Source organism: Rahnella sp. PD4, assembly GCF_049199325.1.
GTDB lineage: Bacteria > Pseudomonadota > Gammaproteobacteria > Enterobacterales > Enterobacteriaceae > Rahnella > Rahnella perminowiae.
This window is the reverse complement of record NZ_JBLZQF010000010.1, coordinates 57672-112883: the sequence shown is the minus strand read 5'-3', so window position 1 is coordinate 112883 and position 55212 is coordinate 57672. Positions and strand designations below refer to the sequence as shown.

Genomic DNA, 55212 nt, shown 5'->3' with positions numbered 1-55212 from the left:
TGCCCTCCGGCAAGATCGTCCGGTTGGGAGGGGAGTCCGTGTTCGCTCAGATAGGCAGGGCTGGCGCAGTTGATGAGGGTGATGTGTCCCAGGGTACGAACGACCAGGCTGCTGTCATGCAATACGCCCACACGAATGGCGCAATCCACACCATCCTGGACCAGATCGATTGCCTTGTCCGATGACCCGAGAACCAGTTGTAACCGGGGATGGCATCGCAATAATTCCGGCAGAGCCGGAGCAATCAGGCGTCGGGCAATGCGGCTCGGCACATCGATGGTAAGCTTCCCTGAAACCTGGTGCTGACTGAGCTGAAATGACTGGTCGATATCCTCCACTTCTGCCAGTAAAGGGCGTATACGTTCGAGTAACAGCTCCCCGTCAGCCGTCAGCCGCACCGTGCGGGTGGTACGGTGCAACAGTCTTACCCCCAGTTGCGACTCTAATTGCTGGATGGCGGCAGAAACGGAGGCTCGCGGCACAGAGAGTGCGCCGGCGGCCCGGACAAAGCTTCCCATGTCTGCTACCTGCGCGAAGATGCGATATTGGTTGAACCTGTCCATCTTTCCTGTCTCGTTGTTTTATAGGCTAAAAATCGCTATTGCTGTGTATCCCCGGCAGAGGGGGGATATTCCCTGATCCCCGGAATATCCCCCCTCTTTGTTTCAGTACGATATGCGCATGCCACCGGCTATTTAGTGGTGTAGCCGCCGTTAATCAATATTGTCTGGCCGGTGATCCACCATCCTTCGCTCACCAGATGACGGATAAAAGGCACCACATCTTCAATACCGGTCAGTCCCGTTTTGCTGAAAGGAGAGAGCGCGGCTGCAGTTTTATGATACGCCACAGCATCAGCGCCTTCTGCAGGATAAAAGAAAGGTGTATCCATCGGGCCCGGACCTACTGCCGTGACCGAAATACCACGCTCGCCAAATTCTTTGGAAGCCGCCCGTGTGTAATGCTCTACCGGGGCTTTCGTGCCCGCGTAAGCGGCATAATACGGCGTATAGGCGCCAAGAAGCGAGGTGACGACCGTGCAGATTTTACCGTTATCGTTGAGATTTTTACCGGCTTCTTTGAGGAAGAAGAAGGCGGTTTTCGCGTTTACGGCTGCCATTTCGTCGTATTCAGTTTCGCTTATTTCCGCTATGGGTTTTTTGAGAACTTTGCCCACGGTGTTGATCGCGATATCCGGCTTGCCAATGGCGGCAATGGTATCGGCAAAGAGTTTTTCGACGGCGGCAGCGGTCGTCAGATCGGCCTGAAATGCCACAGCCTGCGCACCTGCGGCTTCGATGGCGGCCAGGGTTTCATCGGCATCTGTCTTTGAGGAGGTGCTGTTATAATGAATGGCGATGGCTTTCGCCCCCTGAGCGGCTAAGTCGCGGGCGATCAGTCCGCCGAGATTCTTAGCCCCGCCCGCGATGATCACAATTTTGCCTTTGATAGAATGGTCTGCCATGGTGTGCTCCTTAGGTTTCTGTCAGAAAGCTGAGTCTAGACATTAATCCCCTTGAAATAAGCACCCCAACGCCGAATAGACAATCCAGAAAATCCGACTAATTAAAGGCAGTCCGGCTCAGAGACTTTCCGCATCCTTCAGGGGGGAAGGATCGCGGCTGGCATAGATGCTGGCCATTTCTTCACTATTCGCCGTTCCCCAGGCACACAGCGGCATGATGGCTTCGGCCAGACTGCGACCGAGCGGGGTCAGTGCGTAGTCAACGCGCGGCGGGATTTCCTGATAATCAGTCCTTGCCAGTACCTGATCAGCCTCAAGATCCTTCAGTTGCTGGATCAGCACCTTATTGCTGACGCCGGCTATCAAACGCCTGAGCTCACCATAACGCTTCGGCCCGTCGCGCAGGAAAAAAAGAACCAGCGGCTTCCACTTGCCCGAGATGATACGCAGTGTTGTGTTCAGCCCGCAGCCGGTGCCGCAAATTTCAGTTTGAAATTGTGTTGTCATTTTAGGTGGTTACCAAAAGGTGCATACTTGACCACAGGTTACCACGGTCGCACACTGGCCCGCAAGCAAGCTGCTTACTGCTTGCGTACCACTCACCAGAAGGATTCATGACATGAACAGACTGAATGGAAAAACTGCCGTGATCACCGGCGGCGCGACCGGCATCGGCTTTGCCGCAGCAAAACGCTTCATTGAAGAGGGCGCTTTCGTCTTCATCTTCGGCCGCCGGCAGGAAAAGCTTGACGCCGCAGTGGCGGAACTTGGCAGTCATGCCCGCGGGGTGAAAGGCTCGGTTTCCGATGAGGCTGACCTTGATCGGCTTTATGCCGCCGTGCGGGCCGAACGCGGAACGCTCGACATTGTTTTCGCCAATGCCGGTGCAGGAGGACCGCTTCCGCTTGGCCAGCTCACCGCGGAGCATATTGACGAAACCTTCGAGACTAACGTCAAGGGTACGATCTTTACGGTACAGAAGGCACTGCCGCTGATGGGCCCGGGGGGTTCAGTTATCCTGACCGGTTCAAGCGCCGGCACCACCGGTGCCCCGGCATTCAGCGCCTACAGCGCGAGCAAGGCGGCGGTACGAAACCTCGCGCGGAGCTGGGCGGAAGATCTGAAGGGAACCGGTATCCGGGTAAATGTACTCTCGCCAGGCGCCACCGCGACCGAACTTGCCAGGGACGCACTGGGAGAGGAGGGGCAGAAAGCGTTCGCCGCGATGACGCCGCTCCAGCGCATGGCCGAACCTGCAGAGATCGGCGCGGTGGCGGCCTTTCTTGCCTCGCCGGACAGCAGTTTCATGACAGCCAGCGAGGTCGCCGTTGATGGCGGCCTGGCGCAACTCTGATATACCACGCCTGGCTGTTCGATTCGATCAACCGGAGCGGGCCAGACTGTATTCACCAAAGGAGTAAATATGACATACGCCATTATTGGCTTCGGCCAGATTGGACAGGCCCTTGCCAGGGCATTTGCCCGCAGCGGTATCGACGTATCCGTGGCGACCACACGCGACCCTGAAAGTTTTGCAGCCGATGCCGCCGCGATCGGACCGGGGATCATTGCCCAAAAATTGACGGACGCCGTCAGGGCAGACATCCTCTTTTTGGCTGTCCGTTTCGAGTCTCACCCGGATGTCGCGAAGGTGCTAGCGGACTGGAAGGGAAAGATCATCATTGATGTCACCAATGCCTACGGCATTCCTCCTGAGCAACTGGGTGACCAGCCTTCCTCCTGCGTAGTCGCGCAGGCTTTCACGGGAGGAAAACTGGTCAAGGGCTTTAATCATTTGGGCGCAGGTGTCCTCGGCCAGGATCCGGCGGTACAGGGTGGCAGACGAGTCGTTTTTCTGGCGAGCGACGATGAGGATGCAGCTGATAAAGTGGGTGTGCTTGCCGAAACTCTCGGATTCTCACCGGTCAAACTGGGCGGTCTTTCACAGGGCGGATTGCTTGTACAGGCACGCGGAAAGCACTGGGGGCAGCTGATTTTTAAGGACATGGTCAGGTTTGACTGACATATCCTGATTTGCCGCCGGTGCCCGGTTTCAATCGTGAAAGCAAAAAGCCCGCTCAGATGTCTGTAAGCGGGCTTTTCTGTCTTGAGTTCTTCTGACCGGGATGGCCTCTGCCCGTCATGGGTTGATAAATAAGCAACCTGATGAACCCTTATCTGTTAACCGGGCGGCTGCCAGCCCCCGCCGAGCGCCCTGAACGTCGCGACAGCGGCGCGTGCGGATTCTGTCTGGGCCTGCGCTCTGGCATCGGAAGCCTGTAACAGGGTCTCATCATTGTGAAGGACGTCCATCAGGCTGGCCGTTCCCTGCCGGTAAGCGATAAAAGATGACTGGCGGGCGCTGGCCAGGGCAGATTCTCCCCGGGTCAGCGTGGCTGTCTGTGTTTCACGATTGACCAGGGCGGAGAAGGCATTCTCGACATCTTCAGTCGCGCGTAATACCGACAGGCGATAGGCCGCGAGCGCCTCCTGTTCCTGGCCCTTCGCCTGCTCTATCTGAGCATTGATGCGACCAAAATCAAAGAGCCGCCAGCGCAGCCCCAGCACGCCGGCCGACTGGCTGGCACCGCCGGAGAACAGGTTGTTGCCTGAGACTGCCGTTGCACTGCCGAGCAGTGCCGTGAGTGAAAACTTCGGATAATACTCACTGACGGCCACGCCGATACGCGCACTTGAGGCGGCGAGATGACGTTCCGCCACGATAATATCGGGTCTGCGGCGCAACAGGTCGGCGGGTGTACCCGTTGAGGTTATCTGGGGTACCTGCGGTATGGCCCCCGGCAACGCTAACTCAGCCCGGTGGGTGCCGGGCGGCGTGCCGAGCATAACGTCTAATGCATTCATGGCCGCATCTATCCCCGTGCGCAGAACCGGTACGGTGGCCTCAACCTGTGCCAGTTCCCCTTCGGTCTGGCGAACCTGATACGCCGGCGCGAGTCCTTTAGCGTTCAGGAGCTGTACCTTTTCCAGCAGTTCCTGTTGCGTGCTGACCTGTTTATCCGCGATGGCCAGACGGGCCTGTAATCCGCGCAGGGTAATATAGATATCGGCAGTCTGAGCGGCGACAGCAAGGCGGGTCGCGGCGACGCCCGCTTCAGAGGCCTGATAGTCAGCCAGCGCAGCCTGGCGACCGCGTCGCAGCCCGCCAAAAACATCAATCTCCCAGCTTGCGTTAAGATCGGTTTCATAGCTATTGCCGTAGCGATTATAATCCGGCGTTGCGCTGAGAACCTGACCCAGCGGGGTTTCGGCTGACTGATACGCGCGTGCCGCTTGTCCGCTGATGTTCCCTGAGGGCAACAGCGCTGCTGTGGCCGCGCCCAGTCCGGCGCGGGACTGGTTCATCCGGGCAGTGGCCTGCGCCAGATCGAGATTCTGCGCGAGGGCGTCCGAAACGAACTGACTCAGCAGGGGATCGCCAAAGCCGTTCCACCAGACGGTAAAACTGGCGGGTGGGGATACGCTTCTCTCCCGGAGGGCAGGCTGAGTCTGATAGTGTTCCGGAAGTGACACCGCCGGGCGATGATAATCCGGACCGACGGCGCAACCCGCCAGCAAGCCGGTGCTCACCACCAGCGCAAGAGTACGTAGGGGGAACATTGATATACCTTGAGTGAGTTTTGAAGTGTGACTACATTACCAAATGGTCACTCGTTGTCAATCAGGGCTCAATTGAGCTAAGCTGGAAAAATGACTAAACAGACAAATGTACATCCCCCGCGGGGGCCTTCGGATCACAGCGTCCGCGATCAGGTTGTTGATGCGGCCACCGAGCATTTCGGGCATTTTGGTTATGAGAAAACCACGGTGTCCGAACTGGCTAAATCTATAGGATTTTCAAAATCTTATATCTACAAATTTTTCGACTCTAAGCAGGCGATCGGTGAGGTGATCTGCAGCAACCGGCTGGCGATGATCATGGCGATTGTCAATTCAGCGATTGCAGATGCCCCGTCGGCCTCCGAAAAATTGCGGCGTTTATTCCGGGCACTGACGGAAGCTGGCAGTGATTTGTTTTTTCACGATCGCAGGCTTTACGACATTGCCGCCGTCGCGGCGCGTGATAAGTGGCCGTCGGCAGAAGCCCATGAAGAACGGTTGCGACAGCTGATTGAGGACATCATTGTTGAAGGGCGGCAGAGCGGGGAGTTTGAGCGAAAAACGCCGCTGGACGAGGCGGCGCATGCGATATATCTGGTCATGCGACCTTACATCAGCCCGGTGCAGTTGCAATACAATCTGGAAACGGCACCGGCAGCGGCTGCGCTTCTGTCCTCGCTGATACTGAGAAGTCTGTCACCCTGAATGGTGACTATTGACATTATTGGTCACTAGTCTGAGAATGCGGTTACTGTCCTGTTAAATCAATAAGGGAACCCATGCTCAGGCTTAATCCTGCCACCTTTGCTGTTTGCCTGTTGCCGCTTGCCCTTGCGGGCTGCGGTGACTCTTCCGGTACCGACGATCCCCGTACTCAGCCTCCTCTGGTCAGGTCTGCGACCGTAGTCAGTGCTGCCGGTGCCTCCCGCGCATTTACCGGCGTTGTTGTCGCCCGGATTCAAAGCGACCTGGGTTTCAGAGTGCAGGGCAAAATTCTTGAACGTCTGGTCGACACCGGTCAGACCGTCAAACGCGGCCAGCCATTGATGCGTCTGGATCCGGTTGACCTGAGCCTGCAGGCGCAGGCTCAGCAACAGGCCGTCGCGGCTGCGCGGGCCCGTGCAAAACAAACGACTGACGACGAGGTGCGCTATCGCGGTCTGGTCGCGGCCGGCGCCGTATCGGCATCGGCTTACGATCAGATAAAGGCCGCCTCCGACACGGCCAAAGCTGAACTCAGCGCGGCTCAGGCACAGGCCAATGTGGCGCAAAATGCGACGGGTTACGCCGTACTGCTGGCCGATGCCGACGGCGTGGTCATGGACACGCTGGCTGAACCCGGTCAGGTGGTCAGTGCCGGGCAGCCTGTGGTCCGGCTGGCCAGGGCAGGGCTGCGCGAAGCCATCGTGCAGTTGCCCGAGACGTTACGCCCGGCGGCCGGAAGCGAGGCGCAGGCCACGTTGTACGGTACCGGTAAGCAGACAGTCCCTGCGAAACTGCGGCTCCTTTCCGATGCGGCGGATCCGGTAACACGCACCTTCGAGGCGAGATATGTGCTTGAGGGCGCACTGGCAAATGCGCCGCTGGGATCCACCGTTACGCTGCATATTGCAGACGATAAATTACCGGATCAGGTGATGCAGGTGCCTTTAGCGGCCCTCTACGATCCTGGCAAGGGGCCGGGTGTCTGGGAGATTTCGGGTAAGCCCGCCAAAGTGTCATGGCGGTCCGTTCAGGTACAGGGATTGGGTGACGATGCGGCGAGGGTGACCGGTTCCCTCAAGCCGGGTGAACAGGTGGTCGCGCTGGGGGCGCATCTGCTGCATGAAGGTGAGACCGTACGCATGGCTGAACAGAGCGATGCCAGCGTCGCCGGGAGCCAGCCATGAGCGGGGGGCGGTTCAACCTTTCAGCGCTTGCCGTGCGCGAGCGCTCAATCACCCTGTTTCTTATTATCCTGATTACGGTCGCGGGCATTCTCTCCTTTTTCGAACTGGGGCGGGCTGAAGATCCGCCGTTTACCGTCAAGCAGATGACGATTATCTCCGCCTGGCCGGGTGCCACCGCGCAGGAGATGCAGGATCAGGTGGCTGAACCGCTTGAAAAGCGTATGCAGGAACTGAAGTGGTATGACCGGAGTGAGACCTACACGCGTCCCGGACTGGCTTTTACCATGCTGTCACTGCAGGACAGTACGCCACCTTCACAGGTGCAGGAAGAATTCTATCAGGCGCGTAAAAAGCTGGGCGATGAGGCTAAAAACCTGCCCGCAGGCGTCATCGGGCCGATGGTCAATGATGAATTCTCCGACGTGACCTTTGCGCTCTTTGCGCTGAAGGCGAAAGGGGAGCCACAGCGGCTGCTGGTTCGCGATGCGGAAGCGTTGCGCCAGCAAATTCTGCATGTGCCGGGGGTCAAAAAGGTCAATATCATCGGTGAACAGGCTGAACGTATCTTTGTCTCGTTCTCACATGACCGGCTGGCCACGCTGGGCATTTCGCCTCAGGATATTTTCTCCGCCCTTAACAGCCAGAACGTCCTGACGCCTGCCGGTTCGATTGATACCCACGGGCCGCAGGTCTTTATCCGCCTGGATGGCGCCTTCGACAAACTGGAGAAAATCCGCCAAACGCCCATCGTTGTTCAGGGCAGAACCCTGCAGCTTTCTGACATAGCAACGGTTGAACGTGGTTATGAGGACCCGGCGACCTTCATGATCCGCAATCAGGGTGAACCGGCGCTGCTGCTGGGCATCGTTATGCGGGACGGCTGGAACGGTCTGGATCTGGGTAAGGCGCTGGATGCGGAAACGGCCAAAATCAATCAGGGTATGCCGCTGGGCATGACCCTGACCAAGGTCACGGATCAGTCAGTCAATATCAGCTCCGCCGTTGATGAGTTCATGATCAAATTCTTTGTCGCGCTGCTGGTGGTGATGGTGGTCTGCTTCGTCAGTATGGGGTGGCGCGTGGGCGTGGTGGTGGCCGCAGCGGTGCCGTTAACGCTGGCGATCGTCTTCGTGGTGATGGAGGCTTCCGGCAAAAACTTTGACCGCATTACCCTGGGCTCGCTGATCCTGGCGCTCGGGTTGCTGGTCGATGATGCCATCATCGCCATCGAAATGATGGTGGTGAAAATGGAAGAGGGCTACGACCGCATCAAAGCCTCCGCCTATGCCTGGAGTCACACGGCGGCACCGATGCTCGCCGGTACGCTGGTCACCGCCGTCGGTTTTATGCCCAACGGTTTTGCCCAGTCCACCGCCGGTGAATACACCAGCAATATGTTCTGGATTGTCGGTATTGCCCTGATTGCTTCCTGGGTCGTGGCGGTGGTGTTTACGCCTTATCTGGGCGTGAAAATGCTGCCGAAAATCAAAACGGTAGAGGGCGGGCATGCGGCGATTTACAACACCCGTCATTACAACCGTTTTCGCCGGCTACTGACCCGTGTCATCGCGCGCAAGTGGATAGTCGCCGGTACCGTTATTGCCATATTTACGGTCGCTATCCTTGGCATGGGGCTGGTGAAAAAACAATTTTTCCCGACCTCCGACCGCCCGGAGGTACTGGTTGAAGTGCAGATGCCTTATGGCACCGCGATTGAGCAGACCAGTGCCACCACGGCCAAAATTGAAGCCTGGCTGAGAAAGCAGAAAGAGGCAAAAATCATTACGTCCTACATCGGGCAAGGGTCACCACGTTTTTATCTGGCCATGGCGCCTGAGCTGCCCGATCCGTCGTTTGCGAAAATTGTCGTGCTGACGGACAGTCAGGAAGCACGCGAGGCGCTCAAGTTCAGACTGCGTGAAGCGGCGGCCGGTGGTCTGGCACCGGAGGCGCGCGTGCGCGTGACCCAGCTGGTGTTTGGTCCGTATTCTCCTTATCCGGTGGCCTACCGGGTCATGGGGCCGGATCCCACCAGGCTGCGTGAAATTGCAGACCAGGTCGAAAAGGTGATGCAGGCCAGCCCGATGATGAGGACCGTCAACACCGACTGGGGACCACGGGTACCGGCGCTGCATTTCACGCTCAATCAGGACCGCCTGCAGGCGGTGGGGCTGACATCGAATGCGGTCGCGCAGCAGCTCCAGTTCCTGCTTTCAGGCGTTCCGATCACCTCGGTGCGTGAAGATATCCGTTCGGTGCAGGTCATGGGGCGCGCGGCGGGAGATATCCGGCTCGACCCGGCAAAAATAGCGGGCTTTACCTTAGTAGGTTCTTCCGGTCAGCGCATTCCGTTGTCTCAGATCGGTGAAGTTGAGGTGCAAATGGAAGATCCTGTTCTGCGCCGTCGCGATCGTACGCCGACCATTACCGTGCGGGGGGATATTGCCGAAAACCTGCAGCCGCCGGATGTCTCCACTGCAATGACCAAAGCCTTGCAGCCGGTCATTGATAAGCTTCCGGCGGGTTACCGCATTGAGCAGGCGGGGTCGATTGAAGAATCCGGAAAAGCCACCCAGGCGATGGCACCGCTGTTTCCTATCATGATTGCCATGACGCTGTTGATCATTATCCTGCAGGTACGGTCGATGTCGGCCATGGTGATGGTATTCCTCACCGCGCCACTGGGGCTGGTTGGCGTGGTGCCCACGCTGCTGCTTTTCAACCAGCCGTTTGGCATCAATGCGCTGGTAGGCTTAATCGCGCTGTCGGGCATTCTGATGCGTAACACCCTGATTCTGATAGGGCAGATCCATCACAATGAACAGGAAGGGCTGGCGCCATTCGATGCGGTGGTGGAGGCGACGGTGCAGCGGGCCCGACCGGTGTTGCTGACGGCGATGGCAGCTATTCTGGCCTTTATCCCGCTGACGCACTCGGTATTCTGGGGCACGCTGGCCTATACCCTGATTGGCGGGACGTTTGGCGGCACCATCATTACACTGGTGTTCCTGCCGGCAATGTATGCCATCTGGTTCAGGATACGTCCTGACAATCAGCCATCTCAGTAAAGGCAGGTACTGGTATAAGCATCTGCGGATGAGAATCAGCGGATCGATAAGGTGAAGAAAAACGGGAGTAAAATACCCATTTTTCTTCAACCTTACTGAGATGATTTTTTAATCACGAAGGCAGAGTCCGCTCAGTTTTTTGACAATGAAAGGGGGTGAGTTTACGCCATTTAGTTCTGTACTAAGCTTGTAATTGATTATCCGGATAACGACGGGAAAGGAATATGCATAACACCGATCCGCAATTGATTATACTGCTCTGGTTCATTCTGCCTGTCTGGCTGGCGGCTGGTTTTTGCGACTGGCTATGTCACCGTGCGACGGGGATCGAGCGAACAACGGGTGTAAAAGAAACCTGGATTCATATTCTGATGTTTCTGGAGATGGGTTTACCCCTGCTCGCCGCTTTATTCCTCGACGTCAATGCGCTGATCATTGCCTTTATGATAGTGATGTTTTTTCTGCATGAAATAACCGCTTTGTGGGATGTAAGTTATGCGGTCAGCGCCCGTAAGGTTACGCCAGTAGAACAACATATTCACAGTTTCCTGGAAATGCTCCCCCTGATGGCACTGTTATTAATTATTTCCCGACACTGGAATGAATTCCTTGCCCTTATGGGCCTTAACGACGCGGCGGGCAGTTTTGATATACGGTTGCGTGCCGATCCTTTACCCGTTACTTATATCGTTGTGATTTTTTCAGGCATAATTTTGTTTGAACTTCTTCCTTACCTTGAAGAGTATTTCCGTGGCAGAAGGTATCAGAAAAAACAATCCTCCTGAATGGCAAAATAAATGCAGCGGAGTTAATCAGTTTCTCCGTCTGAGATGAAGGCATTTAATTCTCTGGCGTCATGGCTGCAAAAGAAAGTAATTTCTTGATTATAGCGGCTAAACAGTTCCCGTAATTGCTGTTGGGTACGATGTCGGGCTCCGTTATCCACCGCCATCATCCACTGGTAAAAACGCAGGCCGGGTGTACAGCGGGGCGTTTGCAGGTCCATTTCGCCCCGATAGAACCAGGCATCACCCCCATGCAGCAGCCAGCGCCTTGCGGCTGGCTTACGGCAATGCCTGCATGCCCCCGCGTATGACCCGCCAGCGGCACCAGCAGGATTTCCGGTGGCAATCCTTGCAGAGCCGTAACCGCCTCGAAGCCGTACCATTTTTCTCCCCGGCATTGATAGCCTGTCCAGCCAGACATACCGCTCCACTGGCCGGGCCGGTAGCGCTCACGGGCCAGCCAGCTGTGTCGCTGCTGTGCGGTATCGATTTCAGTTTGCAGTAAATGTATGCGCGCAGCAGGGAAGTCCGTCAGCCCGCCCGCATGGTCAAAATCAAGATGTGTAAGGATAATGTGACGGACATCCTCTGCGCTGAACCCCAGCGCCTCTATGCGCGAACGGGCGGTCAGCGTCTCCCGTTTTTGAATATTATTCATCAGCCGGAAAAAGCCCGACAGCCGTTTTTCCGGCTGACGGCTATCATCCCGCCCGAACCCTGTATCTACCAGTACCAGTCCGTCCCGGTCAGTTTCTATAAGCAGACAATGGCAGACCAGATGCGCATAAATACCTTTACTGAAACCATCAAATAGTGCGCCACCTACCGGGCACATACACCCGCAATTAAGATGATGAACTTTCATATATTGTCTCTTCCTCCCGAAATGACCGGAACGCCAGACCTTATCCTGCGGGTAAATAAAATGACGATGTCTTTTGAGTGGGGCGGTAACAATCCTGATTGACAGGTATTGCCGCAATCGTTAATTCATCATTAAATTATCTTCACAGTTGGGAAGTTTTTATAAGAATAATCTCAGTGTGATTTATTATGCGTATAAGCGAACAGTGTAACCTGCCCGTTGCTGTCAGCTTCTGGTACCCACCAGCCCGGTAAGCTGCACTCTGGCAACGATCAGCGGATAACAGATAATTTTTTCGCAATTAGCTGACGAATTTTATTTAGCATCCACAGGGTTGCAGCATCACTGTCACGATTGCGATGCCATAACAGGGCGAGTTCAAAGGGCGGCATATGTACCGGCACAGAGTCTGACTGGAAACCATACCGCCGGCACCAGTCATCTACCAGCATCATGGGGACCGTGGCGAACAGGGGCATCTGACTGAGCATGAGCGGCAATGTGGAAAAGTGGCTGGAAACATAGCGCACTCTCCGTGCTACCCCTGCTTTTTCCAGGCTATTGTCCATCGCACTCTGACTGGCCCCCCGGTAGGAAATCAGCAAGTGTTCATAATGAACGAATTCCGCAACCGTCAGCGGTTTGGTTATGTCGATTTGTCCGGGGTCCCAGAGCGTTTTAAATCCGGCACACGTGAGCTTTTCCCGCCGCAAATCACGTGATGTTTCCTGCCCGACAGTGATGGATAAATCGACCTTGTTCTGCTCAAGCGCACTCACCACCTTCCACGGATCAGTGGCCACTGCATTGATCGAAACCTGTGGGGCTTCGCGCATAATCCCGGCCAGCAGATCCGGCATCAGCCAGTGCTCAATCCAGTCGCTCATACCGATATTGAAGGTTAACTTATCCTTTTCCGGATTAAAGCGGGGTGGATTGAGAACCACGGCCTGTAATTGTGCCATCAGGGGCGTCAGCGCTTGTATCAGCTCGCAGGTCCTTGGCGTAGGCATCATGCCCTGAGTCGTTCTCACAAATAACGCTTCGTTAAACATGCTGCGCAACCGCCTGAGGGCCGCACTCACTGCTGGTTGTCCAAGGTGCAGCCTGTGTGCAGCCTGGGTGACGTTGCGCTCTTCATACATCACGATGAGCACCACGAGTAAATTAAGATCTATGCGACTAAAATCATTTGGATTAATGAGGGTCATTATTTTAATCAATTTAATTAATTCACGAAGCGTGAGTATAGTTCTCTCATTCTGAGCGGACAAGCCGCCAGGCATTCGCGGCGATGTAATGAAGTGGAGGAATAAATGAGAATAACCGTAGGGCAATGTCAGGTTGAGAAAATAACGGAACAAACAACGTCCTTTCCCCTGAGGCAGCTATTTCCCGACCATCTCGATGAGATGATAAATTATCCTGAAGATGCTGCGGTCGGGCTTTCCATTCATAGCTGGCTGGTAAAAACCCCGGAAGATATCATCCTGATAGATACGGCGACGGGAAATGGCAGGAACAGAGGGGGCATCCCTTTATTTGACCATCTTAACAGCGATTATCTTGAACGTCTGAAACAGACCGGGATCGCTGCGGAACAGGTCTCGTTAGTGTTAATGACGCATATCCATACCGATCACGTTGGCTGGAATACGCATTGGAATGAAGGCGAGTGGCAGCCCCTTTTTCCACATGCACGTTATGTTTGTTCGGCCCGGGAGCTCGCGAAGTGTCAGGCCGATCCTGGCAGGCAGGAGCTGTATCGCGACAGCATTCTGCCGCTGATAAAAAGCGGCCAGCTGGATGCTATCGACATTGAACAGTCGCCGTTATTTTCCGGCGTCTTGCGCTATATGCCAACGCCCGGTCACAGTGATGACCATGGCTCTTTACTCCTGGTCTCAGACCAACAGCACGCCATATTTACCGGGGATCTGATGCACCATGAAGTGCAGTTTGAACATCCGCATTGGAATTCGGTTTTCTGCGAAAACAAACCGCAGGCATCCCTTTCACGCCGTAAAGCAATCGACTGGGCATTAGAGCATCAGGCAATCTGGTTCAGTTCACACTTTGCAGGTGCTTCTTTCGGCAGGGTCAGGTATGACGGCAGTCAGCGTTATCAGTGGCAAACGCCGGAGGAAGAATAATGTTCCGACAAGAGGATTATGCAAAAGCATCCGTCACTGAATTACTGCAAAAATTGCAGCATGGTGAGACCCGTGCAGCGGCGTTGACGGAGTTTGCACTGGCGATTATTGCTGAGCGCGAGCCCGCCCTGAACGCCATTACCTGGCTCTATGCTGATGAGGCAAGACAGGCTGCCATCGCGAGCGATGAAAAACGGCGGCGCGGCCATCCCTGCGGCAGGCTGGAAGGTATCCCTCTGCTGGTTAAAGACAATATTGATGTTGCAGGATGGCCGACAACGGCGGGATCAAAAGCGCTGCTGGGGATTATTGCAGACCATGATGCACCTCTGGTGAAACGTCTGCGTGAAGAAGGGGCAATCCTGTTGGGTAAAACGGCCATGCATGAACTGGCGGCTGGCATTACGGGCGCCTCATCACTGAGCGGTTATACCCATAACGCCTACCGACCGGGCTATAACCCTGGCGGCTCAAGCAGTGGTTCCGCGGTCGCAGTCGCAGCAGGTTATGTTCCCTTTGCTGTCGGTACGGATACAGCAGGGTCGGTGCGAATTCCTGCCGCTTTTAATCTGCTTTATGGCCTGCGGCCGACACGGGGCAGCGTTACGATGGCAGGCATTGTGCCGTTGTCTCCAACACAGGATATTGCTGGCCCGTTGGTACGCCATGCCAAAGATTTGCGGTGGGTGACTGAAGTTATGACGGGTAAAAGTTTCCCGCCCCGGGGGGAAAAATTACGTATTGGCTGGCTTGACAGTGCTTTTAACGATATCAGCGACACGAGCAGAAATAAAATGCGGGCCGCTGTGCAGAATATCGGTGCCGAAGTCGTAACGGTCGGTGTTACCTCTTTAGATTCGCTCGCTGAGGCGGCCAATATTATCGCTTACGAGTTTGCAGAGTCATTAAACGCATTTTTGAGTGCCAGACCGCAGGCCAGTTTTACATCGCTTCAGGAAATCGTGGCCGCCAATATTCACCATCCGCAACTTGACGCCGTATTCAGGGCGCGTGCAGAGCACGCCGGGACAAATAGCCCTGAATATCGTGGTGTACAGCAGCGGCAACGTGATTTCTATAATTTACTGAAAGCCTTGTTTGCAGACCACGATATCAATCTTCTCGCCTATCCGGTCATGCGTCATCCGCCGGTCAAACACGGAGAAACTCAAACGGGCAGCAACGCCTTGTTTGCGGCGACCAGCGGGACACCTGCGCTGACTTTTCCCGTAGGATTTGACGAACAAGGCTTTCCGCTTGGGCTGGAGCTTCTCGCCTTACGTGACAGAGAGGACTTACTGCTAAATGTATTCCTGAAGGAGCAAAACGGCGCGGCAGGTTAACGCCTCTTCATATCCACAGTGATAACCTGTTATCACAGACAGACCTGCGCGCCATCTATAGGTAAAGCCTTTGCTCGTGGATCCTAAATATAATAGGTTGACAACAAGTTTCCATTATGAAAAACAGATTGAGGTCCGGCTAACCCGGAGCGATTCAGGCAGTATAATTATTCCATCGAATGATAAAGTCAGATTTCCCTAAATCCCTGAGACAGGAATTAAAGTGAGTATTTCAGAGAAACATGAATGGCATAAGAATGACTACCTGGTAAGTACAGACAGAGAAAAACTGGATGTACAGGCTATCCACCGGTATCTGACAAGGTCCACCTGGGCTAAAGGTATTCATCTGGATATTGTCTTCGCATCAATAGAAAACAGCCTTAACTTTGGCGTTTATCATAATGAAATCCAGATAGGTTTCGCTCGCCTGATAACCGATTATGCTACATTTGCTTATCTTTGCGATGTGTATATTCTTGAAGAATATCATGGAGAAGGGCTGGGAAGATGGGTTATGGAATGCATACATAATCACCCTGTGTTCGGGCAGCTTCGGAGGATCATGCTGTTCACAACAACAGCACCCTGGCTTTATGAAAAGTTTGGCTACGAGCCCGTAAATCGGGAAAACTATGCATGGACAATTACCCGACCTGATATTTATACCGATAGAAAAAAGCCTGGCTGACCAACACTCATATTCGGCTTATTTATCATTCAGTTCATATCCAGGGTAATCCCAGTCCGATGAGCTAAATTTTAAAAGGCTCGCCTAAGGCAACTTAAGCGGGCCTTTTGGCTTTCCCAGCCTGTCAGGCAGGTCACGTGCTTCTTTATCGCCAGCAATATGATCCTGAACCTACCCAGTGAGAAACATTGCTTGAATGTTCATCAGTGTCTGTTTATAAAAGCCCTCCATAGGGCTCGCGCTGACGCATTAAGCGGCTCCGGCGAGCGGAGAGGGTGATCAGCTGTTCATACGAAGGAAGTACGATGCTTTTGCCAGATTCAAGCTTTATAACAACCGCATATCAATCGTCATTTAAAGAATGAGCCGTCAGGTGTTTGTTTCTCTGGACGGGCCGAAGGGAGCCGGTAAAACCACACTGCTGGAAGCCATTACGAAAGTACTCAGGGCAGACAACAAGAAGGTGATCCGACTTTGCGAGAAAAAAAGCGATCCCAGCAGGGGGGAAACAATGGCCCTCGTGAACAGGTTCGTCAGAAATCCCACCCTGGATTTGGAACTGGAGATTTGTGAGCGCTTTGCTGACAGCCGTGCCTGGATTTCCCGGCACGTTCTGACTAAGCAGCCACCTGACAGCATTATCTTGATGGATCGCTGGTACCCGTCGGATGCTGCGTTTCGCCGCAGGGTTCCATTCGCAGAGATTTTACAGCTTAATATGGAACGAAACGTGCGAGTGCCAGACCTGCATGTCGGGGTTGTAACTGCGCCTGATATTTCATGGGCGAGAGCCGCAGCCCGAACACGCGGGCTGAGTAGTACGGTGATTCATAAGCTGGAAGAGCATGTCGCTTGTACCAAAGCGTTCGAGCGAGAAATTGCACATCAGGGCTGGGTTTTATGCCGTAATGAAGGAACGATCGAAGACGCAACAAGGCAGGTGATATCTGAGATCTACAGAGTGCCTGGATGCCCCGCTGGCACTGGTTTTGCGGGCAGCGCTTCCTGACCGGTTCCTTGCTGTGAGTTCAACTGATCGATGCAACGCTATCGCAAAATTTCGGCATCTTATGCCAGTGAGTATCTTAATTTCTAGTCAACCTTTTCATCTTAGGAGTGAGTAAATTGAAAACCGATTGGCATAGCTCATCACTGACCAGTACCACCAGCATTGATAAAAACTATAAAAATACACAAAACGTTCGTCGTTTCATGATTAAGGAGTGTGGTGAAGATTTTCGATTCGATCGTGAATTTATGATGTGGATACGTAATGATGATCCAAAAACTTTGGGTGATGTTGTAAATGAGTGGAAGCGCAGACATTCGTTTTAATAAACCGAACCAGCTCCTCGCTCATTGCTCATTGCAGTCCCTTGGTGTTGCTTCAGTAGCGCTTTACCAGAAGCGGACACGGCTGGCTATCATCATGGTGTGTTAACCGATGGCGAGCAGGTTAAAGGTCGCCTGTTTGTTATTCTTTTCGTTCGACTTTGCAAATGTGTTCTGAGGATCCCGACATGACCACCTTTCATCAACTTACCGCCACCAGTCTGGGTGGTCAGCTTATCTCTATGGCCGACTACGCTGGCAAGCTGGTTGTGGTGGTGAATACCGCCAGCCATTGTGGCTTCACACCACAATACGCAGGCCTTGAAGCGCTCTACAAGAAGTATGCTGCACAGGGGCTGATGGTGCTCGGTTTTCCCTGCAACCAGTTCGGTAAGCAGGAACCCGGCGGTGCCGACGAAATCGCACAGACTTGTCACATTAACTACGGAGTGAGCTTCCCGATGTTTGAGAAAGTGGAGGTCAACGGAACTGCTACGCACCCTGTGTTTAGGTATCTGAAAAACGAATTGCCCGGCGTGCTGGGTGGACGGATCAAGTGGAACTTCACTAAGTTCCTGATCGGACGCGACGGCAAACCGCTCAAGCGTTTTGCTCCGATCTCCACCCCGGAAAAAATGGAAGCCGTAATCCTTACTGCGCTTGAAATCTGAATATTCCTGTCATCCGAACAGCCCGCTCTTAGAGAGCTTCCGACAAATAAAGAGAATGGGCTCTGTACAAAAATTTATTGAATTTGCAGATCGCTATAACTGTATATCTTGCCTTTCTAAGCCTAATGATTTGGCTAAAGAAATAGCAATTGCCAAAGCATGGATTGTTACTGAGGTAGTCGTACTGCTTAATGAACGGCAGAAAAATGATTTTCATTTCTATCTCAACGGGTACAGAGAAAATCTTCCCGCCTGGTTAGATAACACTGTAAAAATGCTTTGATGTTCTCAAAACCACTGATCTGCTAACGATGCCGGTTTTACTATGAGTAGCGATATCCGCTCTTCGCTGTGAGTTCAATCTGACCGCTTTGTGCCAAAAGCGGACATGATGAACCAAGGCCTACGGCATCCGAAGTGCGTAGCGCCATACCCCACATCCAACACCATCAAGTGAGCGCTTTGCAATTCCAACATTTTGGTTATGTAATACGTACGCATAGCCAGAGTCAGCAAATGCTACAAAGCAATAAGCATGATCAAATTCATGCGGCTCTGATTTAGGTCCACTTATACAAATATCTCCTAGTTCCATATTGCTACGATCGTCTATACGCGACCAATTATTGGCAACAGCCCATTCTGAAAAATAGTCGACATTGACGGCGGCAGGGGAATCCAAATCAGGATATGGAAAATTGCACAACTTCAGACAGCTAACTAAATGTGCAACACAACCATTGTGGGTAGGGCTACCGTTATTTATAGGGGCGAACCACCTCAAAACTTCATCCCTAACATCACCATAATTGGAAGAAAAGAATGAGACAAAGGTTTCTGCCTTCCCATTTTTTTGATTGGATAAAATGTTATCTAATTTCAATGATTCGCTTGTTGAAATTAAATTTGTTTTTTCACCAAATAATTCTTTGCCATAAGACTGTATTGTTTCGAAGTTTACAGTTATCTCGAGATTTGCAGAATTTTTAATAATTTCATAACTGACTCCATAATCTATCCCGCTAACTATTTTTCCATTCTTTCCCCAAGGGTTAACGCCAAGAGATTCGACTGCAGAGATCGATGCCTCACCGATGATTTCTTTTGGTCCAGTATCTGCATAAATAGCATAGATGGAGGCGTTTTTATAACTCAGCCTTGCAATGTCACCTAGCGAAATCTTAATTCCAGTAACCTTAAACCAATTACTAGGAAGTACAAAATAGGGTATAATTCGAGCATTGACAAACTTTCCTTTATCTTTCCACCCATTTTCATGACTTAGGCTTGTCTGTAAAGTGCCAAATTTTGGATCAATAATTTCAGCGTCGGAAATGATTAATATATGACTATTGTCTAACACCTCAACTGTTGGTGCGTTTTTATTATCATATCCATTTGACCATTTTTGATTAATCACCTGTTTCATTTTACGCTCCTAATATTTAGTTTTATGGAATGATTGCTATTTTTCACACTGGCCGTCATAAAATCCATGAAAATAATTTCCATGCCCTTGGGTGTATATCTCGTAAAAATGATTGAAAAAATTAAATTATGGACATGTCTTTCAAGTGAAAATATCGATTTAAAAACCACTCTTTTAATCTTACAAAATAAAACACAAAAATTAAACTAAACATGAATCTTCTACTCCCCCTGCGGGGCATCACCTAAAATCTTACATATAGATACTGCCATTTGTATATTTTGAGCAAGAATTATTTTATCCTCTTCATTTTTTGACTTATTCTCATAGTTATTAATAGGTAATGGTCCGTTGTTAAGGCTGGCTATTTTTGGGGATATTTCTTTTTGTTTAGAGAATGCATCAGCTAAAAGCTTTAAATCAGGCGTTTTAAGATCGATAGAAGATTGTTTACTATCAAGTTCAAAATAAATATCATCCAAAGCATTATTAATAGAAGGGGTTAGAATCCTGGCGATATCGCTATGGGTATCAAACTTTATTAACAAAGATTCATTCACAGTTCTTTCATTAAGCTTTCGGTATATGCACTGAACTTTTTTCCTTGCTACACTATAATTTTGAATCTGGGAGTCATAATTATAGTGCTGAGCAGCCATTCCTCCTCCAACAGCAGCACCTCCGCTATATAATGCAGTCGTTAAAGTACCGCTTGCTGCGGCAATAACTGACACAATTGAACCAAGGTAGCCAAAATCAGTATAGGCATATTTCTGAGACTGTAATTTATGTGACTTTTGACTCAGTTCTTCACCGTAGTCGTGTACATTTTTTACAAGTGCATCGTAGTCTGCATTTAAAGTAATACCATGATAGTTACCTGGCTTAGGTACGGATACAGGATAAGGGTTTGTGCAAGCAAAAAGAAGTGTGCAAATAGCAAGGGTAAATGTTCTCATGCTAATCCTTACACTGCGTAGTATTGTAATAGAAAATCTAGTTAATGAAATTCTGGCATAACAACGTAGTAATTCAATACTACGCGGTAATTTTTTATAAAATTTATTGATACTGTGCACAATTCATAGTATCTGCAGTCACCTAGTAATTTAGCTATATCTTCAACCGAATAAATTCACAACAAACCTCTATCATCGTCAGCGGCGAGTTAACTTCCGCTTCACGCCCTGAGACATTCGACAAGTTTTTTACGGCATCAGTAAGGGCGATTTTCGCTCTTCCAGTGCCAGCAAATATTTCGCTTCGTCATAGCGGATTCTGGTCTTCCAGCAGTGGTAAATGATCCTTAGCCATTTGAATGCCAGAGCCCGGATCGCGGATTGATGAGATTTTCCCTTTTCTCGCTGCCCCTGATAATACAATTTGGCCCAGTATGATGAGTTAACCGTCTTGGCAGCCCATTCAACAAAGGTCTGCCTGACGAACTTCGCACATTGCCATCGCCAGTGAACCCAGGATTTCTGGCCACTTCGTTCTGTCACCGGTGCAATACCTGCGTAGTTTTGAATTTCTTCAGCGCTGTTAAACCGGTCTCGGTTATCACCCAGTGCAGCAAGCATACGTGGGCCCATACCCGGAAGTGATTTGAACAGCCCCGCATCTGGCAATGTGTCAAACAGCGTTTCGATTCGTACGTCATAGGTTTTGATGATTTCACTCACGACTTTAATTTGTGTCGCCAGTGCGGTTGCCATCAAAGCATTAGCCTCTATAACACTCGGGTCTGTCGTCAATGGGATCGCGTTATCAATACTTACAACACGCTGCTCGGTAAGGGCCATTGCGTGACCGCCTTTGGCATTGAGAAAGTTGCGGATCGTCTCGCGCCTGGCTCGTTTCAGTTGTTGCAGACTGGGCCATCGTATAATCAGTTCACACAACAGTAAGCTACCCAGATGTGAGAACCACTCCAGGGGCTGAGGATAATACTGTTTAAGCGTGTTGATTATCAGGTTCACAAAACGGCGTTTATCTTCAACCAACTGACGACGCTGCTCAACCAGTTGCTGGAGTAACCGGATATCCGCATTGTCGGGTTCAATGGCTTTTATCTTTTGGGGATAGCGTAGCATTAACTCTAATGCTAACTCGGCATCCTGCGGATCATCTTTAGCGCCGCTGGGCGAGAAGGCTTGCCGATAACGAGCCAGTGACAAAGCGTGGACGGGGAAAACGGTGATAAAGGGATATTTTTGAAGAGCATATACCACGGGGCCCTTCTTCAGCTCAAGGGCGATAGCTATTTTGCCTTTCACCTGTTTGTGCAACGCGTTGAGCCAGGCATCAAGCGCTTCTGCTGTATGTTCAATCACATCGAATACGCGTTCACCGTTTTTAAACTGAACACAGACATCGTGTTTTTTATCCGCCCAGTCCAGACCAACATGAGCAGCAAACTGATCTATCGCAATCATAACCAACTCCTCTTACCGGGGATTGGTATGCATTCCACGCTCTTCGAAAGAAATATAGCCAGCAGTTTATCTGCATGCCCTGAGTATTCGTTAGCGAACGTGGAGCACCTACTGGCTCGAAAGAAAAGCGGCGATCATCGCATGATTCTCGCTCAATATTCGTAAGCAGTAAGCGCATACCCTGAATCACTTCAAAGTGTAATTCTCAGGGTGCGAATGACTATATCTCGCTCTTTGCGGATCTGTGCAAGTTACCTTCTGGTGCATATTTTACGTTTTATTGCGCTCGAACAGAGGCTTCATTAATTGGAAAAATGGAAAATTAAATTTATGGCTAAGATCCAATACAACCTAACCCGTGGAAGCGATGTCATCCGTGATGGGATGTACCTCGAACTTTTTGAGGCTGGAACATCCCCGCTCCGGCAAATTGCTGAAGTCTTCTATTCCGATGTAACTCATGAGTTCTCTTTCTCTTGTTACGAAGGATGCATCCCTCTGGAAGAGATTGAAAAGCTCATTAACGAAGCTAAAAAATTGCTTCCGCCAGCAAAGCAGGAATCTTGATGGGCCTGAACATCTGCTGTGTGCCAGGAGCGGACCTTAATAATCTTTATCTACCTTAATAGTTGAGCATTCAGTAAAACGACCATTCTACCGAAGATATGATTTATCGAGTGTCATGTTTTAGAATCAATCGATTATCTTAAGCTGATGGGAACCCGATGAAAGCACTTTCAATCGTTCGGCCTGCCGGAACTCAAATCGCAAATGGCCTAAAAACGCTGGAAATAAGGCGATGGCCGCCTGACGTCCGAACAGGGGAAGAGATATTACTGGTTGAAAATGAACACTTCCTCACGGTCGATGGCCAAGAGGAGGTCGGAACCGCCTTAGCTATCATTACCTTGGGAGAAATCAGAGAGTTTAGGCAAGATGACATCCCTAAAGCTTGCGCATCTTATTATGAAGCCGGTTGGCTAGCTTGGGAGATAAAAACAATCAAAAAAATTGAGAATCCTTTTCCAACACGCGCAGCACGAAAGTTTTACGAGATCGATGATTCAGTTCTTAACGCTGCGCGCTTGATAATAATTCGGTAAAACTCGGCGTGAAAAGGTTTAACCGAATCAGATTTTGCCTGTGTGAAACCTCTAAATACCATTTCTAATCCAAGCATAAAGTCCGCTGTTCGCTCATAGCAGCCTGATGGGCCTCACCTGCAGCAGCTTGGTGCCTAAATCGGACCTTGCTAATATCCTGCCATGTCGATCAAATGTGAACCGGTCACCTCGGGCGCACAGGCACCTGTTTACGCACTGCATTAGACAGAACTAACGATGTGGTCACTGAACCATGAACCGCCAGGGCATCGACGACGGCTTCCAAATCAGCCGGTTGAGAAAAAACACAACGCACGATGAAGCAGTCCTCTCCTGTGATCCTGTCAGCTTCTATCACCTCAGGGATATCGTTAAATAACGTCAGATAGTGTTTGATGTATTGGTGGGTTGTGCGTACTCGCAGGATCGCCTGTAATCCCAGTCCAATCTCTCGCAAATTGACGCGTGCGCTGTATCCTTCAATGACGCCTGCACTTTCGAGTTTTTTGACCCGTTCGCTCATCGCTGGCTGCGAAAGGCCAATGCATTTGCCCAGAGAGGCCAGACTCTGACGTGCGTTCATTTGAAGTGCTTCCAAAATTTGCCGGTCTTTGTTGTCAAGCTCCATGCTAATCCTTTGCTCAAAATGTAGATGAATCATCGGTTAATCGGGCTGTATTTCGATGACTTGCCATTCAGGAACGATGTGTCATTCGCCTACATTATGTGAACACCTCTTTGGGAATCAAGACATGACATCTCCAATATTGCTTCTTCCGGGAATTGGCAACTCGGGCTCCGGACACTGGCAAACGCTATGGACACAAACTGACGCGTCAATGACCCTCATTTCGGGACAAGACTGGGATCATCCGGTTTGCGAAGAGTGGGTCGAAAATTTAGAAACTACCGTCAGAAAGGCCGGGCCAGACGTCATTTTGGTCGCCCATAGTCTTGGCTGCCTGCAGGTTGCTAACTGGGCCCAATATAGCCGCACGGTTGTGAGAGGCGCGTTGCTGGTCGCGGTACCCGATCCCACACGCGATGTGTTTCCAGAAGAGGCTAAGGGGTTTAGTGTTCCCCGGAGTGAAAAGCGTTTCGCATTTCCGAGCATGATGATTGCCAGTTCCAATGACCCTTATGCCGATATCCATTACAGCCAGTGCTGTGCCGATGCCTGGGGCAGTAGTCTGGTCAATATCGGTGAGCGAGGGCATATCAACGCAGCCAGCGGACTCGGTGACTGGCCTCAAGGGCGAGCATGGTTAAAAGAGCTTATTGCCATGTCCCTAAGCGCCTCCGGATATAAATAAATCCACTTAAAGGCTCCTTAAACACAAAAAATTCACGCCACACCTGTTACGGAAAGCTAAATGAACAATTCGTCCAATACACCTGTCATATTTATCAACGGCTTAATAGGTACTTTGAATGATCCGAAATTTCACAGACCGCTGGGCGATCGGCCCGTTATTGCTCCTGACCTTAACGGCTACGGCGCACGCAGCGATATACCGGTAGAGAAAATAAACATCTGGGGGCAGGTGAAACGGATTTATGAGGTGATCCAGGCCGAATATCAGGGATCCGCCGTGAGCCTTGTGGGTCATTCTGTCGGGGGTGCTGTGGCCTACGCGTTTGCGCATAAATATCCCGAATGCGTTAAGGAGATTGTCAGTGTAGAAGGCAACTTCTCTCTTAAAGATGCGTTCTGGACATCCACCATCGCGAAAATGACATTAACGCAAGTCGAATCCATGTTGGCGGATATGCAAGGTTCGCCAGAAACCTGGCTGGAGGGCTCCGGAATCGATCCGCAGTCTGACAAAATACAAATCGCGACAATCTGGCTTAAACATCAGCCAGCTTCAACGCTGCTTGCCATGGCCCGGTCAGTTGTCGAGGTCACCGGGGACCCTGGCTATCAAACTCTGGTCAAAACCGTGTTTACTTCTGTCCCTGTGCATTTACTGGCGGGTGAACATTCAGCGAGTGGCTGGGATGTTCCCGACTGGGCAACTCAGCACGCGAAAAGTGTCACTGTCATGCCTTCAACGGGTCATCTCATGATGTTACAGGATCCCACAACCTTCGGCCAAAGAGTGGCTGAAATACTGAGTTGATAGCAATTAACTTCAAAACAAGCTTATTCTTTCACTTAAACATATCTTTAAGCCCATTATCTACTAAAAGAACGGACACGATGAGTGCTGTAATATGTAGATGATATCTTCACTCACCGTCCATGACGGTAGGGAGCGTAACAATGAAAATGTATATGAGGTTAATGATTGCCTAAGAAAATAGAATGGAGCATTCATTAATTATTACCTTTCTTTGGAAGGATTTTTTATGTCCCCCTGCCGCTATCACGAAAGCGAAAGGATGTTATGAGCATCCGCTCATCGCTCAAACCGGACCTTCGAATCAACTGGCTAGTCCGCTTGGTGCCAGAAGCGAGCGTTCACATGCAGGTCAGTACAGCAGCATGTTGAAATTTTCGCGCACCTCCCAGCGCAAGCTGCAAATTAAAAGACCCGCCATAAGCAGGTCTTCCACATTAATACTTTTCATCTGAAGCCATCGGCAAAGGATACTGATTTTCTGCTAGGTTATTTCTGCTGGCAAATCAGTTGCAGCTTTGCAAGGTAACAGGCAGGAAACAAAAAGCCCTGCAATTTGTCCCGCTGCAGCCAGATAAAATGCGATTTGTAAGGCATTTTGGAGACTGTTTGTAGAGTTCACCTGATGCAGACTTACGGTCCCGCTTCCGGATAAAGCAACTAACAGAGCAATACCAATAGCGTTACCAACATTCAGCGTTGTAGAAGCCATACCTGAAGCAACCCCTTGCTCGTAATGCTTTACGCCTGAACCAGTAGCTACCCACATTGCCGTCCAGACAATTCCCTGGCCTATTCCTGAAATGACCAGTCCCGGTAATACGCTTAAATAAGATGCACCTGAATAGGCTGATGGAACCAGTGCCAGCGTACCCGCAATTCCAGTTAAAAAACCGGCCAGTAAAACTTTGCGTAACGACAGACTATTTGCAAGTCGGGCTCCGAATTGCGTTCCGACAAAAATTGCCAGCGAAGGCGCTATAAACGCCAGGCCGGTCTGCAAGGCGCTGTATTCCATAATGTTCTGAAACATAACTGTCAGAAAATAAGGCAGAGCACCGAAGGTTCCCATATAAATAAACGTGATCACCATGCCTGTTGTCAGACTTCGATTCCTGAATAATCGTACCGGCATTAATGGGTCAGGGCTGCGAAATTCTATGGCGGCAAACGCCAGCAGAAATACCACTGACAGACTCAGTGATAAGAGAATATGCTCTGACAACCAACCCTCTTCAGGCCCCTGAACCAGAGCATAAACCAGCAGAATTGCTCCTGTGGTGACTGTCACAGCGCCCGGCAAATCGAAGCTGCGGCGCACTTCCTGGAAACTGTCCTTCGGTAACACAAAAAAAGCGGCGCATATTGCAATCGCTGCCAATAAAACATTGACGAAAAATACTGACGGCCAGCCATAGACACCTGTAAGTATCCCGCCCGCGAGTGATCCCAGTGTAAGACCACTTGCGCCTGCGCCGCCCCAGACTGCCAGTGCCCGGTTGCGCAACGGCCCTTCCTCGAACAGTCTGTTTATAAGCGAAAGCGTGGCAGGAAAAAGTAATGCCGCGCCTATACCCTGTATGGCTCGTGCAATGACAATGACGACAGGACTCCACGCTAATCCACCTGCCAGTGAGGAGAGCGCGTAGAGCCATAACGCACCGATAAAAACCCGACGTTGCCCCAGAAGATCTGCTGCTCGTCCACCGAACAATAAAAATCCCCCACAGCATACCGTATAAGCACTGACCACCCACTGGAGCGTGTGCTCCGAAAACCCCAGTCCCGATCCAATTTCCGGTAGTGCTACAAACACAATATTGATATCAAGGGAGTACATGAGTTGGGCGAAGGCAAGCAGCGCAAGGCTGAGGTGTTGAAAGCGAGGGGCACCTGATTCCCGTAAGGCAGTAACCATAAATAATCTCCAAATGAACTAATGTTCGAGTACATGCGTACATTTAATGTATGTATGTACTCGTACATTAGTCAATCGATAAAATTTAAAGTATAGTGTTGGCATGTTTACAATCTGCTGAGAAACCCCATGCTTTCTAAACACCCTGATGCGGAACAAATACGTCTTGAAAATGTGCTGACAGCTTTGGGGAATCCATTACGTCTGACGGTGGTTCGGGTGCTGGCGGGCGGCGGTGAGCATGCTTGTAGCGCCGTGCTGAGTGGGATTCCTAAATCGACGCTGACTCACCACTGGCGTGTCTTACGGGATAGTGGCGTTATCTGGCAGCGCCCTTTCGGGCGCGAAAATTTACTATCGTTGCGCCGGGAAGATCTTAATGCTCGCTTTCCCGGGCTGCTGGATGCTTTGTTGGGTGCTGTGGAAAACGACGCACTGACACAGGAATCAACAACCAGGAATCTGCCGATGCCATCCACAGAACAGAAAGCACGCGCAGAGGAGAAGTAAAAGGAATTGAGCGCGTAAGTCCTCTATTCGCTCGCAGCAGACCCTCAGCGTCACGTGTTTGTCCCCTGAGTGCCAGGAGCGAAAATCAGCCTTTTTAGCCGTCCTGCGGACGGCTCTTAGTTCATCAAAAGCTCCAGCCCGCCGCGGTCGAAAGCGACACGAACGGTCCGGCAAGCGTAACATTGTGATGTTCAATGATTTCATTTGCTGATAAATGATCGTTATCCATTGTTGTATGCGCATCTGAAATCAGCACGGTCCTGAATTCCAGTTCCGACGCGGCTCTACAGGTAGTATCCACACAAAATTCTGTTTTCATCCCGGCGATAACCAGCTGCTTCACTCCTCGCTGGCAGAGTTGAAGCTGCAGGTCGGTATCGCGGAAACAGTTGGGGTACTTTTTAATAAAGACGATATCCCGCTCAGCGTTAACGTTCATTTCGGGTATCAGCTGTGTTAACGGACTCTGCTCTGAGAAGGGGGAGTCATCAGGTCCGGTGTGGCGGGCAAAAAAGACGGGCACCTGAGCCTGCCTCGCTTTTGCAATCAGCAAACAAATATTCGACAGAACAGCTTCTGCGCAATGCGGAGAGGCCGGGCCACGGAAAAGCCCCTGCTGCATATCAATGACTAAAAGTGCATTATCAGATGAAATCACGATGTGTCTCCATTCAGAATGTTATGAACGGAGAAATTTTCTTCCCCGTCCGGTTTGGCGGGGAGTGAGGATCTGTTTTGTCAGGAGCCAGTCACAGATACGCCCACACCGCCGCAAGATGCGGTGGTGGTGACTGTCATTGTTGGCTGAACTGACTTAATCATTTTCTAACCTTCATTTATGACTTATTCATTGAATATCAGGAACAGGAAACAGAAGGGATCATAAAACTGCTTTTTTCTTATAACATCAAATAAATATCGATTTCAATATATAATCTGAACGAAGCGCTGCCTTTGCTGCCCGATATTTACCGTGCAAAGGCGCGGGAAACCAGCTTCCGCCCCTCGTTTATAGCGGACAGATTCATCATTCTGACGACCTGAATATACTCAGGCAGGTTAAAAGAATTTAAAAATGTTCAATCAGATGATTCAGAAATGCCCGAACAGCAGGATTCGAACTTTGATTCTCACTTTTATCCCGGAACCTCAGATCCTGAAAATGGGGGACGCAGTCCCCTTTAACATTAGCGTTTTTTAATCACCGCAAAATAACTTAGCCACTGCTTGCCGGGGATGTTTTCCGCTGCGTCAATGACGGTTTCGGCCTCAAACTCATGCAATGACTCAACGATAAAGCGTTCACGGAAGGTCTCAAAAATCTCATCAGCGTTAACACCTGCATCGATCCCGGTTTCTTTTTTGCAGGCCAGAACATAAAGTCGGCCATTATCGCTGAGTAATTTACTCACGATATCCAGGTAAGCAGCCTTTCTCACCTCATCGCCTGAAAAAATATGAAACAGCCCACTGTCAATAATGCTCCGAAACTTCCGATCCCAACTGCCAATAGTGAAAAAATCTTTAACCATAAAGTCGATGTTAAGACCCGCTGCTTTCGCCTTCGCGGCAGCACGCCCGACCGCCTCTTCGACAAAATCAATCCCGGTAACCTGCTCACCACGCTTAGCGAAATAAGTGGCAAGCGTACCCGTGCCACAGCCAATATCTAAGATTGGCCCACGTATATCAGAGGCGCTTTCGATGAAAGGTTTTTGCGGGCGACCGATATCCCACACTGGCTTAGCATTATCGACATAATGCTCTCTGAACCCTGCGTGATGTGCTTTACTGTCGATGATGGTCATGATTATTTCCCTTCCTTGTAGTCACTGATATAGGCGTTAGCACCTTGTGTTCGGGCAGTGCGTTCGTCCGGATTTACTTCCGCCTGGACTTCATGCTCCATACGCTGGTTATACATTTGAATAGCGCCATCTAATGCCCTACGGATAACAGCCCCCAAAGGCACATCGATCCCTAATTCACCCTCTAATTTTTCCTTCCAGTCTGTGAAAACCTTCAGTTGTTCATCAGTTAATCTTACGGTTACTACATTATTTTTTCTGCTCATGTTTTCCTCAGCGTCAATCTGCAATTGATGTATACAATGTATACATTGTTTGCAAAAGAGGCAACCTGTGATTTTCTTGAGGATGACCTATTGCCAAAGTTCGCGGTATTAAACATGATTAACGGAGGTGAGATCAGGCAGATATGACATAAAAAGCCGGTATTTGCAGGTCACTAAATGAGGGGATATTGCGAGGTCTGCCCCTCGCGCGTAGCAGGTATGACAATTCTTTTTTCTGGTGCCAGGCGCGGGCATCAGGATCCATTAATGCAATTAGCACAATGTTTTTGCGAAACAGACGGCCTCTTCTCTGCCTGTGTATGGACCATAATTCTCAATACGGACATACCCATTTTTCTTGTAAAAATTTACGGCCCGATGGTTGATATGTCGGGTTTCCAGTCTCAGTTCGAGATATCCCATTTCTTTTGCGGAGATTTCCAGGAAAGTGAGTAAAGCGTTACCCACGCCTGGCACACTTCGGTCTGAAAACATTCTTTTAAGCTCGGCTATATTTTGCGTTAATGGCCGGATAGCACCGCATCCTATCGCATCGCCATGAGCATTCTTTGCCAATACCCATAACGCTTTATCACCATTCATTGCATCAACAGTGAAATTGCTTTTGCCGTTATCACCCGTAATAGCGGCAAGTTCAGCTGACAGCATCTCGATTAATCGATGGGATTCTGAAGAAAATGGATCTGATTTCTCTACTGTTATCATGTTCATATCCTACAAAGTAATTCTCACCAGCATAGAGTATCCTGCCTGGAAAAGCAGCATCCCGAAACCGGTGATGGGACAACTCTGATTTCTGGCTATCCCGGTGATGCTATGTCCGCTTCACGCCCTGAGACATTCGGCAAGCTTTTTATGGCTTCTGTAAGGACGACTTTCGCACTTCCAGTGCCAGCAGATATTTCGCTCAAAGTTGCCTGTCATGCCTGCTTAAAAAACAGGCTTAACGCAGGGTATTGTTCGGTTTCCAGGCAAGCCCTACAAAAGCAGAGTGAGATCATTTGCGTTGAATCTCATCACTGCTGGTTTTAAATTCACACGTAATCATTTCCCTTTATGTTTATTAAGCTTTTTTGACAAAGCAATCATTCTTCATATTGAATTTAGCTTTTACAATAACTGGAAGAATGGATTGAAAACAGATTATTTAACTACCCACGTAAACAATACATAAACAAAAAATAAAAATTTAAAATAAATCACCCGCTCAACAACAATAAAAAACTCGCAAGGAAATATAATATTACATTATTAAATAAAGACCTCAAAAATCGGTTGCTATGTTTATTCTGCAAGGTTATTAGGCATTCTTTTACCAGAAATAGAACCCCAACTTTTGACAATGAGGTTTTAATTATGAAAGTAAGCAGAATTGCAGCGTTGTTATTTATCTCCTTTACGGGTTATCCAGAGCAGCGGAACCACTCCATCACTTCAATACATCTTCTGTTGACCATCTGATTATTCTTGCAGGCGATGGCGGAGCAGGGGGAACCGGAGGAAGCGGTAGCGATAATGGTGGCGATGGTGGTCATATAAATCCCATGCTGCCAGATCACACGATCTGGCAGTTTTTATAACACGCAGTTGAGGAGACTTCTTTGTGAATATGAATCTTAAATTAGTAGCATTTTTGTTTTGTACTGAGTTTTGCTTGTCGGGTGCAGTACATGCTGAAGATGCTATAACGCAGAACAGTACAGCCACAATCCCTGTGTCAGCAGACCAGGCCAGTTCCCTTAAGGCAGTGACGGTAAAATGCGGGCATTCCGGTAAAGATGGGCAGCCAGGTAAGGACGGTAACAACGGGCAGGGCGGTAAAGGAGGTAAAGGCGGTGCGGCTGGTAAAGGCGGCACCGCCATCCCATGTAGCAATTAAGGTAAGCGCTTTCAGGCAAATAGTGTTTTTCCAAAAAGGTGCTGCTTATGCGTCTGAAACTAATCTATATATTTACAGTTCTCGTTTATTTGGCGTCAACATCGTTCGCCCATGCGGACGCATCGTCCAGATGGTCATCAACGCAACACAACGTTAATGGGTTCGTTCTGGTTGATGGTTCTCCCGGGGCAAATGGAGGGCCAGATGAGTCCTGTCTCAATTACACCGAGTACGCACCATGCTGTTGAGGAAGAAGTTGCTCAAAAAATATTGTTTCAATGCGAGCGTCAAAAAGATGCAATTGGTTGGCCTGTAAGTTGTGGGGCCACGGTAAACGTCCATCGTGAAAGCAACCGGAAACAAACAGTTAGCCACAATCAGTTCCGTTAAAAAATGATATAGCCTGATTGGCAGCCACCTGGAAAGCTGAAAGTATCCTACGTTAAGCCAGTTTTTAAAGCAGGCATGACAGGCAGTTGAGTGCCAAAAGCGGACGTTAAGTTGTTCAAGAAAAGCTCTCATATCTTGGCCAATGTATGTCGACCACTTCAAAGTTACCTCTCGGGGGCATTAAAGATTAGCCTTGGCTATTATGATAAATTCATTCAACTGTCAGGGTTCAATTAGGGGGAGCAAAATGCTCTTGGAAAAGCTGAAAGCACTCGAATGCAGTCTTCACGGTGCCCGGAGGAATGATTGGAAATTGCTTGAACAGATTTTGCATCCGGAATTTCGGGAAATTACACGGTCAGGCGTAATAGTTGACCGCGCGGAGACGATAGCATCTCTGACTGGCGAATTAAGTCCAACGATCATTCTTAGCAGTGATTTCCGGCTGCTCAGCATAGGAGAGTACTGCGCCATTTTGCACTACAAGACGTTTAATTCGGACGGCAGCCGAGCATCCCTACGTTCTTCTTGCTGGGTGTATTCTGACAAGGGGCAATGGGAGTTGGCTTTCCATCAGGGAACACCAGAGGCAGGTGCGGTATAAGTTTGGCAATGACACGCTAAAAAACCATCAGTCCGGTGGGTATCTCTTACAGGCATGAAAAGCCAATGTCAGCTCCCCGCTCAAAGCTGAAACTCACCAAAGCCAACGTCGCTTGGGTTCTTGCCAGGCCCCCTGCCAAAGGTCAAAACGCTTGAGTTGTTCAAGTTTCTGTAGAACAACATCTTCACCCACGGATGAGAGAATTCGCTCTGGAATTGAAATGCCGAAAAGGTCTTCAGCGACCGGGAATATTTCACATTCTGATGTAAATGACCCCAACGATTTTTCTATCTTCTTACGCTCTGCTTTTACAATTAACTGAAGTCCCATCAGCATTTAAACTCCACAATGGCTACCTGCTCAAACGCTTGTCTGACCTGGGCCAGGACCTGGTCAGGGATTGATTGTCCTCTAATATCATAGACGACCCGGCAAGTTCGAATGTGCGATGGAAGCTGTGATAGTCCGTAAGATATTCTGGCAATATTGTACGCAATACTGAGTTTTATAGATTCCGGGGATGCCAGGCTGTGGCTGGCTACAAGTAGAAACTCTCCATGTTCATCATTAATAAACTCTGGGGTAAACATCACACCTCCCTTTTATTACCTTCGCCGATTTCTATCAATTGAATGCCTTTTCATCAATAATTTATCATAGCTGGTATCCTGACCGAAAAACGATGTCCGCTTCTCACTGTGTCGGAGGCGGACATGACAAGCAGCACAGCGTATTAGTTGTCAATGGTGAGGAGGCGATGTCCGGATGGCGTGACAAAATATCTCTATTAGTGAATGCTCCGGTTAAGCGGGATACTTACGTATGCAAGCCAGATTTCTTATTCGACACGCTTCACCTCCGGATGACGCTCTGTTGCCGCCTCATGTAAAATGTCATCAAGCCAACCTGGAATTTCTGCCTCTGTCAGATCGTTCGGAATTGCGATGTCGTAAAGCCGGGAAAATTTTCGCTCTGTCAGGTCTGCGCGGAATACCAGCCAGCGCTCCCCCTCACGTTTGATCCCAAGATGCCGTCCAAAAACGTTGTAGATCAGCATTATTAATCTCCCGGCATTTTCATCAAAGTAAAGGTGACAAATTCACAGAGTTTTTTTATTTTAAGCTGATACTGTTATTTTTCGCCCATTTCCTTAATCTGCCATTAGCATTGGCATAGGGAGATGATGTGTTAAATGAGATCATTCGCCCCATAGTCCATTTTGTGTACCATGGTTTAGCATACAAAGCGTCATCAGTGAGCCCATCAATAAGTTTCACTATTTCATTTTTTACTTCCTCGAGCTCAGTAATTAACACGTTATAATCCAATTCGCTATAATCAGAGTAAAATTTTTGCGCCAGAAGCCCAAGTTGATTCCACTTAAAACCGGTTTCTGGGAAATTAACAGGCAATCCTTTCCCGTCGGAAGTGATCCACTTTACAACCAGAGTGTTCCACCCGAGCAGATAGGAAACCAGATCTCGAACACTGATTTCCGTGCCCTTGCAGTGTCCATCCATTGAGTTATCTAAGGTGAGTTCAGGGGGGATGGCATTAAGATAACTAATTAATTTATTGAAATTTTTATCGATTGCTAAAAGCAATTCAGATTTTGTTTGCGGCACATTCATACAGAGTTACCCCGCACTTCAGAAGAAATCCATAAAGACGCCATGTGGTGTTTAAATATCAATCAATTATGTACTTCTTGGCAAGAAAGTGGAAGTCCCTGTAAACAGCTCTCTCTTTGTTCAAGGCACATGAATCACTCGAGGTTTGAGGCTATCAGGGGCTGCGACAGCAGCCCTGTGCCAGAGGCGGAAATCAAGGTATTTTCGATACATTAAATACTAGGGAGTCGGTTAACTTGCTTTCAAGTATGTTAAGGATCAAATCGAGTGGGAAGATTGTTTCATCGGTATGTCTGAGCTCTTCTATTGTCCACCAGTAATGATCGCGAATAACTTTTTTTCGTTGCTACTCCACCTTGAGCGATCAATATCTGATTTATTTGTATTAATAATAAAGAAACGCTCTTCAGCAAGAACAGTCTCCCCACTTGGTAGCATCATTGTGAAGGTTCTGGATGCTATCTGCGGTCCTGCAGCTGTTCTTATCAGCCCCGTTTCTTCAAGTAATTCGCGTAAAGCAGCCTGCTCGAAAGATTCATTGTGTTCAAGTCCTCCACCTGGAGTTGCCCAGCATTTCTTGCCGCTCAAGGCATCACCTTTATGGCAGAAGTTAAAGAGCAAGACGTGATTTTCAGGCGAAAGAACTATTAACCGAGATGATGGACGAGTTCGCACAAATCCCCCTTAAATAAAGTATTAACCCTGAATTTTGATTTATATATAACCATAATTTTCAGCCTTCATGGCCTAATAGAGCGGTATTTTCTTGCTGCTATAACCGCATTCAAAGTCTGCTCTTCACCCATAGCTGCCGGTGATCTTTCTAGGGCTGCAGAGCAATTTTACTAAAGCTGAGAATATATCAAAGGGTTGGAAAAGGTGTTCTCGACTCTTTTTCAGAAGCGGACAGAGTAAATCAAAAGTTATCAGCCATAGGATTAAGTCTATGATGAAAAATAGTTTAGGATTTATGTTAAAAGGTAGTGAATGACTGACCATAAAATATACAGAATGAATGCAGTCTGTAGCACCTTAAATGAATATCTTATATAGCGCCATTCGTAGCGTTCTCTGGCGTTGGCTTTTGAGATTGAAGCTTCTAAATTTGGTTTTTTTTCCCTTCTTTTCCGCAGCTCAGCACAACCCCAAACTAAAAGAAGTACTACCACCACAATTTTAAGAAGTACTGAGCTGTCTATATTGAAATGTGTTTCCCAAGTCCAATTAGTATTGTTCATCCTTTCTGACCTTTTACATTTTAGCCTGATCTCAAAGAGTTATAACAAGTAATGACTTGCATATACACTCAAACAAAATGGTTAATCAAAATTCTTATCAATGATCATGTCCTTAACAAGTTGCATCGTGAAGTCAGATTCGTGTTGGGTAAATGACTTTCCTACCTTTTTGGGCACGATCAGACCTTCAGCATCACGTGTTTGTCTGCTCTGTGCCAGGAGCGGCCATCCTGCCTTTCCTTAAAGCTGTGTGATCCATTCATGTCCAGGATACATCGCCTCCAGCCAACATTGTAGGTCGGCTTTTTCCTGAACGTGAAGCTTCGGCAGCGCAGCCTGGAAGTCTGCAGCATCTTTGGGCCGAATGTGTTTTGCCTTAAACAAAAGGACGAGAGCAGGAGCGAGATAAGGAATTCCGGATGGTGTTTCTCGAACGACAGTCGACCTAGGCAAACGGAACGATGGGTCGCGCTTATAAGTCCAGATTTCCGGGGTGCCATGTTCGATCATCATGTCTATTCGCCAACAAGCGTTGGTCGTGTCGGCTCCCCACAATTGGTAGGTCTCTGGTCGAGGCCTCATTTCAGGAGCAAGATAAGCAAACATGCCGTTATGGACCTCGAAAAAATCTAGCTCGGGTAACTGGGAGCGAAAAAGATCGATATCCTCGGAAAGTATGCAAAACTCCAGGTCCTCATGATCGCGGGTCTGGTAGCCCTGCCACAGGTCCAGTGCCCAACCACCGACAACGTACCAAGGCGAACTCTGATAGCGGAAGCGTTGAAAAAGCAGTTCCGGTGTCCAGGCATTCCACGCATCATCGGGAATATGCTGCATCCTCATCCTCTGCCTTTCTATCTACTCGACCGCCGCATTACTCAGTTAGGTATAACGGCCCTTCGCATCGCGGACGACGATAACATTGATGCGTCTGGCTTTACGATATCACATACCGCGTATGTCCGCTTTGTGCCAGAAGCGGAAGTCTGGTAGTTCTAGACCGCCCCCTGATATTCAGTGTCCGGACGCCCGTTTCAGCGGTAAAGGTAGTAATATAGTATTTCGTTATTTAACCTTATCTGTATTAAGGTTATGCGAACACGAAACCAGGGAGGTGTACCGTGGTAGCAGTCGATAAGATAACAAGTGATATAGAAGACATTGCGAACAGAATTGCAGACATCATCATGTCGCCCGCCACAATTACCGGATTAATAAACGGTGCGCTTACCGTTCCGCTCGATATGGATTATCTCGCTTGGGGATATATGGATACCGATTCCCGTTATGCGCATCAGACACAACGTTTTCGCATGGCGGAAGCAATTCATAATGACATCCTGAATTATAAACATATAACCAATGCCGTAGAGATCCTATTTAAAGAATTCGATAAATACGCCTCCGTATCTCAGCAAAACAATGCCTATCGCGGTGCCGTTTCCTCAATGGCCGGGCGATTCCTTACCGCGAAACTTATTGCGATAATTGGGTCGGCGGTGCTGACGAGAGTGCCATTTATTGGTGCGCAAAGTGCCAAGAACTGGATCGGCAGGGTGACGATGATTCTGCTTATCGGGGGAATGAGCGAACGCTCGATAAGAATGTCTGAAAGCCTCGCCATCGAGGCACCGGAAATTTACGCGCTGCTCCGGCCACACGATTATGACCTCACCTATTTTTTGTTTGAACCCGCCGTTAAACCGTTTATTGACGCTGTCCATGCTGGTGCCACACGCGGCCAGCCTGTGTTTGACAGGATAATCGATGCTGTAGGGCGAAAGCTGCATGTTACACAATAAGCGGCTACACAGAGTACTGAAAATGGTGTTATTTACCGCCGCCTGGATATGGAATTTTTTTGAATCCGTGTTATTCGTTGGCGGGTTAATCGGATGTCTGATGCTGCCCGTGGCGTGGCCGCTGAAATTCGTTTATGCCGCCGTATGGCTGATAATTTTCTTCTCAGTGTCAAGAGGCGTCGCCAAATTAGAAGACTATCGGGAAAGAAGTCGAAACTCAACATTAAGGAAATAAAATGTCTAACCCAGCTTATTTATGGTTAACAGATGAACTGGAAAATATTGAGATCCGCTATGAGTCGATTCAGTGGAAATATGTAGACGGGAACATAATATTTAAAGACAGCTGGAATGAGCGTGTGGTTGCATAAGCCGAAAACAGAAAAGACCGCTCATTGCGGTGTTTCGATATAGATATTTAGGCTTTGTTAAATAAATCAGATTTGGGGTAAGCATCCCTGGAGCCGGTTGCTGCTGGCAGGTAATACGCACACTTTTCGCTCAGAGCAGACCTTACGGTCCTTCAACCTGACCGCTTCGTGCCAGAAGCGGATCCAGCAAAAGCTCTGTTGTTTGGATTTTTATCGCGAGCCCCTCCGAATTACCGGTTGGACATATAGCTTTTTAGAATCAGCCCGGCAGAAAGAATATGTTCAACAGTATAGTCGCGAGCAGTAGCGGGGTCGCCCCGCAGACAGGCGCTTAAAATAAGCTCATGTTCATCCTGAAACTTGAGCGTTTCAGACAGTAACTGATGCTGCAAGAGCTCATATCTTTCTATCTGCGCTCGTAGTTCATTTATCATTTTCAGCAGGCGCTGATTTTTACACTTGCGGTATAACAGCTCATGAAATTCCCGGTTGTATTGCCCCTGTTGTGTTGATTCGCTGGCGCTACCAAGAAGTTTGTGAACAAACTCTGCCCGCGCAAGCGTTTCAGAATCCATGTATTGATAACTCTGAAAAATAGCATCACCTTCCAGTAACGCCCGGAGTTGATAAATTTCGTCAACATCGTGAGCGCTAAGCGTCCTGACGACAGCTCCGCGGTTTCTGTAAACGTCAACTAAGCCTTCCCTCTCAAGTTTCTGGATTGCTTCTCTCAGCGGGATGCGGCTGACAGAAAACTGGTTGGCGAGGTCTCTTTCCACAAGACGATCTCCGTCCCGCAGCGAGCCGTTGTTGATTAAATTTTTTAGCTCAAAGGCAAGCATGTCCGCGGTCGAAAGAATAACCGAACTCATAAAACCTACTACTTGGTGATTTAATGGTATACCATTATGCCATCTGAATTAGCACTTTGACAACGATTTGCGGTAAATCGCGCTTCATCCAGGAGTGACTGAAAGTAGAGAGGAGAGAGTGGTGAGAATTTCAAAAGCAGATAAATGTTAATTTCATTGGCCGACTGAGAGTGTATTGCTAACTAGCAGACATAAAGAACTGGAGCGGGAAATTTATGGAACACAGTTATTCGTCACATATATCTTGGACAGGAAACCTGGGGAAAGGGACATCAGGGTATCGTTCATATGACCGGACATGGGATATTGCTGTCGCTGGAAAGGAAATAATACATTGTTCTAATGATCCGATACTGGGTGGTGACCCTGGTAAAATGAATCCGGAAGACCTGCTTATATCATCTCTTTCTGCATGTCACATGCTGTGGTATTTACATCTGGCATCAGATGCGGGCATCACTGTAATGGATTATGAAGATTCACCGGTAGCAACAGGTGAGGTGTTAAAAAATGGTGCCGGCCGCTTCCTGTCCGCCGTACTCAGGCCAAAAATTACTGTCGTAGCCGGTACTGATATTGATGCTGCAATGGCTATTCACCATGAGATCCATAAAGTATGCTTTATTGCCAGATCAGTAAACTTCCCTGTGAGCTATGACCCTGAGTTTATTATCTCTGACGAAGCGTATTCTGCAACGGTGTAAAGTTCAATGCCGAATAACGCCGGTCAGCGGGACGATAGCTAACAGTGACTGTATCAGCCAAACCCCCGCTCCTCGCTCATAGCAGCCCTTGATATTTGCCTTGGGCTGCTTTGTGCCAGAAGCGGACATTATGCGCTTCATAATGTGGTAACTATAGAGAGGCGAACTTGCTGTATGACTTGCAGATTGCGCTAAACTCAAACCCCTCTGAATTAACCAACCGGCCAACGATAAAGGCAAGATGTATGTCTGATGATAATTTATCACGCATGGGGACTGCCAAAGTGACGCTTTTGGTGGATGAAGCAGGTCATCGGGTAATCGAAAAATTTCCTGTCAGTGATGTCGAGTTTAATTTTTATCAACACGCAGCCAGGCATCTCGTTCAGGTCGACATTTCCACCCCAAAGCTGTTGATCGCCGATCCGGCCACACGCAAGTTAAGACTGGAATATGTCCCACACCAAGTTGATCAGGACGAAGTTGGACGAGATGAAGTGTTGGCAATTCTGTCTCGCTTACATTGCTATCGACCTGACCCTTCATGGGTTTATCACAATTTAACCTGGTCAGAAGCAGCCCTTGAAAAATCTCTCATATTGTTGGCATTACCGGACAGAGCAGCAAAACAGTTACGGTATTTTCACCGGGCAAGTGATGCTCTTTTCAGTGGTCAGTGCTTAATTTCAGGCGACAGTAATGCGGGTAATTGGGGAAAAAGGGATAACGGTGATTTAGTTCTATTCGACTGGGAGAGATTCAGCACTGGTAGCCCAGCCATTGACCTTGCCCCACTAATAAAGGGAATGGGTTTTAAACAAAAATTTATTGAGTTTGCTGAACGCTATAACTGTATATCGCGGAATTATAATCCTAATGATTTAGCCAAAGAAATTGCGATTGCTAAAGCATGGATTGTTACCCAGATAATCGTACTGCTTAATGAACGGCAGAAAAGTGATTTTCAATTCTATCTCAAATGGTACAGAGAAAATCTTCCCGCCTGGTTAGATAACACTGTAAAAATGCTTTGATATTTTCAACCCCCTTGTCTACGAATGATGCGGATTCCACTATCAGTAGCAATGTCCGCTCCTCGCTCTTAGCTGCTGTACGAGTCCCTCTAGTGGACATCACAGTGCCAAAAGCAGACGTTAAGTTGTTCAAGAAAAGCTCTCATATCTTGGCCAATGTATGTCGACCACTTCAACGTCAAAATATTGTCATTTTCATAAGGTTTTTTGTAAGATACAGAGTTTAGAGCTAATAGAATGACTTCTCCGCAATCTTAAGTCGGAGAAAGTATCCAAATTCATATAAGCTAATTTAGTGAAAAAATAGAGGCATGCCACTTTAGGGATATCTTTAATTATGAAAAAAAAAGCACTATTCATGTTAATTGCATTTAGCTGTTTTAACACAAATGCTGAAAGTTTGGAGGACTGCCGGAATGTTTTTAATACCGAAGTCATACCAATGAATTCTTTCGAACACTGCCTTAAATTTGCAAATAACGGTAATTCCCGTGCTCAGTATTATATTGGTCTTATGTTCGACGTAGGTAAGGGTGTTAATAAAAATTTTAGCAAAATGTTTGAATGGTACACTTTGGCTGCAAAGAATGGCGATGCATATGCGCAAGGTACTCTCGGTTTGATGTACGAGGAAGGGCGTGGCGTAGAAAAAGACGATAGCAAAGCTTTTGAATGGTACACATTAGCTGCCAAGCAAGGTCTGGTGTCTACACAGTACAATCTTGGAGTAATGTACGCTCTTGGGCATGGAGTGAAACAGGATAATGCCAAAGCAGTGGAATGGTTCACTTTAGCTGCCCGACAAGGTGATAAAGATGCTCAGGATCATCTTGGCTATAGGTATGCGAAGGGGCAAGGTGTAAAACACGATGATAGCAAAGCCATTGAATGGTATACCTTGGCTGCCCGACAAGGTGATGAACATGCTCAGCAGAATCTAGGCTATATGTACGCGACGGGGCAAGGTGTAAAACACGATGATAGCAAAGCTATTGAATGGTATACCTTGGCTGCAAAGCATGGTTATGCTCCTGCTCAATTCAACCTCGGAGTAGCCTACAATAATGGCGTAGGTGTGAAAAAGGATGATGACAAAGCAGCTGAATGGTTAATACTGGCCGCTAATCAGGGACTCGCAAAGGCACAATATAATCTTGGAATGGCGTACAAACATGGCAAAGGTGTGAAGCAGGATAATAGCAAAGCAGTGGAATGGTTAACGCTAGCCGCTAACCAGGGGCTTGCTTTTGCACAGTTTAACCTCGGGCAGATGTACGCGAATGGCGATGGGGTGAAACAGGACGATAGTAAGGCGTTTCAGTTGGTTATGCTGGCGGCAAAGCAGGGGGACGCATTGTCACAAGCCCGTCTAGGCCAGATGTATGGGATTGGCCTCGGCGCTAAGATGGATTTAACTCAAGCCTATAATTGGACCGCGTTGGCTGCACATCAAGATTATGCGTTCTCCCAGGCAGTCCTCGGTGTTATGTATGCAGAGGGGCGTGGCGTCAAACAAAACCAGTTATTAGCTAAAGAATGGATTAATGAATCTTGTAAAAATGGAAATAAATTTGGGTGTGATGAAAAAAACATATTAAGATTCTGATATTTGTGAAGATAGGCTTCAGTAGCTTGGATCACCGGGCAGTTATGCTGCAGAACCAAATTGACACATTCCAGCTTGAACTCATGGGTAAACGTTTTTCTTCGCATTCTTTCCTCGTTAGCGTTGCCCATTATATCTCTAACAAAGTATACGGCTTGATTAGACCATTACATCTGACAGGCAGTTCGGTGCCAAAAGCGGACTTTATTAAGTCCGCCTTACATTGGCTAAAGGGGAGCAGGCCAATATCCAGTTGGCATGAGTTATTTCAGTAAATAATCGAACTTCTCTTCCCAATTTGAATTTAGATCTTGCAGTTTTACCCTCTCAAAAACCGCGATAATTTTGTCAAAATAACTTCCAAGCCCCACCCTGGATAGCTCGGAATTTAACCATATTATTTTTACTGGCCTTTCAATATCAGTGCTAAGGCGATCCCACAATGCATCAAGATTTCTGCCATAGTAAGGTCCAAAGTCTAATGACGCAGAAATAATGGAATGAAATTCTTTTTCAGTTAGGACACGCGTTCCATCCAAATACAATTGACCAACATTCATTTTCTGTTCACTCACTTTGACTTTCTACCTATTAATTAACACGTTGAAATGCAATTGATTTCCACCTTATGGGTATTAACAATTGCCAACTTCCGCTCATCGCTCTCAGCAGACCTTCAGCGTCACGTGTTTGTCTGCTGTGTGCCAGAAGCGGACATTACAATCGAAGCCCGACCGCTTGAAAATATAATTACTCAGTCAGCTAATAATGAATGATCGCTTCAAAGGATGAAAAACGGCTGGATATAAAATCAACAAAAAGAAAGGTTGCAATTTTATCTTACCTGCTTATGATTGACTAATCACTCACCTAAGGATGTTGTATGGCACGCCCGTTATCACAGGAAAAACGCTTTGCTATCCTTGATGCTGCCCTTCACATTATTGCGATCCAGGGTCTGGGAGCGACAACATCTCTTATGGCTAAAGAGGCCGGTGTTTCGACAGGCTCTCTTTTTACATATTTTCCGGACAAGCTGACGCTACTTAATGAGCTATATCTTCACATTAAAAGTGAGGTGGCTGGAGCACTTATCGAAGGATTTCCTGTCCAGTTGAGCATCAGGGAAAAGACTTTTCACGTCTGGCAATCTTATATCCGCTGGGCATGCGCCAGTCCCGAGAAGCATCATACTCTTCAGCAACTTAATGCTTCCCGCATTATTACTGAAAACACGCGTCAGCAGTCATCAGCCTTGTTTGATGCTGTTAATCATATGCTGATTGAAATTGAAAAATCAGACATCAGTCAGAACGTGGCGTTCGTGACGGCTGTGATGGCCTCACTAGCTGAGGCAGCAGTTGAGTTTTCCATGAAAGAGCCTGAAAAGTCAGAAACATATATTTCTGATGGTTTCACTATGTTCTGGCGGGGTCTGGGCTTGTAATCGCTATCTCAAAAACCAGTTAAATGACTGACTAGTCAGTTTTAAATCAGTACCAATAAACCCTGTGACATGTCACAGGCCCAATTTATTAAGCGAGAGAAAGTCATGAGACATATTACGCAACACTATATCGGCGGTAGATTCACAGACTCTGTCGGACAGGAGAAGTTTAACCTTGTAAATCCTGCGGCAAATATGCTTACAGGAACCGTGCTGATGGGCAATGAAGAAGACACCCGACATGCAATTTCTGCTGCAAAAGAAGCTTTTAAAACTTACTCCCTTACCACCCCCCTTCAGCGTGCAGAATATTTACAGCGGTTTCATGATGCAGTAGCGTCGCGGGCAGATGAACACGTTCAGGCTCTTGTTGAGGAATATGGCGGCCCACATCAGATAGCCAGGGATCTTGTCCAGGCAGCCTGTGGCGCTATTCTGAGCGTTAAAGAAAGCCTTAAAGACGTCCCCTTTAAAAAAATGGTGGGTCAGGCCGAAGTATCACTGCATCCCGTCGGCGTAGCTGCACACATTACACCGTGGAATGCCAACATCGTGTACTTCTGCAACAAAGCTGCAGCCGCGCTTGCCGCTGGCTGCACCGTGGTAACCAAACCCAGCGAAATGAGCGCAGTACAGACCCAAATCCTGATGGAATGCGTTGACGCCGCCGGATTGCCGGCAGGAGTCATCAATGTTGTTAATGGCCGCGGCGACGTGGTTGGCGTGGAGCTGACCATTAACCCGGACGTAGCCAAAATTTCCTTTACCGGGTCAACTGCCGTGGGTAAAAGTATTGCCGCTCGCAGCGCCGACACCCTGAAGAGAGTTACTCTGGAGCTGGGGGGCAAGTCAGCCCATATAGTTCTTGAGGATGCTGACCTGAACAAAGCGCTGCCATTCATCCTTCAGTCAGGTTTCCTGAACAGTGGCCAGGCGTGCATTGCAGGCACCCGAATTCTGGTGCCGGAAAGCCGTTACGATGAAATTACGACCGCGCTGAAACAGGCCGTCGAGCAACTGAAAGTCGGTCTGCCTCAGGATTCAGATACGGTTATTGGTCCAATGGTCTCCCGGACGCAGTACCAGCGCGTACAGGAGTATATTAAAACAGGCATTGAGGAAGGCGGCGAAATACTGACTGGCGGCCCCGGGAACCCTGAAGGGCTTGAAGACGGTAACTTTGTTAAACCCACCGTCTTTATCAACGTAACAAATAATATGACCATCGCACGTGAAGAAATTTTCGGGCCTGTATTGTGCGTCATTTCCTATAAAAATGAGCAGGAAGCGATCGATATCGCCAATGATTCATCCTATGGCTTGGCGGGCTACGTCAGCGGAGAGGATTTAGCGAATGCGAGAAAAGTCGCTGAGCAGATTCAGGCCGGAACAGTTTCGGTTAATGCATTTGCTTATACCTCTTTCGCTCCTTTCGGCGGCATGAAGCAGTCAGGTATCGGAAGGGAGAACGGTGCGTATGGCATTCAGAGTTACCTGGAATATAAGACGATAGCTTGAAGCTAATTGATAATTCCGCTGTTTATTTCAATAGCGCCCGGTCCCTTCACAGACCAGCAGAGAGTGTGGGGGATTCATACCAGGCAGACACCAGAGGTTGGATAATGAGAGTTTTAATCTATGGCGCATCCGGGATGGTCGGCCAGGGCGTATTGCGCGAGTGCATGAAAGCAAAAGATGTCGAAACTGTAACCGTTATCGTTCGTTCGCCATTGCCTGAATGCCATACCCGCCTTAATCAGGTTGTTACAGATGACTTGATTTCACCGCTGGCTGGCTTGAATGCAGCGGGAAAATGGGATGCCTGCTTTTTTTGTCTGGGCGTGAGCGCATCAGGTCTGTCAGAGGAAGAATACAGTCGTATTACTTTTAAACTGACACTTGATGTTGCCTCAGACCTGGTACGGTTAGATCCGGATATAACCTTTATCTATGTCTCGGGTGCAGGGACAGACAGCTCTGAAGCGGGAAAAAGCATGTGGGCAAGAGTTAAGGGTAAAACAGAAAATAGCCTGCTCAGGCTTGGCTTCACTTCGGCACAGATGTTTCGCCCTGCAGTAATATGGCCTCTTGACGATACTCGCTCTAAAACTACGGTCTACAGAATTTTTTACACCATACTGTCACCATTCTTTCCTGCCTTAAAACGCCTCTTTCCCAACAGCATTATTACCACTGAAGAAATGGGAAAAGCCATGCTGAATGCCGTACGCTATGGTTACGGTAAGTCCGTCCTCGGAAAAGAAGATATCTGCCTGCTTGCCAAAAAATAATAACAGTAACTGTTTGTTCTTACTTAAAAATGTCCGCTTCTTGCTCATAACCGCCGGTCAAAAAACCAAAAAGCCCACTTAAGTTTCCCTAAGCGGGCTTATCTAATAGAGCTCCTTTGACCGGGAACGCCATTTCCATTAATTGGCTAATAACTAAGAAAAACTCCCCTCCTGTCAAGAGCACCAAAATGGCCGCTATTGGCCTCGCGTTATCGTGAGGCCCGCGCCAGTCCAGCCGGTGAACATGTGGTGTCTGATTCAGCCGATATCGACTTTCATGGCGATGTCCCAGCTGCCGGCGCCATTCTTGGCCAGACCGATCATCATCAGGCCGAGCGACTCTAGCGTCTTGGCCATTTGCAGGCCGCCGACATCGAACGGACGCAACCCGAGACTTTCGATGAAGGTCGAGACGCGTGCCTTCGCCTGCGCATCGTCGGCTGCGATGAACGCGTCGAGGTGCCCACCCCTGGCCAGTACGTGGCCGAAGAGGGTGTTGAACGCCTTCACGACATGCGCGTTGGCGGGGAGGAGCCTGGCGGTCTCCTGCGCACCGGAACTGCCGTGGGGAGTGACGAGGCCCGAGAGGTCGGGGGCAACCGGGTTAGTGATGTCGATGATTACCTTGTTGCCGAGCGCTTCGCCAAAGTCGGCCACCACCGCCGCAACGCTGCTGTACGGCACGGCGAGAATGACGATGTCGCCCGCCGGCGCAGCGCCGTAGGTCCCTATGGTCGCGCCGGCTGCCAGCTGGTCGGCCAGCGTCTGGGCCCTGGCAGTGTCGCGTCCGATCACCTCAAGGGTATGTCCAGCCTTGGCGGTACGCCTGGCGATGGCCGTGGCCATGCCTCCTGCTCCTATGATGCTGATAGTGCTCATATGCTGATTCCTCGTGAGTTGGGGGATTGCCCGTCATCGCTAAACGGGCCTCCCCGGTTGATATGTCGTGTGCGTCGGGCCTCCCGCGTCATCCCTGATGCCATTGCCGGGTCGGCAAAGTCTTTGCCCGAACGGGGCAGGGCATCGCGACACCGCCGTCTGCCAGGCTCGTTGCGAGCCGAATCCCTGTCACAGCTCAACTCAACTGGCAGGGAAGTAATGGCCGTTGTCCAAACCGGCGAGCAGCCCGGGCTGGGCGGGTTCCCAGCCGAGGGTCTGGCGGGTGATGAGGCTGGATGCCGGGAGGTTCAGCGTGACCAGATTCGCGAGGAACCCAAAGTATCCCGGCAGCATGAGTTCGTCGGCGGGAATGCTCACCGCAGGCAGGCCCAGGCGGCTGCCAATGGCCTCGGCGATCTCGCGGAACGGGATGCCCTCGCTCTCGAGCCCATGCCAGGTCTTGCCGGCCGGACCCTTCTCCAGCGCCAGGCGGAACAGTGAGGCCAGGTCGCGGGCATGCACGGCCGGCCACAGGTTTGCGCCGTCTCCGGGGTAGCCGATGACACCCTTCTCCTTCGCGAGCTTAATCAGTATCGGGAGGAACCCGGCATTGTCGGTTGTGCTGTGCGCGATGGTGGGGATCCGCACGATCGAGGATCGCACGCCGCGCTCCGCAAGGCCGATTACCGCGAGTTCCACGACATTACGGACCCGCAGGGAGCCCTTGTACGCATCGCCGCCGGGAAGGGCCGGGTCCTCTTCGGTCGCCGGTCGGTCCAGGAAGCTGGCCCCGGGCGCCGTCCAGCCCAGGTTCGTGGGCGAGCCAATGCTCCCCGAAACGACCAGCGGTTTTCCGGTTCCGGCCAATGCCTCGCCGTACGCGTGCATGACCTGGAGCTCTGCTGCTGCTACGGCGTCAATCCCGCCGACGGGAAGCAGGTCTTGCCTGTGCGCGACGTGGATGACGCCATCGGACTCCGCAGCCGCCGCCCTGAGCCCATCCAGATCGGAAATATCCCCGCGACGCACCCTGGCGCCGAGCGCGGACACCGCCGCGGCGGATTTATCCGACCTGGCCAGGCCGGTGACCTCGTGGCCGGCGGCGATAAGTTCGGGAATGATGTACGAGCCGATATGGCCGGTCCCGCCAGTGACTAAAACGTGCATGATATTTTCCTTTTAGGTGCGATATGAGTGGGGGTGTCGTGCGCTCAGCCGAGAAGGCTGACGCCGATCGAGAAGTTGGTGTGCCTGACGGAGTGGGTCATGAGGCCCAGACACAGCATGCAGGCGTGCTCCAGCGTCCGCGCCATGAACAGCGGCCCGGTATCCATCGGGCGCAGCCCGAGGCTCTCGATGAACGCCGAGACATGTGCCTTCGCCTGCGCGTTGTCCCCGGCGATGAACACGTCCAGCCGGTGACCTTTGACTGAACCCACGGCCAGCACGTGGGAAAACTGGGTGTTGAATGCCTTGACGATATCCGCATCGGCAGGGGCGGCCCTGGCGATCTCCCGCGCGCCGAAACTGTCTTCAGGCGTCAGGAAGCTTGAGAAGTCGGTTTTGATGGGATTGGTGATGTCGATAAGAAGCTTGCCCGCCAGCTTTTCGCCGTACTGCTTCAGCACGCCGAGAACGGCGGAGTAGGGAACCGCCAGGATGACGATGTTCCCGGCCGGGGTGGCGCCGAAGGTTCCCGTCGTTGCACCGGCTCCGATCTGCCCGGCCAGCGCCCGAGCCTTGTCAACGTCGCGACTCATTACCTCGACGAGGTGTCCGGCCCTGGCGGCAAGACCGCCGATCGCCGCCGCCATGCCGCCGGAGCCGATGATGCTGATAGTGCTCATGTGCAATTTCCTTACGGATAGGGGTTAATCATTCATGGATTGCAGGTGCGATCCCACAACCGGACTTAACATACAGGTCATGCTAGCCTTGTCACTTGCAATAAACAAGTAAAATAACTTGTAAAAAACAAGTGAAAAAAAGAGGAGGGTTTGCTTGCGATAGACAAGCGATGTAAGATCCCGCCATGAAAACGACGAATAAAGAAATTCGGTCCCATTGCGCGGTCAACTATGGCGTGGAGATCTTTGGCGACAGGTGGTCGCTCTTGATCATTCGCGACATCGTTTTTACCGGTAAGAAGACCTATGGCGAGTTTATGAAATCAGAAGAGGGCATCGCGACCAATGTCCTGGCGTCCCGCCTTGCCTTTCTTGAACAGCAGGGGGTTCTTGCGAGAGCACCCAGCCCCGACGACGGGCGCAAGGATTTATACACTCTGACCGAGAAAGGCCTCGACCTGATTCCTGTCATGCTTAACATCGTCCTCTGGAGCGCGAAGCACGATTCGAAGTCGTACGTATTGCACCGCAGGGAGTGGGTTGATCGATTAAGTCGAAACCCCGTGGAAGTGAGCGAAGAGGTGAAGGCGCTGGTTCGCAATGGCGGATGCATGTTTCCCGCTGGCAAGCAATGAGTAAGACGGCAAGCGTGCCTTGTCACGCGCAGAAAGAACAACGTGAAAACGATGCCGGGTGCCTGCCATCGGGCTTTCAAGCCGAAAAGCCAAGCTGAAAAATATGTCACTTTTCCCAAACGGAAAAGCAAAAAGCCCGCTCAGGTTTCCCTGGGCGGGCTTCTTTAATTTTGTTTCTCTGGCTGGGTTTGCCTTTGCCTGTAACTTTTTTGATAAGAAAGACAAACCTGAACTCTCTTCCTGTCAAGACCACCAGGGTGACCACTAAAAGTGGTGGGTTACATAAATCTGGTTTCAGCGATCTTCTGCATGTGATGATCGTTACTGTGGTGTCCACCGCAAGGGAGGCGTAACTAGAGCGAACATCGAAGAATCTGCCCTAAGTGGAACTATGTACAAAGAGATTTGACAGGCAGCTTTGTGCCAAAAGCGGAACTTTATATAAGTTGCAGTAGGTAAGACGCTACGATATTTTTCTCATTTGAGATGTAGACACTTTGTCCGATTCACAAAATCTCAACAACCTCAAATTCTTCAGCGATCAGCTCCATATCATCAGAAAAATAACCTTCACGAGTGAAAAACCGCTGATGTTCTTTCTGCCAATACTCAAGGCTCAAATCACCTTCACCTTCCTTTCGGGCAAAGTCGGCGGTAACATCACAAAAACGCACCAGTCGCATCGAAACCAACCTAATAACGCATACCGGTACATCTTGGCTATCAAGGATGATGTTATAACTCCCAATCCTAGGTGCATATTTTTCTTGTAGGTAAGATGCAAAAGAACAGCATGAGGCCGTTTTAACCCCTTTTTTAATAAGGTATGCATGCTCGTTGGCAAGTTCTGGGCTATCACCAATTTTCCAAGCATCCGCGCTTGGATACTTCACCTTTATTTCATCAACCGAAGACATTTAAAACCCTTCTTAATCTTAATAAAAAGAAATTTCATACATATTTTGATCATGAATTGCACGAAATATTTAAAGTGATACTCTCATATTACTATTTTGTCCGCTGTTCGCTCTCAGCAGACCTTCAGCTTTACGTGTTTGTCTGCTGTGTGCCAGAAGCAGACAGTGGACAGTCCATCAATGCATCAGTGATAATCCACCCATCACTGTCGCGCTTACAAAATCACCCTTTAGGCTGATCATGAGGTAATGTGTCGCTATGGAAAGTTATACGACATGCATTCAGCAAATCTGCGACAGTGATGTCGCCTAATAAATAATTAGGAGCAACCATGAAACATATTTTGGCATTCATAATTGTATTATTTACATTAGCAGGATGTGCTTCAACTGGGAGCCAATCGCCGCAGCAAGCCGCACGATCTGCGGCGATTTTATTTGATCAGCAAAAATTCAATTTAGTTTGGGTTCCCGCAGCGAATAACGGTATCTCCGGAGCTATGGCATCCGCCCTTATCGGAAGTGCGGGTTTAGACTCTCCAATTGTTTCAAGCATCTACCAAATAATTGCCCCTGCAAGCAAAGCTGATGTTCGTGTCGCCATCTCAGGAACTAATAGTTCTTTTGCAGCTAACTCAGCCATTGCAGCTTTAAGTAACACATCAACTATGCTTCCTAAATTACAACTTGCATTTATCGGCTCGAAATCAGACGCCGAGGCCGTTCGCTCGGTAGTTGAAGCTAAAGGCGGTAAATTCTTGCACTCCACACCAAATGGCTCCTAAATAGCGACAAGGCCGCTGGCTTGACCGGCGACAGTCGGCCATAGCTGTCGGTCGTGACAAGCAGAAATCGGCCAGAAGCGGACATCAAATCATGCTATCAACATAAATGATGGTTTAGTAAAACCTCAAAGAAGTTAACCGGAGTAAAAAATGCGTAGGATCATTGTTGTGGAGTATGAAGAGCAATGGCATACCCGATATGAGGCTGAAAGGGGCTTATTACAGAACACGCTGGGGAAGGTAATTTCACAGGTTCATCATATTGGCAGTACGTCTATACCGGGGCTATCAGCAAAACCAATCATAGATATATTGCTGGAGGTATATGATCTGGATGAGCTGGATAAATTAAACTTTGCAATGGAGCGTGCCGGATACTGCGTTCGTGGTGAAAATGGAATTTCAAATCGAAGATATTTCACTAAAGGAGAAGAGCACCGTAGTCATCACGTTCATGCTTTTGGCGTAGGCAATCCTCAAATAGTAAAACATCTGGCGTTCCGCGATTATTTGAGAAAAAACAAGAAAGAAGCTGATGAGTATGCTGAGATAAAGCATGCTGCAGTACTGGCAAGTGAGGATAATATTCCTCTCTATAGTACTCTTAAAGCCGACTTTATCGCTCATCATCTCCGGCTGGCACTTAGAGACTACAAATAACAAAAGTTACTTTCAGCACAAATGCATGATGTGGTGGTATGTCCGCTCTTCGCTCATAGCGGACTTGACAGGCAACTGGACAGGCCGCTCTGTGCCAAAAGCAGACATTGAAACGTTGAACCAAGGCAAAGGCACGCCCTAAGTATGTTAGGGCTAACACTTTAAGTTCTGGCCTTTTTGGGATATGTGGGCAAATCGCCTTGTCAGCAAAACTGCCAGATGTTTTTTGCGCTGAAAACAAAGAGCAATATATTAACAACGTCGGCATCTGATTTTGGTATGCACCGCTTAAGGTTGTGCTTTTAACAGTACCGAAGTGCTACATGCCATGCTGTTTTGCAAGCCATTGACTGGCCGTTGTAGTTGCAATTCCCTTACGTTGATTGTAAGTATTGCTCTTATTCCAGGCCACTCCGTCAGGCCGCGCGAAAGCAAGTCGGTAATTTGCCCCGACATCTTGAGGATTGTGCTGGACATCATCCTGAAGCTTTTTCCCGTCCAGTAATGTTCTGTTTACTTCAGTGCCCCAGTAGGCACGCATTAAATCAGCAAGTTCACTATAAGTCAGGGTATCACCTGCAATATAGACAATCTCGTTTCGGAAAGTGGGCTGATAGAAGAAAATGTCTGCAGTCAACTGGCCGATGTCTTCAGGTGTGGTCAGCGTTACCGCATGTTGCCAGTCTCCCAGAGCACAGACAGTTTTACTTTGTGCGTCAATCACACCAAAGCCGGGCTCGAACAGATAGCTGGTAAAAATACCTGTAGATACAATGACCCACCCTGTCGCGTTCTGCTGGCGTAGAAGGTGGCGAACTTCAAACTGTTCATCCCAGACTTGTTGTCCGCTGCCTTTACCGACAACGTCATAATCAACGCCAAACTGCCATGGGAAATAGCGGACTACAGCCGCTTTCAATACCGCCTGCGTAATCTTTATCTGCGTTCCCGGCCCGCCGACAAAACCACTGCAGTTGATGACGGCGTCGAAAGAACCAAATAGCTCACTCAGCTCATCAATACTGTTTTCCTGCAGGTCGCCCTCGACCACAGCGATTCCAAGCTTCATCAGTTCATCCAGCCGTGCCCTGCGTGAACCAGAAACGGCATGAGCGGCTTCACTTCTGAGTAACACGCTAATTTTTACATGGGTATGTTCATGCGCTTTATTACTCATCGCTCTCAATACCTGAATACCAAGCTCTCCTGCTCCGAGTACAAGAACAGTATGTATCGGTTTTTTTTCGGAATTCATTCTTGCTTCCTGTTGTATTAAAACGTCATCCTGACACCTGACATGGCCTGGTTCAATTAGGCACACACATGATACTGGAGGTGATATGAAATCTGAACGGGAAGCGCTGTTGCAATTTTCAAAGGAATTCTGTGAGGAATTAAGCAACGATGATGAGGGCCTAAAACGTGAGATCCTGGCGCATGCAGGTAATCGCTGGTCGCTGGGCGTGCTGCATATTCTCGGTACCAACGGACCTCTTCGCTATGGAGAGGTACGCCGCTACCTTACGGATGTCACTCAAAGAATGCTGACGCGAACACTGCGCCATCTGGAGCGGGACGGGCTTATATCCCGCTATGATTACGAGGAAAAATTGCCCCGGGTGGTTTATGCGATTACAGATATGGGAAAAGAAATGCTTCTGCGGATGTTACCTTTATGGTCCTGGATTATCACATCCGCCAGCTATTTCCGGGTAGCAAGAGCACAGTACGACGGTGATTGAATGTTGAGGTGACAGACTGGCAGAAAGAGGCTAGAGGACTTTATGAATGTTGAAACTCTAATCAAAGCAGGCTGTTCACCATATTGTCTTCCTGAAAAAATGCGGTTATGGCTGCTAATCGCTAAACACAGGTGCTCCAATGAAAAGAAGAAATTTTAGTCCTGAATTCAAACGCGAATCCGCTCAGTTGGTTGTCGGTCAAAACGACACCGTCTCTGATGCCGCTAAGGCTATGGATGTCGGTCTTTCCACGATGACAAAATGGGTCAAGCAACTGCGTGAAGAGCGTCAGGGCAAAACACCAAAATCCTCTCCGATAACACCGGAAAAAATCGAAATACGCGAGCTGAAGAAAAAGATACAACGTATTGAAATGTAAAACGAAATTTTGAAAAAGGATACCGCGCTCTTGATGTCAGACTCCCTTAACAGTTCTCGATAATCGGGAAACTCAGAGCGCGTTATCCTGTGGCCACTCTCTGCCATGTGTTTGGGGTTCATCGCAGCAGCTATAAATACTGGAAAAACCGTCCTGAAAAACCAGACGGCAGACGGGCTGTGTTACGAAGTCAGGTACTTGAGCTGCATGGCATCAGCCACGGTTCGGCCGGAGCAAGAAGCATCGCCACAATGGCAACGCAGAGAGACTACCCGATGGGGCGCTGGCTTGCTGGCAGGCTCATGAAAGAACTGGGGCTGGTCAGTTGCCAGCAGGCGACTCACCGGTATAAGCGTGGTGGTCATGAACACGTTGCTATCCCGAATCACCTTGAGCTACAGTTCGCCGTAACAGAACCAAACCTGGTGTGGTGCGGTGATGTGACCTATATCTGGACAGGCAAACGCTGGGCATACCTCGCTGTTGTTCTCGATCTGTTTGCAAGAAAGCCAGTGGGCTGGGCAATGTCGTTCTCGCCGGACAGTAGACTCACCATGAAAGCACTGGAAATGGCATGAGAAACTCGGGGTAAGCCCGCAGGAGTGATGTTCCACAGCGGTCAGGGCAGTCATTATACGAGCAGGCAGTTCCGGTAGTTACTGTGGCGCTACCGGATCAGACAGAGTATGAGCCGGCGTGGAAACTGTTGGGATAATAGCCCAATGGAACGCTTCTTCCGGAGTCTGAAAAACGAACGGGTGCCAGTGACAGGTTACGTAAGCTTCAGCGATGCGACTCACGCCATAACGGACTATATCGTTGAATATTACAGCGCACTCAGGCCGCACGAATATAACGGTGGGTTGCCACCAAACGAATCAGAAAATCGATACTGGAAAAACTCTAACGCGGTGGCCAGTTTTTGTTGACCACTTCAATACAGTTTCCCATTAGCTAGAATTAGCTATAAACCGTTATAAAGACACGGCTCAGGTAGTGAATAATTAACTCTGAAAGTCCGTAATGAAATATGTCAACGGGTAACTGTGGCTATCCTTTACTCCTTTATTGGCTAAACCATTTTTCTCTGCCTGCTCTGCGCTATAAATAACGCGTCCGGACTCGGAAGCTGTTATTTTCTCCAATTCAGCAGGAGTAAGCTTTGTGCAAGATGTGTAGACCTTTCGCAACAATGCGTTGTAACTGTCATCTTCCTCCAAGATCCTTTGTGCCTGATCAGGTTTCATATAGTCTACTTTTTCATAACCCGATGCAGCGGGATGCAACATGAATCTCGCCATGGGCATGGTGTAGCGGTCACTCGATGCGCAGTAAATCATCGTGGCTGCTGACCCTGTCATAGAAGCGTTAATAATACTCAGCTTTTGAGGAGTTTTTCGAAGAGCCTCGTATGCTACGTATCCTGCATCCATATCTCCACCGTCGCTGTTAAGGTAAAGGTCAATGTTCTTTACGTTGCGATAGTTTGATTGGACATCCGCAAGCGAGGATATCAACCAGGTCACTGTTTGATTATTTACTAAGCCGTTAAAGTAAACCCCGACTTCGTTAACCTCACCGTTTGTTACCGTATCACCCCGGATAGAAACGACATTTGCATTCACACCTGTAGAGGCAATAGCTGCAATAAATGCTATTAATATTTTTCTCATTTTTTAAGTTTCTTAGTTAAATGGGTATTCACAACGGATAACCGCTAGGATGAAAACCAATAAATTATACCTAACTATCTTTATAAAACTCTTCACTGGGCTATTTGTTAAAAACGCGATCAGTTTGCTGCACACGGCAAAGATAAACAAAATACTCAACGCATAGCAGGACTGATGATCATAAAAGGCAAAGGGAAAAATGTTTAGGTAATGACTGCCCACTTCCATTGCCGGTTCCTGCGTACGCGTGTGTGTTTTTGAAAAGTTAAAAGCAAAGATACTACATGAAACGAAGATTTTTAACGCTATTTTGCGTGTGAGCGCAACGCT

The 55212-nt window shown here is 49.1% G+C and carries 60 protein-coding genes and 3 pseudogenes (1 of these 63 cut by a window edge); 34 read left to right on the top strand and 29 right to left on the bottom strand.

From position 1 onward, the window contains the following. The 3 genes from ACOZIO_RS20890 to ACOZIO_RS20880 form a co-directional block, all read right to left on the bottom strand. A protein-coding gene (locus ACOZIO_RS20890; protein WP_129955516.1) for a LysR family transcriptional regulator crosses the window boundary here: on the bottom strand, positions 1–563 show its 5' portion. 346 nt of this gene lie to the left of the window's left edge; the window shows 563 of its 909 coding nt (coding positions 1–563); the start codon lies at positions 561–563; the stop codon falls past the left edge of the window. A gap of 128 nt (positions 564–691) precedes the next feature. After that, a complete protein-coding gene (locus tag ACOZIO_RS20885) occupies positions 692–1465 on the bottom strand; it encodes an SDR family oxidoreductase (protein WP_217158178.1) in 774 nt (257 codons plus the stop codon). 117 nt (positions 1466–1582) lie between these two features. Then, positions 1583–1972: a winged helix-turn-helix transcriptional regulator gene (locus tag ACOZIO_RS20880; RefSeq protein WP_129991792.1), complete on the bottom strand. Its 390-nt coding sequence runs from the start codon at positions 1970–1972 to the stop codon at positions 1583–1585. Positions 1973–2084: 112 nt separating this feature from the next. On the opposite strand from ACOZIO_RS20880, the gene ACOZIO_RS20875 reads away from it, so the two are divergent. Further along, the gene (locus ACOZIO_RS20875) at positions 2085–2819 is read left to right on the top strand and encodes an SDR family NAD(P)-dependent oxidoreductase (RefSeq protein WP_129955519.1); all 735 of its coding nucleotides are present in this window, start codon (positions 2085–2087) and stop codon (positions 2817–2819) included. Positions 2820–2888: 69 nt separating this feature from the next. After that, on the top strand, positions 2889–3488 hold the full coding sequence (locus ACOZIO_RS20870) for an NADPH-dependent F420 reductase (RefSeq protein WP_129955520.1): 600 nt from the start codon (positions 2889–2891) through the stop codon (positions 3486–3488). Positions 3489–3646: 158 nt separating this feature from the next. Here ACOZIO_RS20870 and ACOZIO_RS20865 read toward each other — a convergent pair whose 3' ends face one another. Further along, positions 3647–5086 (bottom strand): efflux transporter outer membrane subunit, encoded by a 1440-nt coding sequence (locus ACOZIO_RS20865; protein WP_235174003.1) that lies wholly within the window; start codon positions 5084–5086, stop codon positions 3647–3649. Positions 5087–5176: 90 nt separating this feature from the next. Between ACOZIO_RS20865 and ACOZIO_RS20860 the strand changes: the two genes are divergently transcribed. The 4 genes from ACOZIO_RS20860 to ACOZIO_RS20845 all read left to right on the top strand — a co-directional run bounded on the left by ACOZIO_RS20860 (position 5177) and on the right by ACOZIO_RS20845 (position 10828). Beyond that, positions 5177–5791: a TetR/AcrR family transcriptional regulator gene (locus ACOZIO_RS20860; protein ID WP_129955522.1), complete on the top strand. Its 615-nt coding sequence runs from the start codon at positions 5177–5179 to the stop codon at positions 5789–5791. A gap of 74 nt (positions 5792–5865) precedes the next feature. Continuing rightward, the gene (locus tag ACOZIO_RS20855) at positions 5866–6975 is read left to right on the top strand and encodes an efflux RND transporter periplasmic adaptor subunit (RefSeq protein ID WP_421595670.1); all 1110 of its coding nucleotides are present in this window, start codon (positions 5866–5868) and stop codon (positions 6973–6975) included. After that, positions 6972–10043: an efflux RND transporter permease subunit gene (locus ACOZIO_RS20850; protein WP_258453527.1), complete on the top strand. Its 3072-nt coding sequence runs from the start codon at positions 6972–6974 to the stop codon at positions 10041–10043. Before ACOZIO_RS20855 ends, ACOZIO_RS20850 begins: the two co-directional genes overlap by 4 nt. Before the next feature lie 224 nt (positions 10044–10267). Further along, the gene (locus ACOZIO_RS20845) at positions 10268–10828 is read left to right on the top strand and encodes a diguanylate cyclase (RefSeq protein ID WP_217138413.1); all 561 of its coding nucleotides are present in this window, start codon (positions 10268–10270) and stop codon (positions 10826–10828) included. Between the two features lie 166 nt (positions 10829–10994). Here ACOZIO_RS20845 and ACOZIO_RS20840 read toward each other — a convergent pair whose 3' ends face one another. Both ACOZIO_RS20840 and ACOZIO_RS20835 read right to left on the bottom strand, forming a co-directional pair. Further along, on the bottom strand, positions 10995–11693 hold the full coding sequence (locus ACOZIO_RS20840; RefSeq protein ID WP_421595669.1) for an MBL fold metallo-hydrolase: 699 nt from the start codon (positions 11691–11693) through the stop codon (positions 10995–10997). Positions 11694–11965: 272 nt separating this feature from the next. After that, complete coding sequence (locus tag ACOZIO_RS20835; RefSeq protein WP_240782873.1) at positions 11966–13057, bottom strand: LysR family transcriptional regulator; 1092 nt, start codon at positions 13055–13057, stop codon at positions 11966–11968. Positions 13058–13105: 48 nt separating this feature from the next. Between ACOZIO_RS20835 and ACOZIO_RS20830 the strand changes: the two genes are divergently transcribed. The 7 genes from ACOZIO_RS20830 to ACOZIO_RS20800 all read left to right on the top strand — a co-directional run bounded on the left by ACOZIO_RS20830 (position 13106) and on the right by ACOZIO_RS20800 (position 18166). Then, positions 13106–13846: an MBL fold metallo-hydrolase gene (locus ACOZIO_RS20830; RefSeq protein WP_231572432.1), complete on the top strand. Its 741-nt coding sequence runs from the start codon at positions 13106–13108 to the stop codon at positions 13844–13846. After that, complete coding sequence (locus ACOZIO_RS20825; RefSeq protein ID WP_421595668.1) at positions 13846–15189, top strand: amidase; 1344 nt, start codon at positions 13846–13848, stop codon at positions 15187–15189. The genes ACOZIO_RS20830 and ACOZIO_RS20825 overlap by 1 nt, the downstream gene beginning before the upstream one ends. Before the next feature lie 223 nt (positions 15190–15412). Beyond that, positions 15413–15880, top strand: a complete 468-nt coding sequence (locus tag ACOZIO_RS20820) for a GNAT family N-acetyltransferase (RefSeq protein WP_129955529.1) — start codon at positions 15413–15415, stop codon at positions 15878–15880. Between the two features lie 361 nt (positions 15881–16241). Continuing rightward, positions 16242–16889 (top strand): dTMP kinase, encoded by a 648-nt coding sequence (locus ACOZIO_RS20815; protein WP_377425567.1) that lies wholly within the window; start codon positions 16242–16244, stop codon positions 16887–16889. A gap of 116 nt (positions 16890–17005) precedes the next feature. Beyond that, positions 17006–17215: a DUF6434 domain-containing protein gene (locus ACOZIO_RS20810; RefSeq protein WP_129955531.1), complete on the top strand. Its 210-nt coding sequence runs from the start codon at positions 17006–17008 to the stop codon at positions 17213–17215. 185 nt (positions 17216–17400) lie between these two features. Next, positions 17401–17883: a glutathione peroxidase gene (locus ACOZIO_RS20805; RefSeq protein WP_129955532.1), complete on the top strand. Its 483-nt coding sequence runs from the start codon at positions 17401–17403 to the stop codon at positions 17881–17883. A 55-nt stretch (positions 17884–17938) separates the two neighbouring features. After that, positions 17939–18166 carry a hypothetical protein gene (locus ACOZIO_RS20800; RefSeq protein ID WP_205952691.1) on the top strand — a complete coding sequence of 76 codons (228 nt, stop codon included), beginning with the start codon at positions 17939–17941 and terminating at the stop codon, positions 18164–18166. A gap of 120 nt (positions 18167–18286) precedes the next feature. Here ACOZIO_RS20800 and ACOZIO_RS20795 read toward each other — a convergent pair whose 3' ends face one another. The 3 genes from ACOZIO_RS20795 to ACOZIO_RS20785 form a co-directional block, all read right to left on the bottom strand. Beyond that, complete coding sequence (locus ACOZIO_RS20795) at positions 18287–19312, bottom strand: glycoside hydrolase family 75 protein (protein ID WP_129991783.1); 1026 nt, start codon at positions 19310–19312, stop codon at positions 18287–18289. Between the two features lie 221 nt (positions 19313–19533). After that, the gene (locus tag ACOZIO_RS20790) at positions 19534–20271 is read right to left on the bottom strand and encodes a hypothetical protein (RefSeq protein ID WP_129991782.1); all 738 of its coding nucleotides are present in this window, start codon (positions 20269–20271) and stop codon (positions 19534–19536) included. A 249-nt stretch (positions 20272–20520) separates the two neighbouring features. Beyond that, positions 20521–21747, bottom strand: coding sequence for an IS110 family transposase (locus ACOZIO_RS20785; protein ID WP_421595667.1), 1227 nt, complete (start codon positions 21745–21747; stop codon positions 20521–20523). A gap of 330 nt (positions 21748–22077) precedes the next feature. Between ACOZIO_RS20785 and ACOZIO_RS20780 the strand changes: the two genes are divergently transcribed. Beyond that, positions 22078–22314 carry a hypothetical protein gene (locus ACOZIO_RS20780; RefSeq protein ID WP_034789686.1) on the top strand — a complete coding sequence of 79 codons (237 nt, stop codon included), beginning with the start codon at positions 22078–22080 and terminating at the stop codon, positions 22312–22314. Positions 22315–22472: 158 nt separating this feature from the next. Beyond that, a complete protein-coding gene (locus ACOZIO_RS20775) occupies positions 22473–22850 on the top strand; it encodes an ASCH domain-containing protein (RefSeq protein ID WP_039275448.1) in 378 nt (125 codons plus the stop codon). Positions 22851–23034: 184 nt separating this feature from the next. Here ACOZIO_RS20775 and ACOZIO_RS20770 read toward each other — a convergent pair whose 3' ends face one another. Beyond that, complete coding sequence (locus tag ACOZIO_RS20770; RefSeq protein WP_129990903.1) at positions 23035–23478, bottom strand: Lrp/AsnC family transcriptional regulator; 444 nt, start codon at positions 23476–23478, stop codon at positions 23035–23037. A 124-nt stretch (positions 23479–23602) separates the two neighbouring features. Between ACOZIO_RS20770 and ACOZIO_RS20765 the strand changes: the two genes are divergently transcribed. The 3 genes from ACOZIO_RS20765 (at position 23603) to ACOZIO_RS20755 (ending at position 25428) form a co-directional block, all read left to right on the top strand. Further along, positions 23603–24163, top strand: coding sequence for an RBBP9/YdeN family alpha/beta hydrolase (locus tag ACOZIO_RS20765; RefSeq protein WP_421595666.1), 561 nt, complete (start codon positions 23603–23605; stop codon positions 24161–24163). A gap of 60 nt (positions 24164–24223) precedes the next feature. Continuing rightward, on the top strand, positions 24224–24973 hold the full coding sequence (locus ACOZIO_RS20760) for an alpha/beta fold hydrolase (RefSeq protein ID WP_421595665.1): 750 nt from the start codon (positions 24224–24226) through the stop codon (positions 24971–24973). Between the two features lie 185 nt (positions 24974–25158). Further along, positions 25159–25428, top strand: coding sequence for a hypothetical protein (locus ACOZIO_RS20755; RefSeq protein WP_421595664.1), 270 nt, complete (start codon positions 25159–25161; stop codon positions 25426–25428). Positions 25429–25457: 29 nt separating this feature from the next. Here the strand turns inward: ACOZIO_RS20755 and ACOZIO_RS20750 are convergent, their stop codons facing one another. Then, complete coding sequence (locus ACOZIO_RS20750) at positions 25458–26891, bottom strand: MFS transporter (RefSeq protein WP_129955542.1); 1434 nt, start codon at positions 26889–26891, stop codon at positions 25458–25460. A gap of 129 nt (positions 26892–27020) precedes the next feature. Between ACOZIO_RS20750 and ACOZIO_RS20745 the strand changes: the two genes are divergently transcribed. Next, positions 27021–27401 (top strand): ArsR/SmtB family transcription factor, encoded by a 381-nt coding sequence (locus ACOZIO_RS20745; RefSeq protein WP_217138404.1) that lies wholly within the window; start codon positions 27021–27023, stop codon positions 27399–27401. 124 nt (positions 27402–27525) lie between these two features. Here ACOZIO_RS20745 and ACOZIO_RS20740 read toward each other — a convergent pair whose 3' ends face one another. From ACOZIO_RS20740 to ACOZIO_RS20720, 5 genes are all read right to left on the bottom strand, one after another. Next, positions 27526–28059 carry a cysteine hydrolase family protein gene (locus tag ACOZIO_RS20740; protein ID WP_266061310.1) on the bottom strand — a complete coding sequence of 178 codons (534 nt, stop codon included), beginning with the start codon at positions 28057–28059 and terminating at the stop codon, positions 27526–27528. A gap of 529 nt (positions 28060–28588) precedes the next feature. Next, positions 28589–29209: a class I SAM-dependent methyltransferase gene (locus ACOZIO_RS20735; RefSeq protein ID WP_217158161.1), complete on the bottom strand. Its 621-nt coding sequence runs from the start codon at positions 29207–29209 to the stop codon at positions 28589–28591. 2 nt (positions 29210–29211) lie between these two features. Then, positions 29212–29475 carry a hypothetical protein gene (locus ACOZIO_RS20730; RefSeq protein ID WP_129990896.1) on the bottom strand — a complete coding sequence of 88 codons (264 nt, stop codon included), beginning with the start codon at positions 29473–29475 and terminating at the stop codon, positions 29212–29214. 273 nt (positions 29476–29748) lie between these two features. Beyond that, positions 29749–30201 carry a GNAT family N-acetyltransferase gene (locus ACOZIO_RS20725; protein WP_112152623.1) on the bottom strand — a complete coding sequence of 151 codons (453 nt, stop codon included), beginning with the start codon at positions 30199–30201 and terminating at the stop codon, positions 29749–29751. Positions 30202–30899: 698 nt separating this feature from the next. Then, positions 30900–31031 carry a hypothetical protein gene (locus ACOZIO_RS20720; protein WP_274383999.1) on the bottom strand — a complete coding sequence of 44 codons (132 nt, stop codon included), beginning with the start codon at positions 31029–31031 and terminating at the stop codon, positions 30900–30902. A gap of 68 nt (positions 31032–31099) precedes the next feature. Here ACOZIO_RS20720 and ACOZIO_RS20715 point away from each other — a divergent pair, with 68 nt between their 5' ends. Beyond that, entirely contained in the window at positions 31100–31375 is a 276-nt protein-coding gene (locus ACOZIO_RS20715; RefSeq protein ID WP_129955545.1) for a hypothetical protein, read from the top strand. A 592-nt stretch (positions 31376–31967) separates the two neighbouring features. Next, positions 31968–32369 carry a DUF4440 domain-containing protein gene (locus ACOZIO_RS20710; protein ID WP_421595683.1) on the top strand — a complete coding sequence of 134 codons (402 nt, stop codon included), beginning with the start codon at positions 31968–31970 and terminating at the stop codon, positions 32367–32369. Positions 32370–32462: 93 nt separating this feature from the next. Here the strand turns inward: ACOZIO_RS20710 and ACOZIO_RS20705 are convergent, their stop codons facing one another. The 5 genes and pseudogenes from ACOZIO_RS20705 to ACOZIO_RS20685 all read right to left on the bottom strand — a co-directional run bounded on the left by ACOZIO_RS20705 (position 32463) and on the right by ACOZIO_RS20685 (position 36075). Then, the gene (locus ACOZIO_RS20705; RefSeq protein ID WP_240782874.1) at positions 32463–32705 is read right to left on the bottom strand and encodes a hypothetical protein; all 243 of its coding nucleotides are present in this window, start codon (positions 32703–32705) and stop codon (positions 32463–32465) included. Positions 32706–33207: 502 nt separating this feature from the next. Continuing rightward, positions 33208–33426: a DUF7661 family protein gene (locus ACOZIO_RS20700; RefSeq protein WP_013575645.1), complete on the bottom strand. Its 219-nt coding sequence runs from the start codon at positions 33424–33426 to the stop codon at positions 33208–33210. Positions 33427–33481: 55 nt separating this feature from the next. After that, positions 33482–34000 (bottom strand): ClbS/DfsB family four-helix bundle protein, encoded by a 519-nt coding sequence (locus ACOZIO_RS20695; protein WP_217138400.1) that lies wholly within the window; start codon positions 33998–34000, stop codon positions 33482–33484. A 193-nt stretch (positions 34001–34193) separates the two neighbouring features. Further along, positions 34194–34675: pseudogene (locus tag ACOZIO_RS20690) on the bottom strand (NUDIX hydrolase). Positions 34676–35478: 803 nt separating this feature from the next. Further along, positions 35479–36075, bottom strand: coding sequence for a nucleotidyltransferase domain-containing protein (locus ACOZIO_RS20685; protein WP_421595663.1), 597 nt, complete (start codon positions 36073–36075; stop codon positions 35479–35481). Between the two features lie 350 nt (positions 36076–36425). Here ACOZIO_RS20685 and ACOZIO_RS20680 point away from each other — a divergent pair, with 350 nt between their 5' ends. After that, positions 36426–37040 (top strand): hypothetical protein, encoded by a 615-nt coding sequence (locus ACOZIO_RS20680; protein ID WP_421595682.1) that lies wholly within the window; start codon positions 36426–36428, stop codon positions 37038–37040. A gap of 272 nt (positions 37041–37312) precedes the next feature. Next, positions 37313–37411: pseudogene (locus ACOZIO_RS20675) on the top strand (type VI secretion system tube protein Hcp); the annotation flags it as partial. Positions 37412–37641: 230 nt separating this feature from the next. Here the strand turns inward: ACOZIO_RS20675 and ACOZIO_RS20670 are convergent. Continuing rightward, positions 37642–38283, bottom strand: a complete 642-nt coding sequence (locus ACOZIO_RS20670) for a GntR family transcriptional regulator (protein WP_129955555.1) — start codon at positions 38281–38283, stop codon at positions 37642–37644. A gap of 215 nt (positions 38284–38498) precedes the next feature. On the opposite strand from ACOZIO_RS20670, the gene ACOZIO_RS20665 reads away from it, so the two are divergent. From ACOZIO_RS20665 to ACOZIO_RS20655, 3 genes are all read left to right on the top strand, one after another. After that, positions 38499–38987, top strand: coding sequence for an OsmC family protein (locus ACOZIO_RS20665; protein ID WP_129955556.1), 489 nt, complete (start codon positions 38499–38501; stop codon positions 38985–38987). 245 nt (positions 38988–39232) lie between these two features. Beyond that, positions 39233–40021: a phosphotransferase family protein gene (locus ACOZIO_RS20660; protein WP_421595662.1), complete on the top strand. Its 789-nt coding sequence runs from the start codon at positions 39233–39235 to the stop codon at positions 40019–40021. A gap of 337 nt (positions 40022–40358) precedes the next feature. Further along, on the top strand, positions 40359–41627 hold the full coding sequence (locus ACOZIO_RS20655) for an SEL1-like repeat protein (RefSeq protein WP_421595661.1): 1269 nt from the start codon (positions 40359–40361) through the stop codon (positions 41625–41627). A 263-nt stretch (positions 41628–41890) separates the two neighbouring features. Here ACOZIO_RS20655 and ACOZIO_RS20650 read toward each other — a convergent pair whose 3' ends face one another. After that, positions 41891–42202 carry a barstar family protein gene (locus tag ACOZIO_RS20650; RefSeq protein ID WP_240782875.1) on the bottom strand — a complete coding sequence of 104 codons (312 nt, stop codon included), beginning with the start codon at positions 42200–42202 and terminating at the stop codon, positions 41891–41893. Positions 42203–42510: 308 nt separating this feature from the next. Here ACOZIO_RS20650 and ACOZIO_RS20645 point away from each other — a divergent pair, with 308 nt between their 5' ends. The 3 genes from ACOZIO_RS20645 to ACOZIO_RS20635 all read left to right on the top strand — a co-directional run bounded on the left by ACOZIO_RS20645 (position 42511) and on the right by ACOZIO_RS20635 (position 45365). After that, positions 42511–43074 carry a TetR/AcrR family transcriptional regulator gene (locus ACOZIO_RS20645; RefSeq protein ID WP_129955559.1) on the top strand — a complete coding sequence of 188 codons (564 nt, stop codon included), beginning with the start codon at positions 42511–42513 and terminating at the stop codon, positions 43072–43074. A 105-nt stretch (positions 43075–43179) separates the two neighbouring features. After that, positions 43180–44592: an aldehyde dehydrogenase family protein gene (locus ACOZIO_RS20640; protein WP_421595660.1), complete on the top strand. Its 1413-nt coding sequence runs from the start codon at positions 43180–43182 to the stop codon at positions 44590–44592. Positions 44593–44696: 104 nt separating this feature from the next. Beyond that, positions 44697–45365 carry an epimerase gene (locus tag ACOZIO_RS20635; RefSeq protein ID WP_421595659.1) on the top strand — a complete coding sequence of 223 codons (669 nt, stop codon included), beginning with the start codon at positions 44697–44699 and terminating at the stop codon, positions 45363–45365. A gap of 258 nt (positions 45366–45623) precedes the next feature. Here ACOZIO_RS20635 and ACOZIO_RS20630 read toward each other — a convergent pair whose 3' ends face one another. From ACOZIO_RS20630 to ACOZIO_RS20620, 3 genes are all read right to left on the bottom strand, one after another. Beyond that, positions 45624–46244, bottom strand: coding sequence for an NADPH-dependent F420 reductase (locus tag ACOZIO_RS20630; RefSeq protein WP_235174023.1), 621 nt, complete (start codon positions 46242–46244; stop codon positions 45624–45626). Between the two features lie 201 nt (positions 46245–46445). Then, positions 46446–47411 (bottom strand): SDR family oxidoreductase, encoded by a 966-nt coding sequence (locus tag ACOZIO_RS20625; RefSeq protein WP_129950983.1) that lies wholly within the window; start codon positions 47409–47411, stop codon positions 46446–46448. Positions 47412–47455: 44 nt separating this feature from the next. Further along, positions 47456–48091, bottom strand: a complete 636-nt coding sequence (locus tag ACOZIO_RS20620; RefSeq protein ID WP_421595658.1) for an NADPH-dependent F420 reductase — start codon at positions 48089–48091, stop codon at positions 47456–47458. Positions 48092–48276: 185 nt separating this feature from the next. Here ACOZIO_RS20620 and ACOZIO_RS20615 point away from each other — a divergent pair, with 185 nt between their 5' ends. After that, positions 48277–48726 (top strand): winged helix-turn-helix transcriptional regulator, encoded by a 450-nt coding sequence (locus tag ACOZIO_RS20615; protein ID WP_421595657.1) that lies wholly within the window; start codon positions 48277–48279, stop codon positions 48724–48726. Positions 48727–49232: 506 nt separating this feature from the next. On the opposite strand, the gene ACOZIO_RS20610 is transcribed toward ACOZIO_RS20615, so the two are convergent. After that, positions 49233–49643, bottom strand: a complete 411-nt coding sequence (locus ACOZIO_RS20610) for an ASCH domain-containing protein (RefSeq protein ID WP_421595656.1) — start codon at positions 49641–49643, stop codon at positions 49233–49235. Positions 49644–49975: 332 nt separating this feature from the next. Here ACOZIO_RS20610 and ACOZIO_RS20605 point away from each other — a divergent pair, with 332 nt between their 5' ends. After that, complete coding sequence (locus ACOZIO_RS20605; protein WP_421595655.1) at positions 49976–50428, top strand: hypothetical protein; 453 nt, start codon at positions 49976–49978, stop codon at positions 50426–50428. A gap of 150 nt (positions 50429–50578) precedes the next feature. Then, positions 50579–51088, top strand: a complete 510-nt coding sequence (locus tag ACOZIO_RS20600; protein WP_129990888.1) for a GrpB family protein — start codon at positions 50579–50581, stop codon at positions 51086–51088. A 319-nt stretch (positions 51089–51407) separates the two neighbouring features. On the opposite strand, the gene ACOZIO_RS20595 is transcribed toward ACOZIO_RS20600, so the two are convergent. After that, positions 51408–52343, bottom strand: coding sequence for an aromatic alcohol reductase (locus tag ACOZIO_RS20595; RefSeq protein ID WP_421595654.1), 936 nt, complete (start codon positions 52341–52343; stop codon positions 51408–51410). An 85-nt stretch (positions 52344–52428) separates the two neighbouring features. On the opposite strand from ACOZIO_RS20595, the gene ACOZIO_RS20590 reads away from it, so the two are divergent. Both ACOZIO_RS20590 and ACOZIO_RS20585 read left to right on the top strand, forming a co-directional pair. Beyond that, positions 52429–52830, top strand: coding sequence for a winged helix-turn-helix transcriptional regulator (locus tag ACOZIO_RS20590; protein WP_129952599.1), 402 nt, complete (start codon positions 52429–52431; stop codon positions 52828–52830). Positions 52831–52969: 139 nt separating this feature from the next. After that, a pseudogene (locus ACOZIO_RS20585) lies at positions 52970–54138 on the top strand (IS3 family transposase). 75 nt (positions 54139–54213) lie between these two features. On the opposite strand, the gene ACOZIO_RS20580 reads toward ACOZIO_RS20585, so the two are convergent. Further along, on the bottom strand, positions 54214–54882 hold the full coding sequence (locus tag ACOZIO_RS20580) for an ATP-dependent Clp protease proteolytic subunit (protein WP_129952600.1): 669 nt from the start codon (positions 54880–54882) through the stop codon (positions 54214–54216). Positions 54883–55212 lie beyond the last annotated feature (330 nt).

Bases quoted from the DNA above. Each gene is read 5' to 3' on its own strand.
- ACOZIO_RS20665 (WP_129955556.1), top strand. From the start codon at position 38,499: ATGGAACACAGTTATTCGTCACATATATCTTGGACAGGAAACCTGGGG.
- ACOZIO_RS20695 (WP_217138400.1), bottom strand. From the start codon at position 34,000: ATGAATGTGCCGCAAACAAAATCTGAATTGCTTTTAGCAATCGATAAA.
- ACOZIO_RS20620 (WP_421595658.1), bottom strand. From the start codon at position 48,091: ATGAGCACTATCAGCATCATCGGCTCCGGCGGCATGGCGGCGGCGATC.
- ACOZIO_RS20780 (WP_034789686.1), top strand. From the start codon at position 22,078: ATGGCTAAGATCCAATACAACCTAACCCGTGGAAGCGATGTCATCCGT.
- ACOZIO_RS20770 (WP_129990903.1), bottom strand. From the start codon at position 23,478: ATGGAGCTTGACAACAAAGACCGGCAAATTTTGGAAGCACTTCAAATG.
- ACOZIO_RS20765 (WP_421595666.1), top strand. From the start codon at position 23,603: ATGACATCTCCAATATTGCTTCTTCCGGGAATTGGCAACTCGGGCTCC.
- ACOZIO_RS20635 (WP_421595659.1), top strand. From the start codon at position 44,697: ATGAGAGTTTTAATCTATGGCGCATCCGGGATGGTCGGCCAGGGCGTA.
- ACOZIO_RS20815 (WP_377425567.1), top strand. From the start codon at position 16,242: ATGAGCCGTCAGGTGTTTGTTTCTCTGGACGGGCCGAAGGGAGCCGGT.
- ACOZIO_RS20755 (WP_421595664.1), top strand. From the start codon at position 25,159: ATGGAGCATTCATTAATTATTACCTTTCTTTGGAAGGATTTTTTATGT.
- ACOZIO_RS20610 (WP_421595656.1), bottom strand. From the start codon at position 49,643: ATGTCTTCGGTTGATGAAATAAAGGTGAAGTATCCAAGCGCGGATGCT.
- ACOZIO_RS20840 (WP_421595669.1), bottom strand. From the start codon at position 11,693: ATGAAAGTTCATCATCTTAATTGCGGGTGTATGTGCCCGGTAGGTGGC.
- ACOZIO_RS20880 (WP_129991792.1), bottom strand. From the start codon at position 1,972: ATGACAACACAATTTCAAACTGAAATTTGCGGCACCGGCTGCGGGCTG.
- ACOZIO_RS20640 (WP_421595660.1), top strand. From the start codon at position 43,180: ATGAGACATATTACGCAACACTATATCGGCGGTAGATTCACAGACTCT.
- ACOZIO_RS20685 (WP_421595663.1), bottom strand. From the start codon at position 36,075: ATGCAGCATATTCCCGATGATGCGTGGAATGCCTGGACACCGGAACTG.
- ACOZIO_RS20615 (WP_421595657.1), top strand. From the start codon at position 48,277: ATGAAAACGACGAATAAAGAAATTCGGTCCCATTGCGCGGTCAACTAT.
- ACOZIO_RS20655 (WP_421595661.1), top strand. From the start codon at position 40,359: ATGAAAAAAAAAGCACTATTCATGTTAATTGCATTTAGCTGTTTTAAC.
- ACOZIO_RS20705 (WP_240782874.1), bottom strand. From the start codon at position 32,705: ATGCTGATGGGACTTCAGTTAATTGTAAAAGCAGAGCGTAAGAAGATA.
- ACOZIO_RS20710 (WP_421595683.1), top strand. From the start codon at position 31,968: ATGATAAATTCATTCAACTGTCAGGGTTCAATTAGGGGGAGCAAAATG.
- ACOZIO_RS20750 (WP_129955542.1), bottom strand. From the start codon at position 26,891: ATGGTTACTGCCTTACGGGAATCAGGTGCCCCTCGCTTTCAACACCTC.
- ACOZIO_RS20860 (WP_129955522.1), top strand. From the start codon at position 5,177: ATGACTAAACAGACAAATGTACATCCCCCGCGGGGGCCTTCGGATCAC.
- ACOZIO_RS20795 (WP_129991783.1), bottom strand. From the start codon at position 19,312: ATGAAACAGGTGATTAATCAAAAATGGTCAAATGGATATGATAATAAA.
- ACOZIO_RS20845 (WP_217138413.1), top strand. From the start codon at position 10,268: ATGCATAACACCGATCCGCAATTGATTATACTGCTCTGGTTCATTCTG.
- ACOZIO_RS20830 (WP_231572432.1), top strand. From the start codon at position 13,106: ATGATAAATTATCCTGAAGATGCTGCGGTCGGGCTTTCCATTCATAGC.
- ACOZIO_RS20625 (WP_129950983.1), bottom strand. From the start codon at position 47,411: ATGCACGTTTTAGTCACTGGCGGGACCGGCCATATCGGCTCGTACATC.
- ACOZIO_RS20670 (WP_129955555.1), bottom strand. From the start codon at position 38,283: ATGAGTTCGGTTATTCTTTCGACCGCGGACATGCTTGCCTTTGAGCTA.
- ACOZIO_RS20600 (WP_129990888.1), top strand. From the start codon at position 50,579: ATGCGTAGGATCATTGTTGTGGAGTATGAAGAGCAATGGCATACCCGA.
- ACOZIO_RS20735 (WP_217158161.1), bottom strand. From the start codon at position 29,209: ATGACCATCATCGACAGTAAAGCACATCACGCAGGGTTCAGAGAGCAT.
- ACOZIO_RS20885 (WP_217158178.1), bottom strand. From the start codon at position 1,465: ATGGCAGACCATTCTATCAAAGGCAAAATTGTGATCATCGCGGGCGGG.
- ACOZIO_RS20725 (WP_112152623.1), bottom strand. From the start codon at position 30,201: ATGATAACAGTAGAGAAATCAGATCCATTTTCTTCAGAATCCCATCGA.
- ACOZIO_RS20590 (WP_129952599.1), top strand. From the start codon at position 52,429: ATGAAATCTGAACGGGAAGCGCTGTTGCAATTTTCAAAGGAATTCTGT.
- ACOZIO_RS20745 (WP_217138404.1), top strand. From the start codon at position 27,021: ATGCTTTCTAAACACCCTGATGCGGAACAAATACGTCTTGAAAATGTG.
- ACOZIO_RS20785 (WP_421595667.1), bottom strand. From the start codon at position 21,747: ATGATTGCGATAGATCAGTTTGCTGCTCATGTTGGTCTGGACTGGGCG.
- ACOZIO_RS20720 (WP_274383999.1), bottom strand. From the start codon at position 31,031: ATGACCACCATCGCCACCATTATCGCTACCGCTTCCTCCGGTTCCCCC.
- ACOZIO_RS20580 (WP_129952600.1), bottom strand. From the start codon at position 54,882: ATGAGAAAAATATTAATAGCATTTATTGCAGCTATTGCCTCTACAGGT.
- ACOZIO_RS20870 (WP_129955520.1), top strand. From the start codon at position 2,889: ATGACATACGCCATTATTGGCTTCGGCCAGATTGGACAGGCCCTTGCC.
- ACOZIO_RS20775 (WP_039275448.1), top strand. From the start codon at position 22,473: ATGAAAGCACTTTCAATCGTTCGGCCTGCCGGAACTCAAATCGCAAAT.
- ACOZIO_RS20850 (WP_258453527.1), top strand. From the start codon at position 6,972: ATGAGCGGGGGGCGGTTCAACCTTTCAGCGCTTGCCGTGCGCGAGCGC.
- ACOZIO_RS20660 (WP_421595662.1), top strand. From the start codon at position 39,233: ATGTCTGATGATAATTTATCACGCATGGGGACTGCCAAAGTGACGCTT.
- ACOZIO_RS20700 (WP_013575645.1), bottom strand. From the start codon at position 33,426: ATGCTGATCTACAACGTTTTTGGACGGCATCTTGGGATCAAACGTGAG.
- ACOZIO_RS20790 (WP_129991782.1), bottom strand. From the start codon at position 20,271: ATGAGAACATTTACCCTTGCTATTTGCACACTTCTTTTTGCTTGCACA.
- ACOZIO_RS20645 (WP_129955559.1), top strand. From the start codon at position 42,511: ATGGCACGCCCGTTATCACAGGAAAAACGCTTTGCTATCCTTGATGCT.
- ACOZIO_RS20595 (WP_421595654.1), bottom strand. From the start codon at position 52,343: ATGAATTCCGAAAAAAAACCGATACATACTGTTCTTGTACTCGGAGCA.
- ACOZIO_RS20760 (WP_421595665.1), top strand. From the start codon at position 24,224: ATGAACAATTCGTCCAATACACCTGTCATATTTATCAACGGCTTAATA.
- ACOZIO_RS20730 (WP_129990896.1), bottom strand. From the start codon at position 29,475: ATGAGCAGAAAAAATAATGTAGTAACCGTAAGATTAACTGATGAACAA.
- ACOZIO_RS20875 (WP_129955519.1), top strand. From the start codon at position 2,085: ATGAACAGACTGAATGGAAAAACTGCCGTGATCACCGGCGGCGCGACC.
- ACOZIO_RS20865 (WP_235174003.1), bottom strand. From the start codon at position 5,086: ATGTTCCCCCTACGTACTCTTGCGCTGGTGGTGAGCACCGGCTTGCTG.
- ACOZIO_RS20805 (WP_129955532.1), top strand. From the start codon at position 17,401: ATGACCACCTTTCATCAACTTACCGCCACCAGTCTGGGTGGTCAGCTT.
- ACOZIO_RS20630 (WP_235174023.1), bottom strand. From the start codon at position 46,244: ATGAGCACTATCAGCATCATAGGAGCAGGAGGCATGGCCACGGCCATC.
- ACOZIO_RS20605 (WP_421595655.1), top strand. From the start codon at position 49,976: ATGAAACATATTTTGGCATTCATAATTGTATTATTTACATTAGCAGGA.
- ACOZIO_RS20680 (WP_421595682.1), top strand. From the start codon at position 36,426: ATGTCGCCCGCCACAATTACCGGATTAATAAACGGTGCGCTTACCGTT.
- ACOZIO_RS20855 (WP_421595670.1), top strand. From the start codon at position 5,866: ATGCTCAGGCTTAATCCTGCCACCTTTGCTGTTTGCCTGTTGCCGCTT.
- ACOZIO_RS20800 (WP_205952691.1), top strand. From the start codon at position 17,939: ATGGGCTCTGTACAAAAATTTATTGAATTTGCAGATCGCTATAACTGT.
- ACOZIO_RS20825 (WP_421595668.1), top strand. From the start codon at position 13,846: ATGTTCCGACAAGAGGATTATGCAAAAGCATCCGTCACTGAATTACTG.